The 57,671-nt window shown below is 60.9% G+C and carries 42 protein-coding genes and 1 pseudogene (1 of these 43 cut by a window edge); 31 read left to right on the top strand and 12 right to left on the bottom strand.

Annotation, left to right across the window (positions count from 1 at the left end; all coding sequences use genetic code 11):
* A protein-coding gene (gene ggt, locus CK228_RS27215) for a gamma-glutamyltransferase (RefSeq protein WP_095789792.1) crosses the window boundary here: on the top strand, window positions 1-1,511 show its 3' portion. The gene continues 229 nt to the left of window position 1, outside the view; the window shows 1,511 of its 1,740 coding nt (coding positions 230-1,740); the start codon falls outside the window, past its left edge; the stop codon is at window positions 1,509-1,511.
* A gap of 45 nt (window positions 1,512-1,556) precedes the next feature.
* On the opposite strand, the gene CK228_RS27210 is transcribed toward ggt, so the two are convergent.
* The 6 genes from CK228_RS27210 to CK228_RS27185 form a co-directional block, all read right to left on the bottom strand.
* Window positions 1,557-1,898 carry a hypothetical protein gene (locus tag CK228_RS27210; RefSeq protein WP_095775222.1) on the bottom strand — a complete coding sequence of 114 codons (342 nt, stop codon included), beginning with the start codon at window positions 1,896-1,898 and terminating at the stop codon, window positions 1,557-1,559.
* A gap of 382 nt (window positions 1,899-2,280) precedes the next feature.
* Window positions 2,281-2,700 (bottom strand): hypothetical protein, encoded by a 420-nt coding sequence (locus tag CK228_RS27205; protein WP_245438124.1) that lies wholly within the window; start codon window positions 2,698-2,700, stop codon window positions 2,281-2,283.
* 323 nt (window positions 2,701-3,023) lie between these two features.
* Window positions 3,024-3,464, bottom strand: coding sequence for a hypothetical protein (locus tag CK228_RS27200; RefSeq protein WP_095775223.1), 441 nt, complete (start codon window positions 3,462-3,464; stop codon window positions 3,024-3,026).
* Between the two features lie 213 nt (window positions 3,465-3,677).
* Complete coding sequence (locus CK228_RS27195; RefSeq protein ID WP_095789791.1) at window positions 3,678-4,502, bottom strand: alpha/beta hydrolase; 825 nt, start codon at window positions 4,500-4,502, stop codon at window positions 3,678-3,680.
* Window positions 4,503-4,512: 10 nt separating this feature from the next.
* A complete protein-coding gene (locus tag CK228_RS27190) occupies window positions 4,513-6,000 on the bottom strand; it encodes an NAD-dependent succinate-semialdehyde dehydrogenase (RefSeq protein WP_095789790.1) in 1,488 nt (495 codons plus the stop codon).
* A 16-nt stretch (window positions 6,001-6,016) separates the two neighbouring features.
* The gene (locus CK228_RS27185) at window positions 6,017-7,243 is read right to left on the bottom strand and encodes an iron-containing alcohol dehydrogenase (protein WP_095789808.1); all 1,227 of its coding nucleotides are present in this window, start codon (window positions 7,241-7,243) and stop codon (window positions 6,017-6,019) included.
* A gap of 200 nt (window positions 7,244-7,443) precedes the next feature.
* Between CK228_RS27185 and CK228_RS27180 the strand changes: the two genes are divergently transcribed.
* From CK228_RS27180 to CK228_RS27120, 13 genes and pseudogenes are all read left to right on the top strand, one after another.
* Complete coding sequence (locus CK228_RS27180) at window positions 7,444-8,145, top strand: GntR family transcriptional regulator (protein ID WP_095789789.1); 702 nt, start codon at window positions 7,444-7,446, stop codon at window positions 8,143-8,145.
* An 11-nt stretch (window positions 8,146-8,156) separates the two neighbouring features.
* Entirely contained in the window at window positions 8,157-8,381 is a 225-nt protein-coding gene (locus CK228_RS34985; RefSeq protein WP_142877431.1) for a hypothetical protein, read from the top strand.
* On the top strand, window positions 8,347-8,940 hold the full coding sequence (locus CK228_RS27175) for a DJ-1/PfpI family protein (RefSeq protein WP_095775227.1): 594 nt from the start codon (window positions 8,347-8,349) through the stop codon (window positions 8,938-8,940). Before CK228_RS34985 ends, CK228_RS27175 begins: the two co-directional genes overlap by 35 nt.
* A gap of 470 nt (window positions 8,941-9,410) precedes the next feature.
* Window positions 9,411-10,076: a hypothetical protein gene (locus CK228_RS27170; protein WP_095775313.1), complete on the top strand. Its 666-nt coding sequence runs from the start codon at window positions 9,411-9,413 to the stop codon at window positions 10,074-10,076.
* 7 nt (window positions 10,077-10,083) lie between these two features.
* Entirely contained in the window at window positions 10,084-12,741 is a 2,658-nt protein-coding gene (locus CK228_RS27165; protein WP_095789788.1) for an OmpA family protein, read from the top strand.
* An 11-nt stretch (window positions 12,742-12,752) separates the two neighbouring features.
* Window positions 12,753-13,247 (top strand): Rab family GTPase, encoded by a 495-nt coding sequence (locus CK228_RS27160; protein ID WP_095775314.1) that lies wholly within the window; start codon window positions 12,753-12,755, stop codon window positions 13,245-13,247.
* 3 nt (window positions 13,248-13,250) lie between these two features.
* Complete coding sequence (locus CK228_RS27155) at window positions 13,251-14,321, top strand: adenylate/guanylate cyclase domain-containing protein (protein WP_095789787.1); 1,071 nt, start codon at window positions 13,251-13,253, stop codon at window positions 14,319-14,321.
* A gap of 182 nt (window positions 14,322-14,503) precedes the next feature.
* The gene (locus tag CK228_RS27150) at window positions 14,504-15,571 is read left to right on the top strand and encodes a cyclic nucleotide-gated potassium channel (protein ID WP_095789786.1); all 1,068 of its coding nucleotides are present in this window, start codon (window positions 14,504-14,506) and stop codon (window positions 15,569-15,571) included.
* A gap of 851 nt (window positions 15,572-16,422) precedes the next feature.
* Window positions 16,423-17,571 carry a porin gene (locus CK228_RS27140; RefSeq protein ID WP_095789784.1) on the top strand — a complete coding sequence of 383 codons (1,149 nt, stop codon included), beginning with the start codon at window positions 16,423-16,425 and terminating at the stop codon, window positions 17,569-17,571.
* 179 nt (window positions 17,572-17,750) lie between these two features.
* Window positions 17,751-18,844 (top strand): annotated as a pseudogene (locus CK228_RS27135) (IS3 family transposase).
* Window positions 18,845-19,725: 881 nt separating this feature from the next.
* Window positions 19,726-20,940, top strand: coding sequence for a glycosyltransferase family protein (locus CK228_RS27130; RefSeq protein ID WP_095789783.1), 1,215 nt, complete (start codon window positions 19,726-19,728; stop codon window positions 20,938-20,940).
* A gap of 1 nt (window position 20,941) precedes the next feature.
* A complete protein-coding gene (locus tag CK228_RS27125; protein ID WP_095789782.1) occupies window positions 20,942-22,183 on the top strand; it encodes a glycosyltransferase in 1,242 nt (413 codons plus the stop codon).
* Window positions 22,180-23,376: a glycosyltransferase family protein gene (locus CK228_RS27120; protein WP_095789781.1), complete on the top strand. Its 1,197-nt coding sequence runs from the start codon at window positions 22,180-22,182 to the stop codon at window positions 23,374-23,376. The genes CK228_RS27125 and CK228_RS27120 overlap by 4 nt, the downstream gene beginning before the upstream one ends.
* A 107-nt stretch (window positions 23,377-23,483) precedes the next feature.
* Here the strand turns inward: CK228_RS27120 and CK228_RS27115 are convergent, their stop codons facing one another.
* Complete coding sequence (locus CK228_RS27115; RefSeq protein ID WP_095789807.1) at window positions 23,484-24,155, bottom strand: class I SAM-dependent methyltransferase; 672 nt, start codon at window positions 24,153-24,155, stop codon at window positions 23,484-23,486.
* Between the two features lie 162 nt (window positions 24,156-24,317).
* Here CK228_RS27115 and CK228_RS27110 point away from each other — a divergent pair, with 162 nt between their 5' ends.
* The 3 genes from CK228_RS27110 to CK228_RS27100 all read left to right on the top strand — a co-directional run bounded on the left by CK228_RS27110 (window position 24,318) and on the right by CK228_RS27100 (window position 28,754).
* A complete protein-coding gene (locus CK228_RS27110; RefSeq protein ID WP_095775236.1) occupies window positions 24,318-27,032 on the top strand; it encodes an ABC transporter ATP-binding protein in 2,715 nt (904 codons plus the stop codon).
* A 282-nt stretch (window positions 27,033-27,314) separates the two neighbouring features.
* Window positions 27,315-27,764 (top strand): cyclic nucleotide-binding domain-containing protein, encoded by a 450-nt coding sequence (locus tag CK228_RS27105; RefSeq protein WP_095775237.1) that lies wholly within the window; start codon window positions 27,315-27,317, stop codon window positions 27,762-27,764.
* A 135-nt stretch (window positions 27,765-27,899) separates the two neighbouring features.
* Window positions 27,900-28,754 carry an MBL fold metallo-hydrolase gene (locus CK228_RS27100; protein WP_095789780.1) on the top strand — a complete coding sequence of 285 codons (855 nt, stop codon included), beginning with the start codon at window positions 27,900-27,902 and terminating at the stop codon, window positions 28,752-28,754.
* Between the two features lies 1 nt (window position 28,755).
* On the opposite strand, the gene CK228_RS27095 is transcribed toward CK228_RS27100, so the two are convergent.
* Together CK228_RS27095 and CK228_RS27090 are read right to left on the bottom strand one after the other, a co-directional pair.
* Window positions 28,756-29,520, bottom strand: a complete 765-nt coding sequence (locus CK228_RS27095) for a polysaccharide deacetylase family protein (protein ID WP_095789779.1) — start codon at window positions 29,518-29,520, stop codon at window positions 28,756-28,758.
* Window positions 29,517-30,602 carry a glycosyltransferase family 4 protein gene (locus CK228_RS27090; RefSeq protein ID WP_095789778.1) on the bottom strand — a complete coding sequence of 362 codons (1,086 nt, stop codon included), beginning with the start codon at window positions 30,600-30,602 and terminating at the stop codon, window positions 29,517-29,519. The genes CK228_RS27095 and CK228_RS27090 overlap by 4 nt, the downstream gene beginning before the upstream one ends.
* A gap of 91 nt (window positions 30,603-30,693) precedes the next feature.
* On the opposite strand from CK228_RS27090, the gene CK228_RS27085 reads away from it, so the two are divergent.
* The 8 genes from CK228_RS27085 to CK228_RS27050 all read left to right on the top strand — a co-directional run bounded on the left by CK228_RS27085 (window position 30,694) and on the right by CK228_RS27050 (window position 41,698).
* Window positions 30,694-31,854 (top strand): DUF3095 domain-containing protein, encoded by a 1,161-nt coding sequence (locus CK228_RS27085; RefSeq protein WP_245438125.1) that lies wholly within the window; start codon window positions 30,694-30,696, stop codon window positions 31,852-31,854.
* A gap of 110 nt (window positions 31,855-31,964) precedes the next feature.
* Complete coding sequence (locus tag CK228_RS27080) at window positions 31,965-33,308, top strand: nucleotide sugar dehydrogenase (RefSeq protein WP_095775242.1); 1,344 nt, start codon at window positions 31,965-31,967, stop codon at window positions 33,306-33,308.
* A gap of 233 nt (window positions 33,309-33,541) precedes the next feature.
* On the top strand, window positions 33,542-34,882 hold the full coding sequence (locus CK228_RS27075) for an adenylate/guanylate cyclase domain-containing protein (RefSeq protein WP_095789806.1): 1,341 nt from the start codon (window positions 33,542-33,544) through the stop codon (window positions 34,880-34,882).
* 157 nt (window positions 34,883-35,039) lie between these two features.
* Window positions 35,040-36,935, top strand: a complete 1,896-nt coding sequence (locus tag CK228_RS27070) for an ABC transporter ATP-binding protein (RefSeq protein ID WP_095789776.1) — start codon at window positions 35,040-35,042, stop codon at window positions 36,933-36,935.
* Window positions 36,932-38,830 (top strand): ABC transporter substrate-binding protein, encoded by a 1,899-nt coding sequence (locus tag CK228_RS27065; protein ID WP_095775244.1) that lies wholly within the window; start codon window positions 36,932-36,934, stop codon window positions 38,828-38,830. Before CK228_RS27070 ends, CK228_RS27065 begins: the two co-directional genes overlap by 4 nt.
* Before the next feature lie 2 nt (window positions 38,831-38,832).
* The gene (locus tag CK228_RS27060; RefSeq protein WP_095789775.1) at window positions 38,833-39,831 is read left to right on the top strand and encodes an ABC transporter permease; all 999 of its coding nucleotides are present in this window, start codon (window positions 38,833-38,835) and stop codon (window positions 39,829-39,831) included.
* Window positions 39,828-41,009 carry an ABC transporter permease gene (locus tag CK228_RS27055; RefSeq protein WP_095775246.1) on the top strand — a complete coding sequence of 394 codons (1,182 nt, stop codon included), beginning with the start codon at window positions 39,828-39,830 and terminating at the stop codon, window positions 41,007-41,009. Before CK228_RS27060 ends, CK228_RS27055 begins: the two co-directional genes overlap by 4 nt.
* Window positions 41,010-41,218: 209 nt before the next feature.
* A complete protein-coding gene (locus CK228_RS27050; RefSeq protein WP_095789774.1) occupies window positions 41,219-41,698 on the top strand; it encodes a class I SAM-dependent methyltransferase in 480 nt (159 codons plus the stop codon).
* Window positions 41,699-41,744: 46 nt separating this feature from the next.
* On the opposite strand, the gene CK228_RS27045 is transcribed toward CK228_RS27050, so the two are convergent.
* Window positions 41,745-43,160 carry an adenylate/guanylate cyclase domain-containing protein gene (locus CK228_RS27045; protein ID WP_095775248.1) on the bottom strand — a complete coding sequence of 472 codons (1,416 nt, stop codon included), beginning with the start codon at window positions 43,158-43,160 and terminating at the stop codon, window positions 41,745-41,747.
* 204 nt (window positions 43,161-43,364) lie between these two features.
* Here CK228_RS27045 and CK228_RS27040 point away from each other — a divergent pair, with 204 nt between their 5' ends.
* The 3 genes from CK228_RS27040 (at window position 43,365) to CK228_RS27030 (ending at window position 46,270) form a co-directional block, all read left to right on the top strand.
* A complete protein-coding gene (locus CK228_RS27040; RefSeq protein WP_095789773.1) occupies window positions 43,365-44,189 on the top strand; it encodes a hypothetical protein in 825 nt (274 codons plus the stop codon).
* A gap of 73 nt (window positions 44,190-44,262) precedes the next feature.
* Window positions 44,263-44,787 (top strand): GNAT family N-acetyltransferase, encoded by a 525-nt coding sequence (locus tag CK228_RS27035; RefSeq protein WP_095775249.1) that lies wholly within the window; start codon window positions 44,263-44,265, stop codon window positions 44,785-44,787.
* Between the two features lie 97 nt (window positions 44,788-44,884).
* Window positions 44,885-46,270, top strand: a complete 1,386-nt coding sequence (locus tag CK228_RS27030; RefSeq protein ID WP_095789772.1) for a hypothetical protein — start codon at window positions 44,885-44,887, stop codon at window positions 46,268-46,270.
* Window positions 46,271-46,282: 12 nt separating this feature from the next.
* On the opposite strand, the gene CK228_RS27025 is transcribed toward CK228_RS27030, so the two are convergent.
* A complete protein-coding gene (locus CK228_RS27025; RefSeq protein ID WP_095789771.1) occupies window positions 46,283-48,049 on the bottom strand; it encodes an adenylate/guanylate cyclase domain-containing protein in 1,767 nt (588 codons plus the stop codon).
* Between the two features lie 233 nt (window positions 48,050-48,282).
* Here CK228_RS27025 and CK228_RS27020 point away from each other — a divergent pair, with 233 nt between their 5' ends.
* Together CK228_RS27020 and CK228_RS27015 are read left to right on the top strand one after the other, a co-directional pair.
* Window positions 48,283-51,579, top strand: coding sequence for an adenylate/guanylate cyclase domain-containing protein (locus CK228_RS27020; protein ID WP_143750629.1), 3,297 nt, complete (start codon window positions 48,283-48,285; stop codon window positions 51,577-51,579).
* Between the two features lie 17 nt (window positions 51,580-51,596).
* Entirely contained in the window at window positions 51,597-52,277 is a 681-nt protein-coding gene (locus CK228_RS27015) for a redoxin domain-containing protein (protein WP_095775253.1), read from the top strand.
* Window positions 52,278-52,584: 307 nt separating this feature from the next.
* Here CK228_RS27015 and CK228_RS27010 read toward each other — a convergent pair whose 3' ends face one another.
* Window positions 52,585-54,810 carry an SAM-dependent methyltransferase gene (locus CK228_RS27010; protein ID WP_245438123.1) on the bottom strand — a complete coding sequence of 742 codons (2,226 nt, stop codon included), beginning with the start codon at window positions 54,808-54,810 and terminating at the stop codon, window positions 52,585-52,587.
* Window positions 54,811-55,218: 408 nt separating this feature from the next.
* On the opposite strand from CK228_RS27010, the gene CK228_RS27005 reads away from it, so the two are divergent.
* A complete protein-coding gene (locus CK228_RS27005; RefSeq protein ID WP_245438122.1) occupies window positions 55,219-57,504 on the top strand; it encodes a mechanosensitive ion channel family protein in 2,286 nt (761 codons plus the stop codon).
* The last annotated feature ends 167 nt before the right edge of the window (window positions 57,505-57,671 follow it).

Here is a 57,671-nt window from a genome sequence, read left to right as displayed (position 1 = left end):
CCAATGCCGGCAACATTGGCGGCGGCGGCTTTATGACCATCCGTTTCGCCGATGGCAAATCGACCTTCCTCGATTTTCGCGAGCGCGCGCCGCTGGCCGCGTCCAAGACCATGTATCTCGACAAGGATGGCAACCCGGTGAAGGGCGCCAGCCTCGACGGTTATCTCGCCGTCGGCGTGCCGGGCTCGGTGGCCGGTTTCGAAATAGCGCGCGAAAAATATGGCACACTGTCAAGACAAGAGCTGATGGCGCCGGCGATCGCCTATGCCAGGGACGGTTTCATCCTCAATCAGGGCGATGCCGCCTCGTTCGCCGGCAACGCTGAAAGGTTGGCGAAGGACCCGGCGGCGGCCGCCGCCTTCCTGAAACCCGATGGCAAGCCCTATGGCATTGGCGAGCGGCTCACCCAACCGGATCTTGCTGGCTCGCTCTCGGCGATATCCGAGAAAGGCCCCGACGCCTTCTACAAGGGCGCCATCGCTGACGCCATCGTCAAGGCGAGCGGCGCCAGGGGCGGCATCCTGGCCAAGCAGGACTTCGAGCAATATGCGGTGCGTGAACTGAAACCGGTCACCTGCTCCTATCGCGGCTATGAGATCACTTCCTCGCCGCCGCCAAGCTCCGGTGGCGTCATCATCTGCGAAATCCTCAACGTGCTGGAAGGCTACCCGTTGTCCTATCTCGGCGCCGGCTCGGCCGAGACCGTGCATGTCATGGTCGAGGCGATGCGCCATGCCTATGTCGACCGCAACTCCGCGCTCGGCGATCCTGATTTCGTCGACAATCCGGTCTCGAAATTGCTGGACAAGAGCTACGCCAAGGACATCCGCGACAAGACCGACCCATTCCGGGCCGGCGTGTCGCAGGACCTGATGCCGAAGGGTTTTGGCGAGTCGAAGGAGACGACACACTATTCCATCATCGACAAGGACGGCAACGCGGTGGCCGTCACCTACACGCTGAACGGCTCCTTCGGGGCCGGCGTCGTCGCGGGCGGCACCGGCATCTTGCTCAACAACGAGATGGACGATTTCACCCAGAAGCCGGGCGTGCCCAACCTCTATGGGTTGGTCCAGGGCGAGGCCAATGCCATTCAGCCGAAGAAGACGCCGCTGTCGTCGATGAGCCCGACCATCGTGGCCAAGGACGGCAAGCCGTTCATGGTCATCGGCAGCCCCGGCGGCTCGCGCATCATCACCATCACGCTGGAAGCGATCGTCAACGTCATCGACCACGGCATGAACATCCAGGAGGCGATCGACGCACCGCGCATCCACCATCAATGGCTGCCCGATAAAGTCTATGTCGAGCCGTTCGGCCTGTCGCCGGACACCGAAAGACTGCTGGCCGGCATGGGCTACCACCTCGATCTGAGTGACCAGACCTGGGGGCAGGCGGCCGGCATTCTCGTTGGTGGCAAGAGCCTGGCGGAGATCGGGAAGGGCGGCGGCGCGCGCTACAATGGCGCCATCGACAGCCGGGCGGCCTCTGGCGAGGCGCTCGGATATTGATGCCGGGGTGGGTGCTTGGACAGGGTCGCGGCCCGGCAAGGACCGTCAGGTAACCAGCGTGATGGTCGATGCGATCAGCATCAGGGCGGCGATGCCGACGAACAGCGCGTAGATGCGCGGCCGGTCAAGCAGAAGCGCGTTTCCGGAGATCCATGCCGAGGTGGCGCCGCCGAGCGCGAAGAGGAACCCGTTGCGATGGCCGAAGGTCAACGACGCGGCCATCAGCCCGCCGATGATCAGGGCGCCGAACACGATGATCACGGCGACCGCGTATTTCTCGAAATCATTGTTGCCGATCCCTGGTCCGATCGCATTCAGATTGGGCAGGTCGTCCGGATCGAAAGGGTTCGCCGACCCATATTCGTCTTGACCGATCGATTCTCGCATCACTCGTTCTCCGCAGACCGGCAACAAACCATCAACACTTGCCGAGTGCAACCCGATCGCACGTCCCTCTCTGTGTCGACCGTCACCTTCCACACGTTCCGGCGGCGCTTGTCACCGATTTTCCGGCCGCCTGGGTCGAATGCAACACGTGTCCGCGTTTGGATGGCGCCCCACCATCCTATTCTATTTGGACCATGTTCGCGGGAAAAAGATGATGCCGCGCGTCAATTTCAGCGCCGCAACGTCCTGCGCGACTGCGGCGGGGAGTCGCAGCGCTGCGTGAGGCGGGCAATTGTCGACTGGGAAGGCGTTCGCGGTGCGGGAAAGGAACACCGCCCTTGCTGAACGCCTGCCTCGGTAGGATGGTGGGCACCTCGCGCCCTCATTCCTGTGAAGGGGAGGCGCTCAATCGACGATAGGGCACGCCATCGAAGCTTGCCGTCACAAAATCCGTGACGGACATCTTGCGCTTGCGTCCGTCGCTGCAGGCGTAGACCGGCCAACCGGCATCGCTGCATTCGCTGGCAGCGCAGATACGCGCCAGGCAGTTACCGATAGTCAATCGGAAGCCGCCCTTGCCGGCGAAGCCTTGCAACAAGCTGCCGTCCGCCGAGCGCCAGGTCCGCGCACGGAATTCCGCCCGCAAAAACAATGGTTCGAGAGAGACCGCAAGATAGGTTTCGCCGGCACGTCCTGAGAACTGCAGACGGAAGCGCGCCATTGCAGTCGTGTATGCGGTCACAAGATCCGATTCGCGAAGATAGGAGATCGGCAGGTTGGAGGGGTCAAGCAGATGAGACATGCGCTCGCTTGCCTCTACCGGCGCCAGCAAGACAACAAAGGTAAGAAAGGCGAAGCAGGCTCGCGACATTTTCCAGCAGCCACATCGATCTCGGCCTGCCGGTTTGGCCCCGGTTGCCCCCAGTAACATCCCGCCAATCGTCGCCCCGTGCAAGCCGCTTGCTGAGGCAGTCCAAGGCGGCCGAGAGTGCAATTCGCAAGGCCACCGAGTTAAACCGCTTGGAACCGAAGGGGGGACCCCGCATCGACGAATTTGCGCGGGCGATGGCGCGGTATGCTCGGCGTTTGCGGCAAGGAGGAACACATGCCACCAGCCGGGGTTCCTTAGCTGGCGCGGGCCGGCGGCAGCTCAAACAGGTTGGCGCCGTTCTCCTGACCGCGCTCGGCATAGCCGATAATGCCGAACCATCGGGCGACGTCAGGCCCCTGCAGCCAGCTGCGCGAATGGATGGGAAGGTTGCCGGCGAGCGCCTGGATGTGCCTGATATGTCGCTTGCAGAAGCGCACGGTCGAGGCGCGGAAAAAGTCCTCCTGCGCGGCAAACAGCGTATCGGCGGCGTCGCTGTTCTCATGCCAGGCGATGATTGCCACGGCCTTCTCGCCCTCCACCAGCGCGTGCGCCCGGCCTTCCTTCAGATTCATCATCAGATTGTCGTAGGCGATCTTGCTGTCCTTGCCGGCCGCCGCGTACTCCTCCGACATCCGCTTGGACAGGCCATGAAACACATCCTCGAGATCCCCGAGCGTTGCTGCGCGTGCTCTCATTTCACCTCCTGCAGCCCCGGCAGGGAGTTTGCCCTAAGGGTGAGGGATCACCAAGCAAATCGAATCCGCTGAATGGCCAATGAGAGCAAAGCTGTTTCGCTAGGCGAGTCGCCTGGTCGCGCAATAGGGCCAAGTCCCGAGGTTGCGCAACTGCCCACCGAGCGGTGCACATCACACTGCGACCTCCTCATTCGGGTCGGCTCGGCATTGCCTCTAGAAGAGGGTCGTTTCAATCGTCTGCATCAGGCAATCGCCAGCTTGCGTACCGATGATGCCCAGATCCCGTACGCTCGTCATATGGTTCCGGTCATTCAGGCAAACGTCGCGGACACCGTGCCCCTGCGCGCGCAGGAGCGTTCCGAAGGCGGCCGCCTGCTGGTGAAAAGGGGGCGTTTCCTGGTCCCCGACGAGAATGGTCACTGCCGTCTTCGGGTCATGCCGCCGCGTCATTGGCGTGAAGGCAGCTGCCTCCTCGTCGGTGATGCCGATCAACGGCTCGAGGAAGGATTTCTGCAGGGGCTTCAGGTCGTAGAGGCCACCCAGCAGCAGCGCTGCGTGGATGCGTGACGGCATTGGCGTCTTTTCAAATAGGAATGTGGCCAGGTGCGCGCCAGCCGAATGGCCGCTGACGCTGATCCGGCCTGGATCGCCGCCATGGTCGACGATGTTGTCCAGCACCCATTGTTTGGCGCGCCGGACCTGCTCCACGATCGCCGCCATCCTGAACTCGGGCATCAGCGCATAATCGACGATGACCGCGATCGCACCGGCTTGGGTGACTGTGTTCGCCACATAGGAATAGTCACCCCTTGAAAACATGCGCCAGTAGCCGCCGTGGATGAAAATATGAACGGGAAGACTCTGACGCTCGCCTGGCGGAAAGAACAGGTCGAGCCTCTCGGCCTCGCCGTTGCCATAGGCGACATCAGCCACCATGGGCAGCGTCGCCCGGGTCGTGTCGCTGCGCGCCACGATATCGGCCACGATGTCATCAAAGTCGGCAACGTGGTCGCGGGTGCGGAAGGGGTCTTTCTGCATGGCTGCCCGATCAGAAAGTAACGGCGATATACTTCGCCTCCATGAACTCGGCGATGCCGTGGTGCTGGCCGCCCTCGCGACCCAGGCCGCTCTGCTTGACGCCGCCGAAGGGGGCCGCGGGATCCGACATCAGCCCCCGATTGAGGCCGATCATGCCGGCTTCGATCCGCGATGCCACCCGCAATCCTCGGCCGACATCGCGCGTATAGATATAGGCGGCAAGGCCGTATTCCGTGTTGTTGGCGAGCATGATGGCTTCGGCCTCGGTCTCGAATCGCGTGATGGGCGCTACCGGCCCGAAGATCTCCTCATGCGCCATGTCGGCATCGGACGGAACCTGCGACAGGACCGTCGGCGGATAAAAGAAGCCTTCCTCTTCCGGGATAGAGCCGCCGCAAAGCACCTTGGCTCCCCGGCCCACGGCGTCCTTGACCAGGCGGTCGATCTTGTCGACCGCCTTTCTGGTGATCATCGGCCCGCACTCGGTATCCGCACTCATGCCTGGTCCGACCGTGAGAGCTGCCATGCGTTTGCGAAGGCCGTCGGCGAACGCGTCATGGATGCCCGACTGAACATAGATGCGGTTGGCGGCTGTACAGGCCTCGCCGGCATTGCGCATCTTCGCGATCATGGCTCCGTCGAGCGCGGCATCGAGGTCGGCATCGTCGAAAACGACGAATGGTGCATTGCCGCCGAGTTCCATCGAGCAGGAGACCACATGCTTGGCGGCTTCGCCAAGCAAGGTTCGTCCGACGCCCGTCGAGCCGGTGAAAGAGAGCTTCCTGACGCGCGGATCGGCCAGCATGGCCGAGGTCAGCGGACCGGGACTGGTCGTGGTGAGCACGTTGACGACGCCGGCCGGAACGCCGGCCTCGCTGTAGAGCGCGGCCAGCGCATAGGCCGTCAGCGGCGTCTCGCTGGCCGGCTTCAGGATCACCGTGCAACCGGCCGCCAATGCCGGCGCGATTTTTCGTGTCGCCATCGCGGCCGGAAAATTCCAGGGCGTGATCAGCACGCAGATGCCGATCGGCTCATAGTCGACCACGATGCGGTTGGTGCCGGACGGCGCGGTGCCGAACTCGCCGGTGATGCGAACCGCTTCTTCCGCGTTCCAGCGGAAGAACTCGGCGGCGTACGCAACCTCGCCGCGCGCGTCGCGCAGAGCCTTGCCGTTCTCCAGCGAGATCAGCATGGCGAGCGTTTCCGACCGCTCGACCATGAGTTCGAAACAGCGCCTGAGGATCTCCGAGCGCTTGCGTGGCGCGGTCCCCCGCCATCCCGTCGCCGCCTTGGCCGCCGCATCGACTGCGGCCAGGGCATCCTCGAGCGTCGCGTCGGGGACCGCTGCAATGACAGACCCCGACGAAGGATCGACGACGTCGATGACCCGGCCGTCGGAAGATGGTCGCCACCTGCCGTCGATGTAGAGTCCGTGTGAGAAGCCGCGAACGTCATAGTCGTCCTGGTCGATCCACAGCGCATTCGGAGGAAGGTTCATGGTCTTGTTCCGTGGATTACATGGCGCAGGCTGCGAGGTCGCCGTCATGGGCGGCCTGGACCAGGCGTCGCATGGCGGTGAGATCGAAGGGGCGCGGGTTGTTCTTGATCAGGCGGTCGATGCCGAGCGCCTGATCGGCGGTCCAGTCGAGCTTGTCGGCGGGAAGGCCGAGATCGGCCAGCGTCGGCGTGATGCCGATCGCCGTGAACAGCCGCCGGATTTCCTTGATGGTGGCGTCCGCCATCTCCTCGGCGCTCCTCCCCTTGGCCTCAAGCCCAAGCGCGCCCCCGATCTCGGCCATTTCGGCGGCGACCACGCGGCTGTTGTAGGTCATGACGTAGGGCATCATCGTCGCGACGCCCAATCCGTGCGCGGTGTGGGTGAGGGCGCCGGCAGGATATTGCACGGCATGCGCCGCCGCCGTGCCGGCGGTGCCGAATGCGCAGCCCGCCGCCAGCGCGCCCATCATCACAGCGGCGCGCGCATCGGCATCGGTGCCGTCGGCGCAGGCTTTTTCCAGGCTGCGGCCCAGCAGTTTTATGGCCAGCAGGGCGAAATGGTCGGTCAGTGCGGTCTTGCCGATGAAGACATGCTGTTGCGGCAGGCTGGGTTCCGCGCCGCGCCGCTTCGCGGTGAAGGCCTCGATCGCATGGGTCAAGGCATCGGCGCCGGCTATCGCGGTCAGGGCAAGGGGGCAGGTCATCGTCAGTTCGGGGTCGCACAAGGCAACCGCCGCGATCAGATAGGGGCTCGATATGCCGACCTTCAGCGTCCGGTCCGGATCGGAGATCACCGCGACGGGCGTCACTTCGGAGCCGGTTCCCGCGGTGGTGGGCACGGCGATCAGCGGCAGCGTCGGGCCGGGCACCTTGAACTCCCCATAGTAGTCCTGAAGCTTGCCGCCATGGCTGAGCAGCAGGCCGGCGCATTTGGCGAAATCGAGGCAGCTGCCGCCGCCGATGCCGATCACTATCTCAGGCTGGAATTTCGCGGCCTCGTCGACGCAAATGCCGAGGCTGTCGCGTGGCACGTCGGGAAGCACGCGGTCATGCACCAGCACCTCGATCGAGGCGGCCTTGAGCGATTTGACAATTTCCGCGAACACCGCCGTGCCGGCGAAACGCTCGTCTGTACAGACCAGGGCGCGCCGGCCGAACCTGCTGGCGACCGTCGGCAGCGCATGGCGTTGGCCGTTACCGAAAAGGATTTCACGCGGAAGCCGGAGGGCGGCGAAGAGGCTCATGATGATCTTTTGTCCTTTGGCGGCGCCTGAACTGGGAAGGGTTGTCGCAACGAATCCGCCATCTGTCCGCAACAGCGCCGGGGACATTCTGCAGCATCATATAACGGCTCGAAAAGCATATCCGCTTTAAAATCGTATAGGATATAGGATTGCATCCGTTGGAGCATCGTGTTAGCAGTCCGCACTGTCAAGAGGTAAAGATGCAGGCCGCAAACCCAATCGACACGACCGAAACGGCTGCCGCCCGCGGTCGCATCCAGCGCTCCAACAGCCTGGTCGAGGATGTCTATGAAGCGATCTTCGCGCAGCTGATGGCGCTGAAGATCGCGCCGGGTTCGCGCATCACCGTCGACAGCCTGGTCAAGGAATTCAACGTCTCGCACACGCCGATCCGCGAGGCGCTCGGCCGCCTCGAAGGCGAAGGCCTGGTGCTCAAGACTCACCTGATCGGCTATCGCGCGGCGCCGCAAATCCCACGCCGCCGGTTCGACGAATTGTACGAGATGCGCCTTCTGCTTGAGCCGCATGCCGCGGCGAAAGCCGCCGCTGCCATGGACGAAGCCAAGCTCAACATTTTGCTGGAAGCGGCTGGCGTGATGTCACGGCGCGAAGGCAAGGACGATCGCCTGCGTTATTCGAATTTCGCCCGGCAGGACGCGATCTTCCACGACAAGATCATGGAGTTTTCGCAAAACGAACTCATTCGGCAGACGTTGAGCCACCAGCATGCCCACTTCCATATCTTCCGCCTAATGTATCATGCCCGCGTGACCGAGGAAGCGCTCGACGAACACGAGGCGATCCTCGCCGCATTCGGCGCGGCCGATCCCGACGCCGCCCAAGAGGCGATGCGCGTCCATATCGAGCATTCGCGCGATCGCTTGCTTCCGGCCTTCGATTAAGGTCGGACCCGATGTCCATTGCAGCCAATATCGCCGGAGAGGGAGGAAGCGCGCTGCCCACTGGTGCCGTGCCGGGCGCCGTCGAATCGGTGCTGCGCGCCGAGCGCGTATTTCCCGGATTCGCCATTCCGATCCGATCCGATTTCGAAGACAGGCGAGGCGTGATCCGCACCTCGCCCAGCCGCAACAGGAGGAAGAGCCATGCCAGGCAAGAAAATACTGATGCTTACCGGTGAGTTCACCGAGGAATACGAGATCTTCGTCTATCAGCAGGCGATGGAGGCCGTGGGCCACACGGTTCATGTGGTATGCCCCGACAAGAACGCCGGCGACCTGATCAAGACCTCGCTGCACGACTTCGAGGGCGACCAGACCTACACCGAAAAGCTTGGTCACTACGCGCTGATCAACAAGACGTTCTCGGAAGCCGAAAGACAGCTCGACCAGTATCATGCCGTCTACTGCGCCGGTGGCCGCGGGCCGGAATACATCCGTACCGACAAGCGCGTGCAGGCGATGGTGCGCCATTTCCATGAGACCAAAAAGCCGATCTTCACGATTTGCCACGGCGTCCAGATTCTGATCGCCGTCGATGGCGTCGTCCGCGGCAAGAAGGTTGGGGCTCTCGCGGCTTGCGAGCCGGAGGTGACGCTTGCCGGCGGCACTTACATCGACCTGTCACCCACCGATGCCTATGTGGACGGGACGATGGTTTCCGCCAAGGGCTGGACGGCGCTTGCCGCGTTCATCCGCGAATGCTTGAAGGTGTTGGGAACCGAGATCCGCCACGCTTGACGCCAGACGGCTGGCGCGCGCCAGCCATCTGAGCAGTTCCCGGAAAAGCACAACGCGTGCGCAAACACCCGTGGCGTAGTCGTGAGGCGGTTCTTAACGAGCTTGATCGGATCGCCTCCTCGAGCGCGAAACTTGCGACCTGCCGCCGTCGTTATTCGGTTGATCACCTTGCGGTCGAACGCCGGGATGCCGTGAGCGCAGAGATTGCGGGGCGCCACTGCTTCGACGGCTACGCTTACCGCCTTTGATCCCCGACCAGCCGCGGCTGCCGCTCTTGAAATGGCATCGCTACCAACTTCCATTCCTGCGCCGGCGACTCAGCGCGCGGCTGCCTTACGAATCGGCTCAAGTCAAGACGATACCCGCTTGCGAGCCGGGTATTTTGCTGACATGCTGACTTTCTTATATGCCGACTTTCTTATGTATGGGGTTTTGCACTGTGGCAGGTGTTCAAACGGAAGGGCAAAAGCATGGCAAAGGAATCTTCGAATTCCGCTTCTTCAGACAAGAAAGCGGACGGAAATCTGATAGGTAACGCAGAAGGAAACGGTCTGAACTTCATGGGTGTCCAGGCTCGCGAAAACGGGGGTCCCGGCGACGCTGTAGGTGTCGACAAGATACGTGATCTGCTGTTCGGCAACCAGATGCAGGACTATGACCGCCGCTTTTCCAAGCTCGAAGAACGGGTCTTGCAGCGCTTCAAGGATGTCGAATCCGAGGCCAAGCGCAATCTCGACATGTACGAGTCAAATGCAAAGAAGCAGGTCGATTCGCTTGCGGGGCAATTGCGGAGCGAAAAAGATGCACGAGCCGATGCCGACAAGGAAATTGATCGGAATCTTCGCGAGCAAAACCAGGCGCTTGAAAAGCAGGTGCGCGCGTTGTCGGATCAATTGAGCGCGCTTGAGCGCGACGTTGCGGACCGGATAAATCGGAACGATCATTCACTGCGTGAGGAAATCAAGCAGAAGAATGAAGGCGTTCAGATGCTGATAGAAAAAATGTTTGCCGATCTCAGCAACGTCAAGACCGACCGAAATCTTTTGGCTGGCCTGTTTGTCGAGGTTGCAAAATGTCTTAATCAGGATCCCGTCGGCAGCAAGAGCAATTCGGACCGTAGTTGGAAAGCGAGTTGATGGGACCTTGACGTCGACCGTCGACCCGATCAGCCTACCGCAAAGAACAGCCTCGAACGATACAGAGATTGATCGCGAGGCTCTGGCTCGTCTTTTGATCGAAATTGCCCGGAACGTTGATCCGGACTATCGTGCGCGTTTCGACGGTGTTCCAACCGCCGATCCTCGCATGGAAACGCTGCGCCAGTTGCTGGTCAGCCGCGAAATTTCAGAGCTTTCACGAGTCACGCATCTGCTGGACGAACCGGAGCAGCTCGCGGCAGCCGTAGGCGACGTTCTTTCCAGTGCGGCCGCGCGAGCGCCTCACGTGCAACTCGGCGAGGCCCTTGCGCCAGCTGTCGAAAGAGCCGTGCAACGGTCAATCCAGAAGAGCCCGCGCACGCTGACGGACATATTATACCCGGTGTTTCTGCCGGCAATTCGCAAGTCGATCGGGGAAAAGATCGACCAGACCTTTCAGTCGCTGAACGAGACTTTAAGACATATATTTACCTGGCATGGTCTCAAGTGGAGATTTGAATCTTGGAGAACAGGTGCTAGTTTTTCGGAAGTTGTTCTGAAGCATTCTCTTGTATATCGAGTGGAACATGTCTTCCTAATTAGCCGAAATTCCGGACTTATGATAGCGCATGTAGCTGCTGATAATGCAACGAGCGAGGATCCTCAGCTTATTTCTTCGATGCTTAGTGCAATTCAGGACTTTGTGAAGGACTCATTTAACGAAAAAGAACAGAGCAGTCTGGACACGATCCGTTTTGGCGACCTTCGCCTTTGGTCAGAAGTCGGACAGTTCGCGACCTTGGTTTCGGTGATCCGAGGAAATCCGCCAGAGGAATTGCATGAAATAGTTCGCGATGTATTGCTCCGCATCCATGAGGAATGCTCACAGGCTTTAGGGGAGTTTGACGGCGACAGTTCGCAGTTGGCCGGCGTAGAGGCACAATTGCAGACGTGCGTCGAGCTGAAGCAGGAGGAATCAAACCAGGGGTTTCCGTGGCTGGTGGTGGTTGCAGTCCTGCTGCTTTTGATTCCGGCAGGCGGTTGGTTCCTTCTTTCCTGGCAATCCGGGCAGCGCTGGCAGGCTTATGTGTCGCAACTGGAGATCCAGCCGGGCATCATCGTCGCCGAACAAAAGGTACGATATGGCCAATTCTACATTTCCGGCCTGAGAGACCCGCTTGGCGCTGACCCGCAGTCGCTGCTGTCGGGAACGCAGGTCGATCCCGCCCGCGTTCATTCGCAGTGGAAATTCTATCAGAGCCTTGAGCCGGAGTTCGTATTGAAGCGGCTGACGGCGTCGCTGGCTCCGCCCGATACAGTACGACTTTCGATCGTCAAGGATCGCATCGTCGCCGAAGGTGAAGCGAGTGCCGCTTGGATCAGCCAGGCACACGCCGCCGCCCAGCAGCTTTCGGCAGGCGGGCCGGTGTTCGATATCTCTGGGGTCCGTGACGTAAGCCTCGAAGAACGCGAGGCGGAGCGCTGGCAGGCCTATGTGTCGCGACTGGAGACCCAGCCAGGCATCATCGTTGCCGAGCAAAACATACGCGACGGCCAATTCTATATTGCCGGCCTGAGAGACCCGCTTGGCACCGACCCGCAGTCGCTGCTGTCGGGAACACAGGTCGATCCCGCCCGGGTTCATTCGCAGTGGAGATTCTATCAGAGCCTTGAGCCGGAGTTCGTGTTGAAGCGGCTAACGGCGTCGCTGTATCCGCCGGACACAGTGCGACTTTCGATCGTCAAGGATCGCATCGTTGCCGAGGGTGAGGCTCCCGACACCTGGATAGATCAGGCGCGCGCGGCGGCCCGACAGCTTTCGGCAGGCGGACCGGAATTCGACATCTCCAAGGTTCGTGATGTGAGCCCCGAAGCGCGCGCGGCGGAGCATTGGCAGTACTATGTGTCGCGACTTGAGGCCCAACCGGGAATCATCGTCGCCCAGCAAACAGAGAGGGGCGGACATTTCTACATTTCCGGCCTGAGAGACCCGCTAGCCGCCGACCCGCAAGCTCTGCTGCACGGAACGCAGATCGATCCTGCCCGCGTTCATTCACAGTGGCAATTCTATCAAAGTCTTGATCCGAAGTTCGTGGTGAAGCGGCTGGAGGCTTCGCTGACCCCGCCGAAATCGGTTCTGCTTTCGATCATCCAGGGTCGCATCGTTGTCGTGGGGGAGGCTCCTGCCAACTGGATCAACCGGGCGCGGGCCGCCGCCGATCAACTTTCGGCGGACGGAGTGGTTCTGGATATCTCGCAGCTGCATGAGCTGAACCTTGCAGAACTTAATGATTTGCGAGCGGCCATCCAGGCGACCGATATTTTCTTCTATTCCGGCAAAGTTGTGCCGGGACCAGAGCAGACGCCGGTTCTCGACAGATTGGCGGATCAAATAAAGGAATTCGCCGAAAGTGCCCACAAGTCAGGCGTAACTGCGCGGTTCATGTTGACCGGCCATTCGGACGCTACGGGCCGCGAGACGGCCAACGCGTCGATCAGTGCCGCCCGCGCCGAGACAGTTCGTGCGCTTCTCAACAAGCGCGGCGTCGCTCCGGAACTGCTGCTGGTTCGGGGCGCGGGCACCTTTGAGCCGCTGGTGCCTGAAAATAGTCAAACTGGGAGCTCCACCAATCGCCGGGTTTCGATTACGGTAAACTTGGACTAGTGGAGCTCAAGATGTTGCAAAAAAAAATCTGCATGTTGGGCGGGTTCGGTGTCGGAAAGACGAGCCTGGTCCGCAGGTTTGTGCAAAGCATCTTTTCAGAAACCTACTTGACCACGGTGGGAGTGAAAATTGACAAGAAGAGCGTCGCACTACCGGGAAAAACCGTGGATTTGATTTTGTGGGATTTGGCCGGCGAAGACGATATCGGCTCATTCCGCGTCAGCCATGTGCGAGGTGCGACCGGGCTCGTGCTTGTCGTCGATGGAACCCGCGCCGCTACTCTTGCCGCGGCGCTCACGCTACGCGAGCGGGTCGAGGCCGAATTCGGAACGATGCCGTTTGTATTGCTGTTCAACAAATCCGATCTTGCCGATCGGTGGGCAATATCAGATGGTGATATTAACGAGCTGAGGCAACTTGGATGGCAAATCTATCTAACAAGTGCACTTTCGGGCGAACACGTTGACGATGCGTTTCGTCAACTTGCTTCGATGGTTGCTAGATAGACCATGCATAGATTGCCAAAAGAAGTCGGAAGCTGGATTTACAATTTTTTTTACGACGAGCACTCTATCGCGTATCTGAAAATTGACGCCGAGCTTTGCGTAGCTGCGAAGGGCGGCAACGTCAAACATTACGGGCTCGCATCGCTTCGCATTGGTCAGCCGGTTGCCGATCAGCTTGAATTCATGGAAGGTTTGCTGCCTTCCCCGGAGCTTCCATATCATATGGCCATGGTCGAACTGCCCAGCGGGCGTGTCGCGGACCTTCATCTTTTTGCTGACAGTGCCTACGTGTGGCTGCTCTTTCTCGATGCAACCGTCGAACGCGACAATAGGCAGCGTCTTCAGCAGAAGGCTTATGAAATGACGCTCCTGCAAGAGAGGGAGCGTCAGCTCAACGAGAAATTACAATCGGTGAACGAGGCGTTGAGGGAGAGCCAAGAGGGATTGCAGCGTGAATACCAGCGTGCCGAAACCCTGCTCCTCAACATTCTTCCCGCGTCGATCGCGGAGCGGTTAAAAGCGGACGAACAAATTGCAGACAATCACGCAGAGGTGAGTGTGCTTTTTGCCGACATCGTCGGTTTTACGGAAAGAGCGCGGAGCGTCGGAGCCGTGACGACGCTCGCTATTTTGAATTACTTCTTCAAGGCGGCGGATCGGCTCTCGGAACGATACGGTTGCGAAAAGATCAAGACAATCGGCGATTGTGTCATGGTGGTCGCCGGCTTGCCGGCCGCGCGATCCGATCATGCTGAAGCCCTCGCGCGCTATGCACTTGAACTGCGCAAGGCGGTTAAGCGCGAACGCTTCACAGGAGGACGGCTAAGGCTCAGAATTGGAATTCACTCAGGACCAATCGTCGCGGGCGTCATAGGCAAAAGGCGGTTTGCCTATGACCTGTGGGGCGAGACAGTTAATCTCGCCGCACGTATTCAAACGTCCGCGGAGCCGGATGAAATTCGTATTTCGGATGCAACTCACACACTGCTTGGGCCAAATTTTGCTTGCGAGCCACTCGCGGAAACGGAACTGCGTGGCACAGGCCGTGTGCGAATGTGGCGCCTCCCGGCTTGATTTGCGCTTGGCAGTGCCGACCCGCATTGCATCTTGTGACCTGTCGGTTGACGACCGGTCACGAAGCCATCCCGGACAATTGAGCTCACCGTGGTGATGCACATCGCAGCGACAGCAAGCACCTTTGCGCTTGCCTTGAAGGCATCCTATTCTGGAGAGTAGTAGCCGCTCGTGGGCATAGAATGTCGGTACTGCCTTTCTTAAGAATTTACGCGCCGCTCAACGCGGTGCTGGCTGCGCCTGGGTTGCTGGCGGTGGCTGCGCTCACGATACCGGGCATGTCCGGACGAAGCAGACTGGCTCTGGCCGCTCTGCTCGCCGTCATCTGGGGCGCCTATCTCCTGCAACTGGCCGCGACGCTCCTCAAGCGCCGGGCGGGAGACGTACGGGACAGGACGCCCAAAATCGCCATCGATGTGCTCGCGGTCTTCGTTCCACTCGCCGCATTTCTGTTCGTCGGCACGCCCGACCAGAGCCTCTACTGTGCTGTCTGGCTGCTGAAACCGCTGCGCGACTCGACCTTCTTCCCGGTGCTGGGCAGGGTCCTGGCCAACGAAGCGCGCAATCTGATCGGCGTCACAACGCTCTTCGGCGTCGTTCTGTTCGCTGTCGCGCTCGCGGCCTATGTCATCGAGCGCGACACCCAACCGGAAAAGTTCGGCAGCATCCCCCAAGCAATGTGGTGGGCGGTCGTCACGCTGTCCACCACCGGCTATGGGGACACTATCCCGCAAAGCTTCGCAGGCCGCGTCCTCGCCGGTGCGGTCATGATGAGTGGCATCGGCATCTTCGGGCTCTGGGCCGGCATTCTTGCCACGGGCTTCTATCAAGAAGTCCGTCGCGGTGATTTCGTCCGCAATTGGCAATTGGTCGCCGCGGTGCCGTTGTTTCAGAAGCTCGGCCCGGCCGTGCTGGTCGAGATCGTGCGCGCATTAAGGGCTCGCACGGTGCCGGCGGGCGCCATGATCTGCCGCATTGGCGAGCCCGGTGATCGGATGTTCTTCGTCGTGGAAGGGCGCGTCAGCGTCGCGACGCCGAATCCGGTGGAACTCGGCCCTGGAGCCTTCTTCGGCGAGATGGCGCTGATCAGCGGCGAACCGCGTTCGGCGACCGTCAGTGCTACGACGGCTGTCTCACTCCTGTCACTGCACTCGGCGGATTTCCAGATGCTGTGCAGCAGCAGCCCGGAGGTCGCGGAAATCATCCGCAAGACCGCGCTCGAGCGGCGCGGCGCGGCGGCGAGCGCTTGACTGTTTCCTCAGCGCTGCTGTGCGGCTGCGCGACGGAGAGAACGTGAGGCTGTGTTCACTTGGAGGCGCTTACCGAGATGCTGGATTTAGCTCCAGCGGAAGCGGCTGTTCGTGGGAAGGCCGAAGCCGATTTTGCGGCTCATCAGGCGCACTGGATGCCGCCGACAGGTAGATTGGCTACTCGGCGAAGTTGCGCGCCGAACGCGAGTCGGCCGATCGAGCACAGGACCTGCTTGAGCTATTGTCGAACCCCCCCCGGCGGCTTCCCTTGCCCGGTCGCGATTTGCAGCAGATCGGCCGCAAATTCGGTGGCATAATTGGCCCTGTCGTCCTCAACCCGCTTGAATGCTCGCTGCATAGCGTCTGTCTGGCAAACTATTTGAGACACAATAACCGCAGCCAACTCGGATGCCACCCTCATGGCAGGCAAGCGCATCTTCGGCCCCACCTGTTTGCAGGACACTCTCTATCACTACAGAGAGCGTCTCCTGCAAAGCCTCTCGGTTGGCCAGCTTCTCTCTGTGACGCTCTTTGACAGACGCCTTCGGCCGCGGCCCGATTCTCGCCATACAAAGATCATGAAGCCGCGCCCAAGCAAGGCGAATTCGTTACCAAATTGTTTATCAGGAGGCGAAAACGTGACGTTTCTGCAACAGGCAGGGCGGATAGGTGCCGGTCAAGGACACTCCCGCGACGATCTCGGTTGATCACGATGCTCCGATGGGTAATGTCGAATTCGAAGGAGCGGCGCGGTGCGCATCTTTTTCGGTAGTGGGGATGGGGCAGGGAACGCTGTCCTTCAGCAAAGAATACCCAGACCCGTTTTTTAACTTTTGACTGGAGGTCAGAAAATGAACATCAAGAGCCTTCTCCTCGGCTCCGCTGCGGCTCTGCTCGCAGTTTCCGGTGCGCGCGCCGCCGACGCCGTCGTCGTCGCCGAGCCGGAACCCGCTGAATACGTCAAGATCTGCGACGTCTACGGCGCTGGCTACTTCTACATCCCCGGCACCGAAACCTGCCTGCGCATCGGCGGCTATGTCCGTTACGACATCAGCGGCGGCGACATCGGTTCGTTCGATGGCGCGAAAAGCGCTGATCACCAGGACATCGGTGAGAGCAATGACACCTGGCGCAAGAAAGCCCGCTTCACGCTGAAGACCTGGACCGGCCAGGAAACCGAACTCGGCACCTTGAAGACCTACACCGAGACCCGCTTCAATTTCAGCAACCACAACGCCGATACGAGCCCTCTTATCAATGAAGCCGGCAACGACGAGACGACTTCGCTGAACTTCGCCTGGATCCAGCTCGGTGGTCTGCGCGTAGGTAAGGACGAATCGGCTTTCAATACGTTTATCGGCTACGCCGGCAACGTCATCCAGGATACGCTGGTTCCCTATGGTGATTTCGACACCAACGTCATCCAGTACTACTTCGACGCTGGCAACGGCTTCTCCGCCGTCCTCTCGCTCGAAGAAGGCGAGGGCGTGAATACGATCGACAGCTATGTTCCCAATGTTGTCGGCGGCGTGAAGTGGACGCAGGGCTGGGGCGCCATCACCGGTGTCGTGGCTTATGACAGCAACTACGAAGAAGTGGCTGGCAAGGTTCGCTTGGATGTCAACGTCTCTGACGCCATCCAGCTGTGGGTCATGGGCGGCTACGGCACCGATGACAACCTCTCCGACCCGACCTTGGCTTTCCCGGCCGGCGGCCGCGGCTACTTCAAGCAGTGGGGCGGCAACTGGGCAGTGTGGGGCGGTGGCACCTACAAGTTCAACGAGAAGACCTCGTTCAACGCTCAGATTTCGTATGACGATTGGAAGAATCTCGGCGTCGCCGCGAACATCGCCTACGACATCGTTCCCGGCATGACGATCACGGCCGAAGTCGACTACCTCAATGCAGGCAAGTTCGATGACGCCGACTTCTCTAACTGGACCGGCGCCGACAAGAAGAGCAGCGTCGGCGGTCTCCTCCGCTTCCAGCGCTCGTTCTAATAGATTTCGACAAGTCGAGATCGAAGACCCGGCGGGCAACCGCCGGGTTTTTTCTTTTCCGCTTTGCGGTCCTGCTATTTGCGCAGGGCTGGAGTTGGAAGCGTCATGGCTTCACCATCGTTGGGCGTAGCGACGCGAAGCGGAGTTCTGAACAGGCCGCAGCGCGTCAAGGTCACGGCATAGGTCTGGGGTTTTCCGACGAACAGATCATCGGCATTTTGAAGGAGCACCAGGCCGGGCTCTCGGCGACGGAGCGTTGCCGCAAATACGGCGTGAGCGACGCGACCTTCTACAAGTGCCGCTCAAAGTATGGCGGCATGGATGTGTCGGAGTCGAAGCGGCTGAAAGCTCTTGAGGAGGAGAACGGCAAGCTGAAGCGTCTGCTGGTCGACGCCATGCTCGACGTCTCGACCTTGCGCGACATGCTCGGAAGAAACTTCTGACGCCTGGGTCGAGGAGGACCGCCGTGACCTGGGCGATCGAGAACAAGGGCTATTCGCTGCGCCGGGCTTGCGGGCTCATCGGCATGGATCCGCGGGTTTACCGCTACCGTTCGAGCCGGCCGGACGATGCAGGCCTGCGCAAGCGGCTGCGGGAATTGGCCGCTGAACGCCGGCGCTTTGGCTACCGTCGGCTGCACCTGCTCGTGAAGCGCGAAGGCGTGGCGGTGAACTGGAAGAAACTCTATCGCCTCTATCGCGAGGAGCGGCTGACGGTGCGCAAGCGAGGTGGCCGCAAGCGGGCATTCGGGACCAGGGCGCCGATGGCAATCCCGCAGGGCGCCAACAGCGCTGGAGCCTTGACTTCGTCTCCGACACGCTGACCGATGGCTGCCGCTTCCGGATCCTGTGCGTCATCGACGAACTCAGCCGGGAGTATCTGGCCACGGTCGTCGACAAACTCGATCTCGGGTGAGCGTGTCGCCCGGGAACTAGACATCATCGCCGAGCATCGCGGCTACCCCTGCATGATAGTGTCGGACAATGGCACCGAGCTGACCTCGAATGCCATCCTGGCGTGGCAGGAGGACCGGCAGGTCGAATGGCACTACATCGCGCCGGGCAAGCCCACCGACAACGCCTTCATCGAGTCCTTCAACGGCAAGTTCCGCAGCGAATGCCTCAACGCCCACTGGTTCCTGACGCTTGACGACGCCCGCTTGAAAATGGAGCAATGGCGTAAGGACTACAATACCGTCCGACCCCACAGCGCGATCGGCAACAAGCCGCCGATTTCGCTCATGAAAGGCTCATCGGCGGCTTCCGCCACCTGAGCCAGACCCCCCGGAAGTTCCGGCCCGGGGCGATCCAAAGAAGGGGAGCACCTCAAAACGTGAACAGGGCTAGCTCATAGACGCGGACGAAACGGGGAGCACGTCACCCCCCTTCAACGGGATATCGCCGTGCCCCTAAAGCCCCTGGCCGACACCCTGGCCGCTCGACAGACCTCGGCATCGGTGCATTGATAGATGGGCTGAGCCTTGATCACGGCTCGAAGCACCAGGCTCTCATCGGGCTGTTTGGCTGCTCAAATTGCGAGGCAGCCGGCCGCGACCGCTGGCCTGTGTTCTTTACCTTCATCCCCGGTTACGAAGGCCAGTAGCGGGCTGGAACCGCAACGGGGCGCTTCCTGGCCGTCGGGGGGTGGCCTCGATATGCGCGCAAAAAGCCGGACATATGAGCGCAAGCGATCCGATCAAACTATCTCAGCCAATACTTGCACGCAGGGGGCCGTCCACATATGAGATCCAGCGGCACAGCGAGGAGCAAGGATCATGCGGAAGACAGCCTGCGGCTCATGGAACTGGCCCGAGATGCCAGCCGTCTGTTTGCTCAACAGGCTCCAAACGAGAAGAAAGGACTCTTGAATCTGGTGCTGTCGAACTGCGAATGGAATCGCGGCGAAGTCGCGCGAACTCCAGGCAACCTTTTGACTTACTTATAGATTCAGCGGCGGCTGCGGCACCAAACGAGCCCTCCGGGGCGAAATTGTCCGCAAGGCAGCCAGTTTGGCTGAGCAATCTGCGGTTTTTTGGTAATACAAATTGAAAATTGCGCCCTCATGTTTCACAACAGGTCGGTAGAGCCAGGACGGTTCCGAAGCCTGCGGGTTTGTCACAGTCCTCAAGGCGAGAATTCGAAAAGACGTTCAACTATGACCCAGCACACAGAAAATGCCCGAATTCTCATGTACAGCCACGACACGTTCGGGCTCGGCCACTTGCAGCGCTGCCGGACGATCGCGCATTCGCTGGTCGAGGATTTTCGCGGACTTCAGGTGCTTATCATTTCTGGTGCGCCTATCGCTGGCGCCTTCGACTACCGCGCCCGTGTCGACTTCGTGAAGATCCCCAGCGTCATCAAGCTGCGCAACGGCGAATACACCTCGCTGGAGAAGGATATCGATCTGCATGAGACGCTAAGGATGCGCCAGTCGATCATCCGCCACACAGCCGAGACCTTCCGGCCGGATATCCTCATCGTTGACAAGGAACCGCTCGGCCTGCGCGGTGAGATTGAGGACACGCTGTCCTACCTCAAGACGCGGGGCACCACGCTCGTGCTGGGCCTGCGCGAGGTGATGGACGCGCCGCATCTGCTCGAAGCAGAGTGGGCACGCAGGGATGTGATGCGCAAGATAGGGCTATTCTACGACAAGGTCTGGGTCTACGGTCCGCCGGATTTCTACGATCCGTTGACCGGCCTGTCTGTGCCGCCGGCTGTCAGAGCAAAGATGAAGTTCGTGGGTTTCCTGCAACGGAGCCTGCAGAAGAACGAGTTGCCGGGCCACCGGCCCGAGGGCGAATATATCCTCGTTACCACCGGTGGCGGCGGTGACGGCGGTGAGTTGATTCACGACGTCATCGATGCCTATCAGCAGGATCCGCAATTGCAGCATAGGGCGCTAATCGTGCTTGGGCCTTACATGCCAGCGCGCAAGCGCAACAAGCTGCTCAAAAAGGGGTCCAAGATCCCCTATATCAACATCATCGAGTTCGACAACCGCATGGAAGAGCTGATTGCCGGCGCCAAGGCGGTGGTGGCGATGGGCGGTTACAACACCTATTGCGAGATACTGTCTTTCGACAAGCCGGCGCTGATCGTGCCGCGCGTCAAACCTCGCGAGGAACAACTGATTCGTGCACGGCGCGCCGCCGAACTCGGCCTCATCGAGATGCTTTTGCCGGAAGAAGCGGAGGATTCTCAGCGGTTTGCCAAGGCACTGGAAGGGCTGCCAAACCGGCCCCGCCCATCGCAGAGCAATCCGCATCTGACGTTGGAAGGGCTGCCTCATATTTCCGAAATCGTCGCGGAACTGCTCGACCGGCGGGCCGGCCATCACCTTTCGGTCGTTGAAGGCATGAGCTGAATTGCAACATCGCAAGATCGTCGTGGTTCTGAAGGGCTATCCGCGGCTGTCGGAAACCTTCATCGCGCAGGAACTGCTCGGTCTGGAGCGTTCGGGGTTCGACCTGATACTCGTCGCGCTCAGGCGGCCGACCGACGCGGGACGCCACCCCGTGCATGACGAGATCAAAGCGCCCGTCCATTATCTGCCGGAATATCTGCATGAAGAGCCGCTGCGCGTGGTTCGCTCGCTGTTTGCTTATCTGCTGCGGCCGGGCTTCTGGCGCGCGCTCGGATCGTTAGCTGCCGATATCCCCCGCGACTTTTCGCGCAGTCGCGTCCGCCGCTTCGGACAAGCGCTCGTGCTGGCGGCGGAATGGCCGGAAGACGCGGGGTGGTTGCATGCACATTTCGCGCACACGCCGGCATCGGTGACGCGCTATGCCAGCCAGCTTCGTGGCCTGCCCTGGAGCTGCTCGGCCCATGCCAAGGACATCTGGACTTCGGCTGACTGGGATCTGGCTGGCAAGCTTTCCTCGGCGCGCTGGACGGTCACTTGCACGAAAACCGGGTTCGACCGTCTGAAAGAACTCGCTAGCGGCAACGCGCGTGTGCATCTTAGTTATCATGGGCTCGACCTTGATCGCTTCGGCAGTTTCGGCGAGGCTCGGAACCAAAATGACGGCTCGACGCCGGACGAACCGGTTATCGTTCTGAGTGTCGGGCGCGCCGTTGAAAAGAAAGGTTACGATACCTTGCTGGAGGCCCTTGCCCTCTTGCCTGATAATTTGGCGTGGCGTTTTGAGCATATCGGCGGCGGCGAGGAACTGGAACGGCTCAAGGCGCTGGCACAAAAACTTGGACTGGATGGTCGCGTCTCTTGGAGGGGCGCGCTTGCGCAGCAGGAGGTGCTTGAGCACTACCGTTGCGCCGACCTCTTCGCCCTGGCCTGCAGGATCACCGCAAATGGTGACCGGGACGGTCTGCCGAATGTGCTGGTGGAGGCAGCTAGCCAGCGGCTTGCCTGCGTGTCGACCGATATTTCCGGCGTGCCGGAGCTTTTGTCGCCGGATGAAACCGGGCTGCTGGTTCCGACGGAGAACCCAATTGCCCTGGCACAGGCGCTGGAGCGCCTGATCCGTGATCCCGTGCTGCGTACCCGCCTCGGCGAAGCCGCAGAGCGGCGCGTGCGCGACAATTTCGATCATTTGGCAAGCATTGGACAGCTCAAGGAACTATTCGAGCGGGAGTGGGCCTCCGAATGAAGCGGCTGCGGGCTTTCTTCTATGTCCAGCACCTGCTCGGTATCGGCCATCTCGCGCGCGCCAGCCGCATTGCGGCCGCTCTGGTCGATGATGGGTTCGACGTAACCGTCGTGACCGGCGGAGCGCCGATCGCGGGGTTTCCCGGACGGGGGGTAAAATCTGTAACGCTTCCACCTGTCACCTCCGGTGATGAAGGATTTTCCGGACTTGTCGACCTGCAGGGCAAACCCATCGACGATGATTTCAAGAAACGGCGTTCGGAGATGCTGCTGCAGGCATTCCGGGATTGCAGGCCTGATATCGTCATTGTCGAGGCGTTTCCATTTGGACGCCGGCAGATGCGTTTCGAACTCTTGCCGCTGATCGAGGCCATCGACGCGACGTCGCCCAGACCGCTGCTGGCGACGTCCGTCCGTGATATCCTTCAGGAGCGCGTCAAGCTGGGCCGAAACGAGGAAACGGTCGATCTCATCAACAGGCATTTCGACCTTGTCATGATCCACGGCGATCCGGCTTTCGCAACCATCGGCAAGACATTTCCACTGGCTGGGGCGATCAGGGCCGAGGTCACCTACACGGGGCTCGTTGCCGCGCCGCCATCGCCCGCGGCCTCCGAGCGCTACGATGTTGTGGTGTCGGTTGGGGGTGGGGCTGCCGGAAAGAGCGTTGTCAGGTCCACCGTCGCGGCAGCCCGGAATGCCAACAACGGTTGGAGATGGTGTTTGCTCACCGGCCCCAACCTCCCGAAAGACGAGTTCGACGCGATTGCACGCGATGCCTCACCTGTCCTGTCCATCTTCCGGTTCCGCGAGGATTTCGCCAGCCTGTTGACCGGCGCCCGCCTGTCAGTCTCGCAGGCGGGTTACAACACGGTCTGCGATGTCCTGCGCGCGGGTTGTCGCTCGCTGCTCGTTCCATTTGCAGCCGGCGGAGAAACCGAACAGACGGTTCGCGCCCTGATGCTCGAAGAGCTCGGTCTCGCAACGGTGCTGACGGAAAACGACCTGACGCCTGAGGGCTTGGTGCTCGCGATCGAACAGACACTTGCCGGACCGACGCCATCCGCGCATCGTCTCGACCTGGAAGGTGCCCGTCACTCCGCGCAAATCCTGCGCGAACGGTATCGAACATGGTCCCTAAGAATGGGGTCCGGTTTCGGAAAGGAACATGATCAAACGGACGATGGGTCCTAGACTATTCATCGGCTTTATCGCGCATCTTGTCTGGCCAGTACGGCGCACCTCAAGTCCTTGTTTTATGTAGATGTCCCAAAAAACGCTGCGCTTTTGGGCGAAATGCATCAAACGGTCCCGATCAGCATGAAGCGCGTATAGTTTCTTGTCGGCAATTCGCCGGAGAACCGCACCTCGCTTAGCGCCGCCATCGCTTCGAATGCTGCAAGTGAAGCCACGCAGTTGATGTGCGTTGGCTCGCTGAAATAATCGTTCGATTGCAGCAGTACATTCGTGCCCCGCGGAAGCAGGGCAAGCCAGGCGCGCAGATCGGCTATATGTTCGCAGCTGGTATTGACCGTCAAGTCGGGCCGCCCGGCCGCATAATCGAGCGCGTACATATCTGCCGTCAGCGCCCGGAACCGGTCGCATGCTTCCCGGTTGAGGGTCCGGGCGACCGCCGCGACTTCGGGATCGATGTCGATGCTATCGATCGCCGCGATGTCGAAGCGGGCGTCGTTGAAGAGCATTGCCGGCAATACGCCGTACCATCCACCCAGGACCCATATGCGCCCGAACCGGCCACCGCTGCTTTCGAACAGCCTGTCGAGCGCCCATGTCTTGCACGCAACCTGCTTGTGGTTGAAGGCGTTGGCGATATCGGCCTTCGGATGCTTGGCGACGACGCGTGCAAGCCCTGCCACGAGAGGGTTGTTGACATAAGCAGCAATTCCCCTCGTGAGGTCCAGGGTTTGCTCGTGCCCGTCCGTGCCGACATTGCGTGGTTGCGTGACATCCATCATATTCGCCTTGTATGTTGGGATTTCGGGCGACACAACGCAATCTTGCCAGCAAAGCCGCCCCGCAGGCTTCGAACGTGTCGCCGGCGATGATTGCCGATGCGCCGTTCACCAGCCAGCGCTTCCACTTTTGTTCTTTAAACTGAAGGTCCACAGTCGCATATGGAACCCAGCCTAGCCCGCTATATCTGGAGGCACACCAAGAAGCAGCAGCTCTGGATATTGATGGTCGTCCTGCTTTCGATGATCCCGTATTTCATGTCCTTCGACCTGCCGAAGCTGATCGTCAACGGTCCGATCCAAGGTAGGGGCTTCGAGCAGCCGGGCGCGACCCAGGCATTCATGCGGCTGCACTACAACCTGCCGTTCATTGGCGATGTCCTGTTCTTCTCCGGTTTTCAGCTCGACCGCAAGGCGACGCTGCTTGCCCTGAGCCTTGTGTTCCTCTTGCTGGTCGTGATCAACGGCCTGTTCAAACTCTACATCAACACCTACAAGGGTCGCCTCGGCGAACGCATGCTGCGGCGTATCCGCTTCGATCTGGTCGATCGTGTGCTGCGGTTTCCGCCGATTTACTTCAAGCGGGTGAAATCCGCCGAAGTGGCGACCATGGTGAAGGACGAGGTGGAGCCGCTCGGCGGCTTCATAGGCGATGCCTTCCTGCAGCCGGTACTGCTCGGCGGCCAGGCGCTGACCGCCATGCTGTTCATCATGGTCCAGAATGTCTGGCTAGGGATGATAGCGGTCGTGATCGTGGTGATCCAGATCGTGCTCATCCCGCGAATGCGGCGGCGGCTGATCGTGCTCGGGCGGCAACGGCAGCTGACGGCGCGCGCACTTTCAGGCCGGGTTGGCGAAATCGTCGAAGGCATCGGCGCGGTTCACGTCCACGATACCTCAAACTACGAGCGCGCCGACATAGCCGCGAGGCTCGGGCTCATCTTCAAGATCCGCTTCGATCTTTACCAATGGAAATTCATGGTAAAGTTCCTCAACAATTTTCTCGCGCAGATTACGCCCTTTCTGTTCTACATGATCGGCGGGTATCTGGTCATCGAGGGGCGGCTGGATGTCGGCCAGCTCGTGGCCGTGATCGGCGCCTACAAGGACCTGCCCGGCCCGATGAAGGAACTGATCGACTGGGATCAGGATCGGCAGGATGTCCAGGTCAAATATCAGCAGGTCGTCGAACAGTTCACCGTCGACGGTCTGATCGCGCCGAGAATCGGGGCGTTGACGATTGACGATCCAGATCCGATGACCAAGCCCCTGTCGGCGATCGGTCTGTCCATAGCGGACGATAGCGGTGCAATGCTCCTCAACCGCATCTCCCTGCAGGTCAAGCCGGGTGAGACGGTGGCGCTGGTCAGTACCGCAACAGGTGGAGGGGAGGCGCTTGCAGAAGCCTTCGCGCGGCTGAACTGGCCGGATAGTGGAAGAGTCGCGTCCGGCGCCGACGACCTGCTTGAACTCCCCGAAGCAGTGACCGGCCGGCGCATGTCCTATGCCTCGTCGGATGTTTTCCTGTTCCAGGCAAGCCTCCGCGATAACCTGCTCTACGGGTTGAAGCATGCGCCGCTGACATCGGTGCCTTATGACGGTGCCGCGGCAGTCCAGCACCGCTGGAACATCGACGAGGCACGCCGGTCGGGCAATCCGGATCTTGATATCCACAGCGACTGGATCAATTACGCTTCCGCCGGCGCTAGCGGCCCGCACGACCTCTTTGAAGCCGTGCGCCGGGTGCTCGACGCGGTTGTTCTGTCGCGCGACATTCTCGATCTTGGCTTGCGCTCTTCGGCCGATCTCACGCGTCACACCGAGCTTGCCAGGCGGATCGTCGAACTGCGCGCGGCGCTGCGAACCCGGCTGGAACACGAAGGGCTGAGCGGACTGGTGGTTCCCTTCGAACCGGGCGCCTACAACAAGGAAGCAACGATCGGCCAAAACCTGCTTTTCGGCGCTGCCGCCGGTCCCCAACTGGCCGACAGGGCCCTGGCAGCCAATCCCTATTTTGCTTCTGTGCTGAGGCAAGCCGGCCTCGACCGCACGCTCTACGAAATGGGCATGGAGATTGCCAAACAGGCGATCGAGCTGTTTGCCGACCTGCCGCCCGATCACCAGTTCTTCCAGCAGCTCGCCTTCATGAGCGCCGAGGAGATACCCGCGTACGAAACCTTGCTGCAACGGCTCAAGAACCGTCCTTACGAGACGGTTTCGGAGAACGATCGCGCCATGATCGTCACCTTGAGTTTTGCCTATATCGAGCCCCGGCACCGCTTCGGCCTGCTGAGCGACGAGTTGATGAGCAAGATCGTCGCCGCACGCAACCGGTTCTATGAAAACCTGCCGCACGAACTGCAAAATGCGGTCGAACGGTATGATCCTGCCAAATACATTGCTGCGGCCACCGTCATGGATAACGTCCTGTTCGGGCGTGTGGGCAACAACCATCCCGACGCTCCGGACCGTATACGATCCATCGTCTATGACATTCTTGACGAACTGGGGCTTTATGGCGAGCTTCTGGATGTCGGTCTGGACTTCAACGTCGGCGCCGGCGGCAGGCGGCTTACCAATGGGCAGCGACAGAAGCTCGATGTTGCCCGGGCCCTGCTCAAGCGTCCTGATTTTCTCATTCTCAACCGGCCGCTGTCGGCGCTCGACCAGCGCATGCAGGATAAGGTGCTGCGAAACGTGCTCGAGGAGGCCAGGCGCGACGGCCAATCGCCGGCAATTGTGTGGGTCGTGACGAATCCGGCAATGGCGACGATGTTCGATCGCGTTGTCGTCTTCGACTCGGGTCAAATGGTGGAAGACGGAACACACGAGACTCTTTTGGCAGGGAACGGTATTTTCAAGGAGCTGCTGTCATAGAGCAACGGACATTCAGATGGGATCATTCTGCCGGTGGAAATTTGGTGCAACATCAAGGATTCGGCGAAGGGTGAAGCGGGACGACATCCGCGCCCAAACCCGAAAGCCTTGCCGCGAATTCACCCGGCCCTACGGGTTTCCGGCTGGCGAACGCCCATTTTGTCAGGCGGCATCGCCTGATCGCACGACAGACATCGGGCTCACATCCCGGAAACAGAATTGATTCCATCTGGACGTTCGTTGCTCTAGTCTGGCAGGGCGAATTTGGGAAGGTTTGCGACAATGCTGCTCAAGGATGAAGTTGGAATGCTGCAACGCGTTCCCTTGTTCTCTGGCATCGAGCCGACAAAGCTCAAGCTGCTTGCGTTCACATCCGACCGCGTGAACTACAGCGCGGGCGAGATCCTTTTCCGGCAGGGCGACGAGGGAGATGCCGCCTATGTCATCCTTTCAGGCAGGGCGGATATTCTGGTCGATTCCGACAGCGGACCCATAAAAGTTGCTGAACTGGTGCCAAACTCCATCGTTGGCGAGATTGCCATATTGTGCAACAGCTCCCGCACTGCCACCGTCAGAGCGGCAAGTCCGCTGGAAGCTTTGAGAATCCCCAAGGATCATTTCCTGAGGCTTATGAACGAGTTCCCGGAAATGACCATCGAGATACTGCGGGTTCTTGCCAATCGCCTAAGCCACACGACCGCAGATCTGATCGACGCACGAAGCACCAAATAACGTATGATGTGCGCTCGATCCTCGCCGCTGTGATGGCACTGGCCTCTGGCTGAGAAGATCACCGGGAGGAGACCTGTCTCGCCTGACAGCAGTTGTTTGGCTACGACGGGCGGCGGGGACTGCAAAGAGGTAAGCATGGACGACGACGCTTTCCTGGTCAGGTTTTGGGGTGTACGTGGCAGCATTCCGGTATCGGGGCCGGAATTCTCTCGCTATGGCGGCAACACAACCTGCATTGAGATGCGATGCGGCAAGCATACGCTTTTGTTCGACGCGGGCTCTGGCCTACAGCCTGCCGGCAGGGCGCTTCGGGCGGCGGGGGTGACCGATTTCGACCTGCTTTTCACCCATTGCCATTACGATCACATCATCGGGCTGCCGTTTTTTGCGCCGATCTATGACCGGAGCGTCAAGGTTGCCCTTTGGTCCGGGCATCTTGCAGGACGCATGACGACCCGGCAGATGGTCGACGAGTTCATGCGGCCGCCGTGGTTTCCGGTGAAACTGGATATCTGCAAGGCACGCCTCGACTGCCGCGATTTCGCATCCGGAGACGTGCTTCGTCCGCGCGAGGGGGTGGTGGTCCGGACCGGCAGTCTTATCCATCCGGGCGGCTGCATAGGCTACCGGGTCGAATGGGGCGGCCGCGTCGTGGCGGTAATCACAGACACTGAGCACGAACCGGACAAACTCGATCAGGCGGTGCTCGACCTGATCGAAGACGCCGACCTCGTCGTTTACGATTGCACCTACACCGAGGAGGAAATGGAACGCCGCCGCGGTAACGGGCACTCGACATGGCAACAGGGCGTCAAGCTGTGTGAGGCGGCCGGTGCGCACGGGCTTGCGTTGTTTCACCACGATCCGACACGCCTCGACGAGGAACTGGACGAGATCGAGAAACTGGCCAAAGACAGGTTTGCCGGCGCTTTTGCAGCACGGGATGGCCAGACGCTCAAATTTCCTGCCTCATTGCACAAAGAAGGCTGAGCTACTTTCCTTTGCCGGCGCTGCGCCCGATCAATGTCTTGATCGGAAGCCACACGCAGGCCTCGGTCCGTGCGGTGACTGCGAACAGCCGTTCGAGGAAAAGCCAGGCCGATTCATCATGTACGAGATGGTGGGTGAGCAGGCCGACCGGTTCGCCGCCATCGAATGCATGCTGCAATTGCGCGATAATAGCCTGAACCAATAGACCATGATCGCGGCAACCGCGCGTGCCATGCCAATCCATGATGTCGACATTGCTGTTGATGACGGCCAGTGAAGCCGGCTTCGGCGGCCCATAGACCGACAATGCCGCAAATCCTGTCGATCCAAGCTCGGGTACAAAGCCGGCGTCGATCCGGTTCCAGGGCGGCACCAGCATCGGAACGGCGCGTGCGCCATGCAGGCCGGTCACGTGCGACAGCCCGCGAGCCAGATCATCGAGTACCGCCTCGCGTGGCCGATGCGCGCCGAGCTCCTGCTTTTTGTGGCCCTCGGGCGCATGATTTCGGTGCGCCCAGCCATGGATCGCGACCGTGGCATGCGGCGCCTCGTGAAGCCGGACGACAAGCTTCTCATCGGTCATAGCCGGAATGACGGCCAGAGTGACCGGAACCGCGAATTCACCGGTCAGGTCGAGCAGCCGATTAAGCGCGGGGGTCGGATCCACGGCGTCATCGTCGCGCAGCCAGAACTCTGCCTTGCGGCCCGCCCGTTGCCGGCACGCCAGTTCGTCCACCAATGGCTGCCAGATCTGATCGGATGTCATGAAGCCGGGATCTTCTGAAGAAGTTCGACCAGATGCGCCGCCGCAGCTCCGAGGGAACGTTCCTCGAGGATGAAACGCCTGGCTTTCGCGGACATGATGGTTCTTTCGTCGTTACGGGCCAGGAGCCTTTCAATGGCAGAAGCGAATGCCGCCACATCGCCCGGCGGGGTGAGAAACCCGGTCTGGCCTTCCCGTACGACCTCCGGTACGCCGGCAACGTCCTGAGCCACCACCGGAAGGCCGGCGGCCTGTGCTTCGAGATAGGCAATGCCATAGGCCTCCCCGTAACCCGGCCAGACGTAGATTCCCCCACTGGAGAGGACATCCGGCACGGCGGCTGGCTCAATCGCGCCAAGCCATTCGATACGGTCGGCGGGCAACCCGGCGAATTGCGCTTTGACCTCGTCGCGGGCAGGCCCGTCGCCGACGACCGACATGGTCCAAGGCAGGTGGCCGATCGAACCGAGCGCTCGCGCCAGCATGCGATAGCTTTCGGCTTTGTCGCCCGGGCGCATCATGGCGATGGTAACGAGGCGCGTCGGGCAACCCCGTGCCGGCGTTTCCCGGAATGCCGATGTGTCGATGAAGGGTGGAAGCATGCCAAGAGCGGCGTCGGGTATCGCATCTGTCAGCCCCCGACGGTCCCTTTGCGTGAAGCAGATATTCAGCGCTGCCTGTTCGACTGCTCGCGCCACCAAGGCTTGCGCATCGGCCCACACGCCGGCGTTGCGCCGCCTCGAATAGGAGGCTTCCGCTGTCACATAGGGGACACCAAAGGCCGACGCCAGCTCGGGTCCGATCAGGTCGGGCGCCTTGTAGTAGGGATGATAGGAGAACCAGAGATCGGGCTTGCCACGATCCCAAAGCTTTGCCAGCCGCGCGACTTCCTCTCGGGCCTCGATCTTGAGCGCATCGAAACCTTTCTGCTCCGGTTGGCGTATATAGAAGCGCAACTCGGATGCCAGTTCGACGCTATGCCCTCCATGCTCCAGCGCCTTGACCAGCATTCGCGCCATCTGGCGGTCGCCGGAGACAACGGGATAATTGGGTGACTTCAGCGGCGCGTAGAAGGCAATTCGCATCGGCGAACCCTATCATCGGAAAGCCTACGCAAGTCAATTTCCAGGCACGATCTACTCAACTTCAAGCAATGGAGTGTGCTATCTGATGCTCATGGAAACAGCTGCCGCGTCCGATCCGTTTGTCGCTTCCTTGCCGGTCTTCGCGAAGTTCGAAAGCGTTGCCGATATCGATAACTATCGGCCTCTCCCAGATGGCTGGGCGCTGGCCACCGCCGACATCGTCGGCTCGACCAAGGCGATCGAGGCCGGGCGCTATAAAACCGTCAATATGGCCGGTGCCAGCGTCATTTCGGCGCTGCTCAATGCGCTGGGTCGGCAAGATCTTCCCTTTGTCTTCGGTGGCGACGGTGCGCTCGTGGCGTTTCCCGGCTCGGTTCTGGACGTCACCCGCAACGCGCTGGCGGCTGTCCAGAGATGGGTGGCGGACGAACTGGACCTGACCTTGCGTGCCGCAATCGTGCCGATGAAGGATATAAGGGCGCAAGGCCTCGACGTTCGCGTGGCGAGGTTCCAGGCCTCCGAAGCGGTCTTCTATGCCATGTTCGCCGGCGGTGGCGGCAGTTGGGCGGAAGCCGAGATGAAAGCGGGACGCTACCGCATCGAACCCGCGCCGGCCGGCGCGCGGCCGGATCTGACCGGCCTCTCCTGCCGCTGGAACCCGATAGAAGCCCGGCATGGCGAAATCGTCTCGATCATAGCCATACCGGGGGTGTCGCGCGACTTGCGCGGTTTTCAGTTTCTGGCTTCCGACATCATTGCCCTTGCCGGCAGGCAGGAGCGCGATGGCCACCCCGTGCCGGTGGACGGGCCGGGCTACAGTCTGCTGCCAGCCGGTCTCGATGTCGAGGCGCGGGCCACGGCGCCGCCAGGGCGGCGATGGCTGGCGAAGCTGTGGGTAATCTTCCTGATGACGCTTACTGCGGTCGCCGATAGATTTGGCTGGACCATCGGTCGTTTCGATCCGAAAGTCTACAAACGCGAAGTGGCAAGCAATTCGGATTTCCGGAAGTTCGACGACGGCTTGAAGATGACCATCGACGTTGACGCGGATGTGTTGCAACGCATCGAGAGCCGGCTGAAACAGGCGGAAGAGGCGGGCATCTGCAGCTACGGCCTGCACCGCCAGAAATCGGCCTTGATGACATGCCTCGTCGCCTCGCCGCTGCAGCGCGATCACATTCATTTCATCGATGGCGCCGCCGGCGGCTATGCGATGGCTGCCGCAAGCCTGAAGGCGAAGGTGCCGGTCTGATGAAGGCTTGCAGAAATCGACCTTCCGCAATATGCCTCCGCCATGGTTGTTGGGACCAGGTGAGCCTCGCCATGGAAGCGACCTGTCCGAATTGACGGAAGAACAGATTTTTGGACGCCTCACGATCGCCATATGACCGTCTTCTCAACCGGATTTCGACGCGCGCCGCGCAAGTCGGAGTGATCGGACTGGGCTATGTCGGGCTGCCGCTGGCGGTTGCGATCGCGCGCGCCGGCTTCCCGGTTTCCGGTTTCGACATCGAAGCCCGGAAGGTCGAGTGCCTGAACAACGGCCAATCCTACATTGAGGCGGTAACGTCGACTGCCCTTGCCGGCGAGGTGGCTAGCGGTCGGTTCCGTGCCACTGCGGATTTTGTCGAACTGACTGTCTGCGATGTTATCATCATCTGCGTTCCAACACCGCTGACCAAACATCGTGAGCCGGACCTCTCCTTCGTCAGGAACACGGCGGGCACCATCGCCAAGCATCTGCGTCTCGGCCAGCTGATCGTGCTGGAATCGACCACCTATCCCGGCACCACCGACGATGTGATCAAGCCCATATTGGAAGAAACCGGATTGCAATCGAAGATAGACTTCTTCCTCGGTTTCTCGCCCGAACGCGAGGATCCCGGCAACCGCAGCTTTGAAGTCGCGACGATCCCCAAGGTCGTGGCAGGCGACGGTATTGAGGCGGCGACGCTCGTGCAGGCATTCTACCAGAGCGTGATCGAGACCGTCGTTCCGGTTTCCACCACGGCGACCGCCGAGGCGGTCAAGCTCACGGAAAACATCTTCCGCTCGGTCAATATAGCCCTTGTCAACGAGTTGAAAATCGTGCTCGGTGCGATGGGCATCGATATCTGGGAGGTGATCGAGGCTGCAAAGACCAAGCCCTTCGGCTACATGCCTTTCTATCCTGGCCCCGGACTTGGCGGGCACTGCGTTCCGATCGATCCCTTCTACCTGACGTGGAAGGCGCGCGAATACGAACTGCCGACCCGCTTCATCGAGCTGGCGGCAGAGATCAACACGGCCATGCCGAGTCATGTCGTCGATGAACTGGCCAAAGCTCTGGACCGGCGCTGCGGCAAGGCGCTCAGCCGCTCGCGCATTCTCATCATCGGGCTGGCCTATAAAAAGAATGTGCCCGACATCCGCGAAAGCCCCTCACTACGGCTCATTGAACTCATCGAGGAATGGGGCGGCAAGGCGGAATTCCACGACCCGCATGTTACCGAGATCCCGACCACACGGGAGCATATGGCGATCAAGGGGCGTCGTTCGGTCGAATTGACCGAAGCGGTCTTGAAGGATTTCGATGCTGTCCTCGTTGCAACCGACCATGATGCGATCGACTATCAGGCGATCGCCGATCACGCCCTTCTGATCGTCGACACACGCAATGTTTTTGGCCGGCTCGGACTAGCCCGAGAGACGGTGGTGAAGGCCTGACGGCGTCCGAGCCGGCGAATTTTTTGCCCGATGTCAGGATCGGGATTGCACTCCGCCGGGAGCCTCGCCAAATATGTGTGCCAGGAGATAGATGCAGTTACGCCTGCTGCTTGCCTGCAACGACAGTCATCCGGGAATTCTTCGCCGGCTTTGCCGCCGAAGCCGGTTTCATTCACTTCGAGGGTCTGGCGGATCAAAGGAGATGGCTCGTCTTCGACGGGTTTCGAGATAGCATGAGCACAGCGCAAGCAGAAATTTCCACCATTCTCATGGACAAGGTTGCCGATTGGCTGACCCAATCGGCGCTGGCCGGCAACGACCTGGAAACATTGGTACAAGGCTTTTGTGAACGGCTGGCTGCCGCCGGCCTGCCGCTGAAGCGGGTGCATTTGAGTTTTTCGATGCTTCATCCGCTTTATGATGCGCTTGGCTTCACCTGGCTTCGCGGCCAGGGCATGGAAATGGAAGGCTTCCGCAAGGAGAGCGGCGTGCATTCCGACAGATTCCTGACCAGCCCATACTACCATCTGCTCAGCAACAAGCTCGACCATCTGCGGCGCCGGTTGAACGCGTCGGTGCCCTCCGAGTTTCCTGTTTTTGATGAACTCAAGCTTATGGGCGTCACCGATTACATGGCTTTCGTCCATCCCTTCAACGGCAACACCGGTCAGGGCATGTTGGGGTCCTGGTCCACCGACAGTGCCGCAGGCTTCAGCGACAGCATGATTTCGGCGCTGCTGCGAATCCAGAACCATCTCGCTATCGCAACCAAGATGGCGGTGCTCACGAAGCTCGCCGACAACATGATGACAACTTATCTCGGCGGCGACGCCGGCAGGCGCGTGCTCGACGGCCAGATCAAGCGCGGCGAGGGTGATACAATCCGGGCCGCGCTGGTCATGGGCGACATGCGCGGGTCGTCAAGACTTGCCGAGACCTCCGGCCGCGAAGTCTATATCGATACGCTGAACCAGTTTTTCGACGCCGTTGCTGCACCGTTCAATCGCAAAGGCGGGCAGATCATGAGTTTCATAGGGGACGGCTTCATTGCCGTCTACCCTTGCGAAAGGCACCGCTCGCAGTCCGAGATCGCCTGCCAGGCTGCTCTTGCGGCAGCGCGCAAGGCCAGCGCGCGCATGATGGATCTCAATCAGCGCAGAAAGAAGCAGGGATTGGGCCATATAAAATTTGGTATCGGCCTGCATGTCGGCAATGTGATGTTCGGCAATGTCGGGCTTACCGACCGGCTGACGTTTTCTGTCTTCGGCTCGGCTGTAAACGAGGTCCAGCGCCTCCAGACCCTGACCAAGAAGTATCCGCACAGCGTTCTCGCCAGCAAAGACTTCGCCAGCTATTGCGGCGCCGACAGCTGGCTGACGCTCGGCAACGAGGAACTGGCGGGCATCAAGCAGAAGCTGACGGTGCTTTCACCCGATCTGTCGGGTGCTCTCGCACTCGATGAAGATGCTGCGCTGGAGCCGATTCACGATCGAAGATCGGAAGCCGAGCAGCTCATGCTTCTTCATCGCGATGCCGCCCGGCTGTCGGAGGGCGACCGGAGGAAGCTTCAGTAACCGCCACGATCCGATCCGTACGCCTTGCTGTGCAGTCCATCGCCGGCTCCGCCTCTGGCGACCGTTTCGAATCCACGTTGCTCTAGGCTGGCAATGCGCTAGTCTTAATTTCTGGGCCTGCCGCCTGGCAGGCCTCCAGAGTGGGGCTGGTGTGAGAATGAATACAGGCGTTGACCTGCTGCGGATCGAGGATGTTGGCATCTCATTTGCCATTATCGGGGGACCGTTACATGCCGTCAGGCGTGCAAATCTTCGCGTCCTGCCCGGCAAGGTTACCGCGCTTGTGGGCGAGTCCGGTTCGGGAAAATCGGTTCTCAGCCAGGCAGTGATGGGCATTTTGCCGAGGACAGCCCATGTTCGCGGCCGTATCCTGTTTTCCGATCCTGAAAAGCCCGGCACGACGCAGGACATCCTGCAGATGCCGCGTGACGGACCCGAAATCCGGGCGCTGAGAGGCAGCCGCATCGGCAAGATCTTTCAGGAGCCGATGACATCGCTGTCGCCGCTGCACACGATCGGCAACCAGGTCAGCGAATCCCTGCAGATTCATACACCCATGGCTCGGGCGGAGCGCAAGGCGCGGACCGAGGAAATGCTCGGCCTTGTCGGCTTTCCCGATCCCAGGCGTGCCTATGACATGTACCCTTTTGAACTTTCGGGAGGATTGCGTCAACGCGCCATGATCGCGATGGCGCTTATCTGCCGGCCCGCCCTGTTGATCGCCGACGAGCCGACGACGGCGTTGGACGTCACCATCCAGGCGCAAATCCTGCAATTGCTGCGCGGGCTTCAGACCAAACTGAACATGGCGATGCTGCTGATCACGCACGACCTCGGCGTGGTCGCCAATGTCGCCGACGAGGTGGTGGTCATCTACCATGGCGAGATCATGGAAGCGGGACCTGTCGAGGCGATATTCCGCCGGCCAAGTCACCCTTACCTGAAGGGCCTGATGGCAGCCGTTCCACATTTCGACCTGAAGCCTGGCGAAAGGCTAAAGGCGCTCCGCGACGTGCCGGTCAATGTCGGGAACCTGCTCGGCAAGCAGACGGCGCCGGCATCGAAGGGGCCGGACGACATCCTGCTTTCGGTCAGGGATTTGACAAAGACCTTCACCACCCGCAAGTCCGGCTGGTTCGGCGGAGATCATCAAACCCTTGTTCGCGCCGTGGACGGCGTGAGCTTCGATATCAGACGGGGTGAGTGCCTGGGTCTGGTTGGCGAAAGTGGCTCCGGTAAAACCACCGTCAGCAAGATCCTCATGCGGGCCGTCACCCCTAGCGGCGGCTCTGTGATCTTCAACGGCCGCGATGGACCGATCGACGTCTTGGAGGCCGAGAGAGGCGCCTTGCGCATGCTGCGTGCGAAAATCCAGATGGTCTTCCAGGATCCGGTTTCGTCACTTTCACCTCGCATGACGGTGGAGAACATCTTGAGCGAGCCGCTGGAAATCCATCAACGTGGCAATGCCGCGTCCCGGCTGGCCACGGTCAAGAGCCTGATGCAGGCAATCGGGCTCGATCCGCGCTTCATCAAGCGTTATCCGCACAGTTTCTCCGGCGGGCAGCGTCAGCGTATCGGCATCGCGCGCGCGTTGGCACTGGGGCCCGAACTGCTGATCTGCGACGAACCGGTTTCGGCGCTCGACGTCTCTGTCCAGGCGCAGATCCTAAACCTTCTGAAGGACTTGCAGAAGGAACTGGGCCTGACTTACCTATTCATATCCCACAACCTGGCGGTGGTGGACTACATGGCCGATCGCATCGCGGTGATGTGCGGCGGGCGCATCGTCGAGCTTGCGCCGCGCGAAATTCTGCTTAGGAAACCGGTCCACCCCTACACGCGCTCGCTGGTCGCCGCAGTCCCTTTCCCCGATCTCGACAGGCCGATGGATTTCAAGACGCTGAAGCTCAGCGGCGCTTCGGACACCAGCGCATGGGGACCGCAATTCCGCGACGAGGGCGACGAGGATAAGTTGTCGCCGCTCGATCTTGGCGGCGGCCACCTCGTGCTGGCCCGACGTTCGGCCGATGTGAGCGAGCTACGCCATTGATCAGCCGGCGCACCGTCCTTGGCCTCATGGCTTCGGCATTTCTGCCGGGCACGTCGCGCGCCGGCGATCTGGAGCCGGAATTTCTTCAGCCGCAGTTGAAGGCAAGGGCGCTGCCGGCACTCGCCGAACGCCTGCCCAAGAGCCCGCGCGCGTTGAATCTCGCTGCGATGGGCCGGCAGCCCGGCCAGTATGGCGGCACGCTGCGCACGATCATCGGCAGCCAGAAGGATATCCGGATGATGACGATCTATGGGTATGCTCGCCTGGTCGGCTATGACGAAAAGCTTAACATGCAACCCGACATTCTCGAAAGTTTCAACGTAGCGGATGACCGCGTCTTCACTTTCAAGATACGGGAAGGACATAAATGGTCCGACGGTAGCCTGCTGACGCCGGAGGATTTTCGCTATTGCTGGGAGGATGTCTGGCTGAACGATGAGCTTTCGCAAGGCGGGCTCGCCCCGGCCCTGCTGGCGGACGGCAAGCCGCCTCGCTTCGACATCGTCGATCCGTTGACGGTCCGCTATAGTTGGGATGCGCCCAATCCCGACTTCCTGCCAAAGCTCGCCGCTGCTTCGCCTCTACCACTTGTTCTGCCGGCCGCCTATCTCAAGCAGTTTCACAAAAAATACCAGGATCCATTCCGGCTGGCCGGTCTCATGAAGGAGTACCGGGCCAAGAAATGGACGCTCTTGCATATCCGCATGTCTCGGCAGTATCGCCCGGAGAACCCGGAGTTGCCGACGCTGGATCCTTGGCAGAACCGGACCAAGCCGCCGGCTGAGCAGTTCATTTTCGAGCGCAACCCGTTCTTTCATCGAATTGACGAAAATGGCCGGCAACTGCCCTATATTGACCGGTTTGTCATGAATGTCAGTTCGTCGGCGATCATTTCCGCCAAGACTGGTGCGGGCGAGAGCGACCTGCAATGCATGGGAATTGACTTCGCCGATTACTCCTTCCTGAAGGACGCGGAGAAGCGCTACCCGGTGAAGATGCATCTGTGGAAACGCACGCAGGGCTCGCGGCTGGCGCTGCTGCCCAATCTGAATTGTGCCGACCAGGTGTGGCGCGGCCTTTTTCGTGACGTGCGCGTGCGCCGCGCGCTTTCGCTCGCTGTGGACAGGCGCGAGATCAATTTGGCCGTGTTCTACGGATTGGCGCAGGAAAGTGCCGATACGGTCCTGCCGGAGAGCCCGCTCTACCGGCCGGAATTCGCGAAAGCCTGGGTCGCCCACGATCCCGACAAGGCCAATGCGCTGCTCGACGAGGTCGGGCTTCAGACGCGTGACGATGACGGCTTGCGGCTACTTCCCGACGGACGCCCGGCGCAGGTCATCGTGGAAACGGCCGGCGAAAGCACCCTGGAAACCGACGCGCTCGAACTCATCACCGATCACTGGCGCAAGATCGGCATTGCTGTGTTTATCCGGACTTCGCAGCGAGACATCTTCCGCAGCCGCGCACTTGGCGGCGAGATCATGATGTCGATGTGGTCGGGCATCGACAACGGCGTGCCGACCGCCGACATGAACCCGTACCAGTTGGCCCCCACCATCGACGACCAGCTGCAATGGCCGCTCTGGGGTGCTCACTACTTGTCTCATGGCACGGTCGGTGAAGCGCCCGATCTTCCGCCTGTGGTCGAGCTGATCGCTTTGCTCAAGCGCTGGAACGCATCAACCGAAGCCGCGGAGCGCGCCGAAATCTGGAATTCAATGCTATCGATCTACACCGATCAGGTGTTTTCAATCGGGACGGTGAACGCAACGTACCAGCCGGTTCTGGCGTCCTCGCGGCTGCACAACCTGCCTGACAAGGCGCTCTACGGCTACGACCCGACTGCCTATTTCGGCGTCTATATGCCCGATACATTCTGGCTTGGAGAGACCTGAGCGTGCTTCGATATATTGTCTGGCGCATTGCCGTAATGGTTCCAACGCTGCTGGTCATATCGGCGCTGGTGTTCACGATCATCGAACTTCCGCCAGGCGACTATTTCGACAGCTATGTTGCCGAGCTTCGAGCTCAGGGCGAAGCGGTGGATTCCGATCGCATCCAGATGATGCGCAAGGAATATGGTTTCGACCAGCCGCCGGTCATTCGCTACTTCTACTGGGTCGGCGGGATGCTGCACGGCGATTTCGGCTATTCCTTCGAATATGAGCTGCCGGTTCGCGAAGTCGTCGGGGACCGAATGTGGCTGACCGTACTGGTTTCCTTCGTCACGATCATCTTCACCTGGCTCATCGCCTTTCCGATCGGCATGTACTCCGCCACGCATCAATATAGCTGGGGCGACTACGGCCTGACTTTCTTCGGCCTTCTCGGCCTTGCCATTCCGAACTTCATGCTGGCGCTGATTTTGATGTATTTCGCCAACATTTGGTTCGGCACGTCCATCGGCCATCTCATGGACCAGCAATATCTCGGAGAGCCGATGAGCTGGGCCAAGGCGAAGTCGATCCTCGCCCATCTCTGGATCCCGGTCTTGATCATCGGCACCGGGGGCACGGCAAGCATGATCCGACGGCTGCGCGCCAATCTGCTTGATGAGCTACACAAGCAGTATGTCGTGACCGCGCGCGCCAAAGGCCTTCATCCCTTCAAGGCGCTGGTCAAATATCCGCTGCGCATGGCGCTCAATTTCTTCATTTCCGACATCGGCTCTATCCTGCCGGCCATCATCTCCGGCGCCGAAATCACCGCGATCGTCCTGTCCTTGGAAACGACCGGGCCGATGCTGATCAGGGCGCTGCAGAGCCAGGACATGTATCTGGCGGGGTCGTTCCTGATGTTCCTTGCCTTCCTGACGGTCATCGGTGTCCTGATTTCCGACCTGGCGCTGGCGCTGCTTGATCCACGAATTCGTTTGCAAGGCGGCAGCACCAAATGAACACACCTTCGCCGCTGCCCGCTCCAGGTGCTCCACTGCAACACTACGTTTCCATCGCGCCCTTTGACCTGGAGTCGGTCGAGGCGATGACGCCGGAGCAATCGAAGGTCTTTCAGGCGTCGCAGTTGCGGCTGATGTGGTGGAAATTCCGAAGGCACCGGCTTGCCGTTGTTTCCGGCATATTCCTGGCAGCGCTTTATTTCGGGATACTGATCTGCGAGTTCCTGGCGCCCTACAATCTGCACACGCGCAACATGGACTACATCTATTCGCCGCCGCAGGGGGTGCACCTGTTCCACAACGGCCAGTTCGTCGGGCCATTCGTCTATGGCCGCCACATGACGCTGGATATGGACACACTCAAGCGAAACTACATCGAGGAGCAGGATGATGTTCAGCGGATCCGTTTCTTCTGTAAGGGCGACAGTTACCGGTTCTGGGGCCTGATCGAAGGGGACAGGCATTTTGTCTGCCCTGCCGAAAACGGCCAACTCTTTCTCGCCGGCACCGACAGGCTGGGGCGGGATGTGCTCTCTCGCATCATCTATGGCGCACGCATTTCACTGACAATCGGCCTCGTCGGCATCATTTTCAGCTTCCTGCTCGGCATAGTCATCGGCGGACTGGCCGGCTATCACGGCGGTCTCTTCGACCTGATCGTTCAACGGATAATCGAAGTTCTGCAATCGATCCCCAGCATTCCACTATGGCTGGCTCTGGCGGCGATCATGCCGATAACCTGGAGCCCGATCCTGATCTACTTCGGCATCACCGTCATCCTCGGGCTGATCCACTGGACCGGACTGGCGCGGGCCGTGCGTTCAAAGCTTCTAGCCCTTCGCGAGGAGGATTACGTTCTGGCCGCGCAATTGATGGGCGCCAACAGCAGCCGCATCATCGGGCGTCACCTCATTCCCGGCTTCATGTCGCATTTGATCGCGACGGCGACGATCTCCATACCGGGCATGATCCTTGGCGAGACGGCGCTGAGCTTCCTCGGGCTCGGCCTGAGGGCGCCGACAACCAGCTGGGGCATCCTGCTCACCGAGGCACGCAGCGTCAGCGTGATCGCGTTCTATCCATGGCTGCTTTTGCCGATGCTCCCCGTCATTCTCGTCATCTTGGCGTTCAACTTCCTCGGCGACGGCTTGCGGGACGCCGCAGACCCCTACAAGTGACATCGCTACTCCGCCGCGCGCCGGACGCCGGCTCCACCGGTATGATCCTTGTCGGCTGCCTGCTCGGTTATTGCTGTGTCCATCGTTCGCCTCTATATGCGGCGAGACTCGATCGGAGTTTAACACGTCGCCCCAGGGTTTCACCCGCGACCCGTTCTGGTCGCGGGCATCGCCGATCTCTTTAGCTGGTTGAGGACACACAAACGCACATGAGTCGCCTTGAGAATTTCATCAGCAGGATGACCGCACAGCGCGACATTCTCGACCAAGTCTGCGTCGAGGTGGCGAAGATGGAGGGGCTCGTGCTCGAGCTGGGCCTCGGCAATGGCCGGACGTTCCATCATCTGCGCGAGCGCCTACCCGGACGCCGGATCGTGGTGTTCGACCGCGAAGTGGGCGCACACGCCAGCTCAATTCCCGAAGCTGAAAACCTCGTGCTCGGTGAGATACGCGAGACAGCGAAGAGGTTCATCGGCATCGATGCCGCTCTTGTTCATGCCGACATCGGCACCGGCTATGACGATCGCGATGCAGTGACCAATACTTGGCTTCCCGATCTGATTGCGCGAATGCTTCGCGTCGGCGGCTTCGCGGTCAGCGGCACACCGCTCGATCACCCGCAGCTGCAACGCCTCCCACCGCCAACCTCGGAGCCCGCTGATCGTTATTTTCTCTCCAGGCGCGTGTGAGGGCGGAGACGAGTCTTCAGGGACCAAGTCTTCAAGGACCAAGTCTTCAAGGAATCGTATATACTGCTATTTCCCGCTCAATGCCGCGCAGCGAGACTTCGTGAGGCACGGGCGTCAGCGCGTTCCTGCGCAACAGATCGGCGGTGAGATCGTCGTCGACCACAGCACGAGTGGCGAAGATCGCCTGTGCGTTGGCAAGGTTCTGGACCCGCGAAGCAATGTTGACCGTCTGGCCGAAATAGTCCTGTCGCTCGTTCATGGACACCGCGATGCAGGGGCCGGCATGGACCCCGATCTTGAGCAGCAGATCCTCGCGCCCGCTCTTGTCATTGAGCGCACGCATGGCATCGCGCATCCTGAGGGCCGCAGCTATCGCGCGATCAGGCGTCGCGAAGGTCGCCATCACCGCATCGCCGATCGTCTTCACCACCGCGCCTGCCTCCGCCGCGACGATCTCGTGCAGCACCTGGAAATGCGCGCGTACGAGATCGAAGGCCGAAAGGTCGCCCACCCGCTCGTAAAGCGCGGTCGATCCGCGCAGGTCGGTGAACAGGAAGGTCAGGCTGGTGATCTTCAGGCGCTGGTTGATGTCGAGCGTATCCGCGCGATAGAGATCGCGGAACGTCTGGTTGGTGAGCAGGCGCTTGGCGGTGAGGAAGGGCCGGCGTTTGCCGAGGAGATCATGCAATTGCTGGCCAGCGATGAAGACCGTCGGCAGCACGCGGGTGTCGGTCCTGTTTTCCAGCAAAATGCGCAACGGGCCGGGTTGCATCTCCAGCGTCTGGTTCTGGACATGGTCGCGGTCAAAGACCAAGGAGAGGCTTCGGCGCTCCTTTGTTGGTTCGCCCTTGACGTCGATGAACTGCGCTGAGTGGGTGACCGGCTCGAACACGATGATGAATTGGGACGGAAGCTGTATGGGCAGAACCGCCTTTTCACCGGGCGCAAGCTCGATATCCTCCAGCGAGAACGCTTCAATCTTTTTCGCGAAATCCTCATCCGGCAGATCGACGCCGGACGCCCAGTAGATCTGGCGGAAATATTCCACCAACGGCAGTTCGTGTGGATTGTGGGCGGCAATCCTGCGCATGCGGGGACTGACGGTGAATGTCACCTCGACCATCTCGTCGAGGGTCGGCGAATAGCCCTCGGCGCACAGCGCGCAGGTGTATTCTTCCTTCTGCATGGTTTTCAGCGTTGCATTGGTGTCGAGCACGCCGCCACAGCCGGGACACAGGACATTCCAGGAAATGTCAAAGATGCCCACCCGCGCCGCATGGAGAAACGCGCCTATGGTGCGTTCCTCGTCGAGGCCATGCTTGCTGGCGAAGGCTGGCGCGTTGATGCGGCAAAGTTCGCGGTCCTTGCCCTCCGCGATTGTTCGCTTGATCGCGTCGATTGCCTGTGGATCGACATCGGTCGATTGCCGCAGAAGCGAGAACAGGTCCTGAGCTTCGTTCATCGTGCAGGCTCCGGAAAATGCACCCCCGCGGCGTGTTGACCGGACCGCTCTTTGATCCGGGTGTTCTATTTTACTTCGAAACGGACCGTATGGCCATTCGAGTAGATAAGCCGGGTGACAATTCATTTCCATTCGGCCGATTTTCAACAGCCGCAAGCGGCACTATGATGGGTCATGGGGCATTCATCTTTGGGACCGTCTCCCATGCCGACATCCGACAACCCGCCATTTCCCGCGGCTCTGCGCCTTTTCTCCGCAGGGGTTATCATCGTCCTGATCGTCGGCGCAGGCCTGTTTTTCGCGCCGGCCCTGGTCAAGCCGCGCTGGCCCTGGCCAGTCACGCCATTCAGTGCCCGCTTCCTCGGCGGCTTCTACACCGCCGAAATGGCGGTGATGGTGGCGCTCTTGTTCTGGAACCGCTGGTCGCCCGGCAGGCTGGTGCTCGTCATGGCCTTCATATTCACCGTCATCGTGTCGGCGGTTTCGTTGATCAATCTCGGCTATTTCAACTTCGATCGGAAAGCGACCTGGCTCTGGTTCCTGGTCTATCTTGCCTCGGCCACGGTATCCGGGCTGTTCCTGTGGCAGGCCAGGGCCCGTCCTTCAGCGAAAGGCGTGACTTTGAATCCCGCATGGCGCGGCTACATGTTGGCGGAAACGACGATCCTTGGACTCTATGGCGTCGGCATGCTGCTGTTTCCCCTGATGGTCAGCCGCACCTGGCCATGGTCGGTCGATCCCTTCCACGCCCAGGTCTACAGCGCCATCTTCCTCGCTGGCGCTGGCGGCGTATATCTCGTCTGGAAAAGCGCGCCGCGCGAAGAACTGCTGGTGCTCGGCCTGGCGCAGTTTCTGGTCGGCCTGCTTGCCATCCTTGGCCTCGTCATCACCGACGCCGCCGTGCACCGGATCGGCTGGACGGCGACCGGGACATTGTGCTGGCTCGCCCTTTTCGGTTGGATCGGCGTCAGCGGCGCCTTCAAACTCTACGGCGCCTTCCGGTATTTCAGCGCGCAATCGGCATCATAGGTTGTAGAGACGGCTGGATTTTCAGGTGCAGTCCGGTGCATCGTGCCGAGCCTCTTGCCTTCACCGGAACGCCATGACCAGCACCACCTCGCCATCCCCCGAGAAGATCCAGCCGCAAATCCGGTCCGTCCGGCCAAGCGATGCGGAGGCGCTTTGCGCCATCTTCAACATGCCGGGCTTCCGCGAGGGCACGCTCAGGATGCCCTTCGAGAGGGTGGAGCAGGTGGAACGGCGCATCGCCAAGTCCGGCCAGGAAACCACCTGGATCGTTGCGGAATTGGACGACAGGGTTGTCGGCCATGGCAGCCTGGTCGTGCAGGGTTCGCCGCGCCGTTCGCATATCGGCGAGATCAATATCGGCCTTGACGATGCCTTTGTCGGCAAGGGGATTGGCTCGGCCATTCTTGGCGCGTTGCTTGACGTGGCCGACAATTGGCGCGCCTTGAAGCGGGTCGAATTGACCGTCTATGCCGACAACGAACCGGCCATCCGTCTTTACGCAAGCCACGGCTTTGAGGTCGAAGGCCGGCATGTGAAGGCCGGTTTTACCAACGGGCGGTACCACGACCTCCTGAGCATGGCCCGGCTGCGGTTCTAAGATCCGCTGTCTGGCCTCAACCGTTCAGCCAGTCAAACAATTCGTGCCGAGTCTGGTCTCCCTTGGCGTTTGCACCGCAAGCGGCTAGACGGGACCAATGACTGCCGTCCTTGACCCTACCTCTGCGCCTCCGGCGGACATTCTGGCTGTGCTGTCGCTGCTTTGCCCGGAAGTTGTGCGTGACATTGAGCAGAACTGGAATGCACCGGTTTCCGAATACGCCCGCCATCTGTGGCGGCCCTTGCCAAGGCCTGCATCAAGCCCGGCGATCGCTGCCCGCTCAATCCTGCGCGACGTCCTGCAGCAGCGCCTCGGGGTGATCATGCAGCCTGAAGAGATCGGCAAGGCCCTCGAAGAGTTCGAGCACAGACCGGTGATTCAGTCAGGCCTGCACTGCCTGCTTCTGATGGACCGGATCACCTTCGACGCCCATCTGCTTGCCTGGCTCGGCGCGGTCGAAAACGGGCTGTCCGTCTTCTTCAGCTTCATGGGAACGACGATGACCATGGAGACAGTTGGCCGGGAGGGGCCGGGATGGCTCGATGTCGGCGACGACAAGGTCAACCTGTTCGGCATGGGGCGCCACAAGCTGTGCCGCAAAAGCGCCTGCGCGGCCGGTCCCGTCACCCTCAACACGAGCGCGCTCGAAGCGGTGGGCAATGAGACGGACGCCAGTCGTTGGCTGGGCACACTGCTCGCCAGCCAGGACAAGGTGTTTGCAACCGCCGCCGATGCGCTCACAGAGCTCAACGAAGACCTAGTCGCCAGTTGGGATCGTTCCGGCATGGCCCTGCCGGTTTTCATCGATGATCGGCTCGCCGCGGCTGCCATGGCTCGGCATCTGGAATATGACGGCAGCCTCCTGTCCAGACTGCTCATTGAGCCCGCAAGGCGCCAGCGTCTCGACCGTGCCTTGCAAGAGGCCGCATCGACCCCATTTGGCAGATTCCTGCCCAATGCCACGGCTTATTTCTGGGGCATCCGCGAGGAGCGCGTGCGCAAGCTCGTCCTCGAGAACGGGCACCTGATCGAGCCTGACAGGCCGCATGGTCTTTCCATCCCGTTCGAGCGGCCGCATCTCAGGCAGGCGCTGCTGGACGGCGTTCTGCTGCCGAACTTGTTCCTGATGTTCCTCGTCCTCGCCATATTGCCGCGCGTGCGGGTTGTGGGTGGCCTGAGACAGATTGGTTATGTAGCGCTTTTCCACTCGATCCTGCTGGCTGCGCTAGATGAAAACGCGCCGGAAGAGCGCGATCTGGTTGCGGAGCTGCAGGTTCGGGAAAATGCCTGGGGCATGCGGGTCATCGATGAAAAGATCTCGGTCCGCGAGCAGCTTGCCGGCCTGCCGGAAGGGGCGCTTTTCCCGGAACTGCTCCGGCAATACCGATTGCGGACATTTGCCGAGACGACCGACGACCTGAAACTGGTTCGCGAAAACGCTCGATGGCGCAAGATCGGCCAGGCTGGGATCAAGGCGACCTGACATGGCCTCCTGTCATTGCACGACACCGGCCTTGCGGAGCCCGTCCACCACGAGTTCGAAATCGGCAGGGTTCTTGTAGGGCAAGACCTTGCGACGGTATTCCAGCGAATAGTCGGGGTTGAGGCGAAGCACTTCCTGCCATGCCGCGCGGGCCTCGGCGAAACGGCTGAGATGGCCGTAGCAGGCGGCCAGAAGCGCGCGAGAGACGTCGGTGACAGCGTTGCGAGCCAGCCGTTGCAGCAAGAGGTCAACGGCCTCTTCGTACCTTCCCAGTTGGAACGCCGCCAAAGCCTGGAAATGCAGAAGCACATCTGGAAAGTATGGATTCAAGGTCTTCGCCCGGGCGAAACTCTCGAGGGCCTCCTCGGGTCTGCCCGAATAGTACAGCGCCTCGCCGAGGATGACGTGCCCTTCCGCGAAGTTCGGATTGAGGACGATCGCGCGCTCGGCCTCGTCGATGGCCCCATCGTGCTGTCGTGTGTACAGCTTGGCTATAGCCAGCGCCCAGTGCGCCCAGGGATCGCTGCCATCCAGCGTTACCGCTCGCGTTGCGACCTCTTCCGCCTGCGCCATCGATTCCGGCGGCGAGGCACTCCACCTATTGAGGTAGTCGAGTCCGTGCGTGAGTGCGAGGAAAGCGTGGGCAGAGGCAAAGTTCGGGTCCAGGTCGATGGCACGTTGCAAGACGTCGCGGGCTGCGACGTTGGTCTCCTTCGTCAGCCGGTGCCACAGCTCCCGGCCCCGCAGGAAACAGTCATACGCCTCTGCGTTGCGCGGATGCTCGGGCGTCAGCCGCTGACGGTCACCCTCGGTCAGATTGAGCGCCAGCGCACCAACGATCCGCTGCGTCACGTCGTCCTGGACGGCGAATATGTCGGTCAGCTCGCGGTCGAACCGCTCAGCCCAAAGATGGCCGCCCGAGGTTGCATCGATGAGCTGCGCGGTGATGCGCACCCTGTTCCCCGACTTGCGTACGCTGCCCTCAAGCACATGCCGCACGCCGAGCTTCGTGCCCACCTCCTGCACACGGACGTTCTGGCCCTTGAAGGTGAACGACGAATTGCGTGCGATGACGAAGAGCTGCGACAGTTTGGACAGCGCCGTGATGATGTCTTCGGAGATGCCGTCGGCGAAGTAGTCCTGTTCGGCGTCACCGCTCATGTTGGTGAACGGCAGTACGGCGATCGACAGCTTCGGCGGCGCTGCCGCAGCCGGCCGGCCCGTCGCGGTTTCCGGGGTCGCCTTGGTCCCGGCGCTACCGACTTGCAGCGAATAGACCCGGATGGGCTCGGCGATGTTCTTGAGCTGCGTGCTGCCGAGATCGCTGACCGAGAGGTCCAGCCTCGCCTTGACCTGGCGATAGGCATCCTCGGACAGGCAGATGGCGCCGGGCGCCGCGACGCCCTCCAAACGCGAAGCGATGTTGACGCCGTCGCCCATCAGGTCGCCGTCGCTTTCTTCAACGACATCCCCCAGATGAATACCGATCCTGAACTCGATGCGGCGGTCCTGCGGTACGCCGGCATTGCGCTCCACCATGCCGTTCTGAACCTCAACGGCGCAACGCACGGCATCCACCACGCTGCGGAACTCAACCAGCGCCCCATCCCCGGTACGCTTGATCACCCGCCCGTTGTGCACAGCGATGATCGGATCGATCAGGTCGCTGCGCAGGGCCCGCAACCTCGCCAAGGTACGATCCTCGTCCGCGCTCGCGAGCCGGCTGTAGCCGACGACATCCGCGGCCAGGATTGCGGCCAGCTTGCGATTCTCGCTCATCGGTCCGTCTCCTCGTCCCCACAATAGCAGGAAGACAGAGGGGAAGAGGGAACTTTCGCAAAGGACGCAGCCGCCCGAATCGGCAGCGCCCTGCCACGGAGCCACACGGATCGCTCGATGCCGATTTGCGCTGCCGCTTGCCGGTCGACGGCTAACGGTTCATCCTTGTGAATACCTTGGCCGTGACGTGCGTAGCGCGATCACGCCGTCACGGTAGCTAGTGAGGTCTTTCGATGGACTGCTCGGGCTGCGGTTTCGAGGTTGAGAGCGGATACGCTTTCTGTCCGAGGTGCGGCAGGCGCCAACCCGTGCCATGCGCAAGTTGCGGCTACCTCTGCGCACCTGATTTCGAGTTCTGTCCGAAATGTGGGGCAAGCGTCGGTGCGCCCGCAAAAGCGGTCGAACGGCCTGCTCCCACACCAAGCCGGACCGTTGTGCCGCCTTCTCGAATTCCGTCGCTGCTTCCGAACATCGAAGGCGATGGGCTGCAACCCGTCTCAGAGGCCGATCGTCGGACGGTAACGGTCCTGTTCGCCGACCTTTGCGGCTTCACGACACTCAGCGAGCAGCTCGACCCCGAGGTGATGCAAGCGCTGCAGAACGAACTGTTCAAGGAATTGACGGCAGCCGTGCGAAACTTTGGTGGTTTCGTCGACAAATTCATCGGCGACGCACTGCTTGCCTTGTTCGGGGCGCCGGTCGCGCATGAGGACGATCCGGAGCGTGCGCTTCGCGCCGCTCTCGACATGATCGCCCGGACGGCGCGGCTCGGCGAAAGCGCGCCCAACTCCGGCTCGCCGCTGTTGCTCCACATCGGCATAAACACCGGTCCGGTCGTCACCGGCGGATTGGGCATCGGCACCGCCAAATCCTATTCGGTTACCGGTGACACCGTGAATACGGCGCAACGCCTGCAATCGCTGGCCGCACCGGGTGAGGTGCTGGTAGGCGAGCTCACTCACAAGCTGACCCGGCATGCCTTCTCCTACGAACCGCTGGGTGATGTCGTGCTTCGCGGCAAGGCCGGCAGTGTGCTCGTCCATCGGCTGGATGCACCGCTTGCGGCGCCGCGTGCGGCGCGTGGGCTCGAGGCGCTCGGCCTCAGCGCGCCGATGATAGGTCGTGACGCTGAGCTGCATAGAATGCTGGCGAGCCTTGACCAGGCGTGCAGCGGCTCGGCCCAACTTGTCCGCCTCGTTGGAGAAGCCGGTATCGGGAAATCGCGGCTGGTGAAGGAGTTCGTCGCCCGCGTCGGCGACGAGGATCGTTTTCGCAACGTCGCCGTGCGGCAGGCCACGTGCTCACCGCTGGGCGAACGATCATTTGGCGCCTTGGGCGCGGTGGTGCGCAGTGCCGCCGGGATGATGCAGAACGACAATGGGGACGAAATGCGGGGGAAGCTCGCAGGCTTGCTGGCCGATCTCGGCCTGCAGGGCGAGGAGGCGAAGCGGCTGATGCCCTTGCTCTACCATGTGCTTGGTCTTGGCGACCCCGATGCCACCTTGCAGCATGTCGAGCCCGAGCAGCTGCGGCGGCAAATTCTCTACGCAGTCCGCACAATCATCGAACGGCGGCTTGCGTTGTCGCCGCTGTTGATTGTCGTCGAAGACCTGCACTGGGCCGACGCCGTGTCGCTCGAGGCACTGCGTTTCGTGATGGACAGGTTGGAGCGCACGCGGTTGATGTTGCTGGTCACGCATCGTCCGGAGCCGGACCACGGCCAGCTCGACTCAAGTCGGGTCAGTCACACAGCACTCAGGCTTTCACCGCTTAGCCGCGATGACGGACGCAGCCTGTTAGCGGCGCTTTTCGGCGAGAGCTGGGTAAACTCCGCAGGAGGGCTTCTTGACCAGATCCTCGAGCGCGCGGGCGGCAACCCCCTTTTTATAGAGGAGATCGTTCGCGGCCTTATCGATCGCGGTGTACTGGTGCGCGAGGGCCAGCGATGGCGGACTGTGGCAGGCGAGGTCGCAACCGGCATCCCCGCCACGATCCAGGCAATGTTGCTCGCCCGCGTCGACCGGCTGCCCCAAGAGGTACGCCGGTTGGCCCAGGAAGCCGCGGTGATCGGCCCGCGCTTCGATGCCACACTTCTGAAAACCGTGACAGCCGATCCTGGCCGGCTGGAAGCCGGCTGCGAACTGCTTTGCGATGCCGAAATCATCGAGGAAGTTGCCGGATCAGGCTCGGTCTCGTCGCAAAGCTACCGCTTTACGCAAACATTGCTGCAGGACGTGATCTACCAGAATCTGCTCTTGCAGCGCCGGACCGACATCCACGGGCGGGTCGGTGCTGCCTTGGAGAAACTGTGCGGCGACAAGCCGGAACGGCTCGAGGATTTGACCGTGCTCGGTCATCATTTCGCACAGAGCGCCGAGCGGGAGAAGGGCGCGCACTACCTGCAGGCGGCGGGCGATCACGCTCGCATGATCTACGCCAACGACGACGCCCTTCGTTTCTACGAGCGGGCACTGACTGCGTTGGGCGCGACCGGGCAGACACCGCTCAAACTGGCAATTGCAGAGCGCATTGCCGATTTGAGCGGTCCGGCAGGCCGCCGCGAGATCGCGCACCGCCATTACGAGACGGTGTTGCAGGCATATCGCGAGTCAGCCGATCGTGTCGCTTCGGCGCGCGTTTTGCGCAAGATCGGTCGCCTGTTCTGGGACGTCGGCAAGCGCGACAACGCAGAATCCCGCTATGCTGAAGCGGCAGCGCTCCTCGATGGAGCGGATGCCCCGATCGAGCAGGCGCATCTCTGGCAAGAACGTGGCCGGCAGGCGTTCCGTAGCGGAGATCATGCTCTTGCGGCAAAATGGGCGGACGCGGCGCTGGATTGCGTCGGCGCTCTGACGACGGAGCGTGCCTCCGAGGCAGGGTGTGATGCCATCCTTGTGACAGCCGAGGCACTCAATACCAAGGCTGTCGCGCTGGCTCGCCTTGGACGAGACCGTGAAGCCGTGCGGCAGGTTGAGCGTAGCATTGAATTGGCCGAAGCCGCCGGTCTACTGGGCGCGGCCTGCCGCGGCTACACCAATGTCGGCGTGCTTTACACGACCATCGATCCGGCAAAGGCGATCGAGGTCTGTCGGCGCGGTCTTGAAGTGGCGCGCCATATTGGTGATCTGGGTTTCCAGGCGCGCCTCCTCGCCAATCTGGCGGTCGCTTGTTGTACTTTCACGGATCGCTGTCCGACGGAGGGCATCCCTGCCGCAGAGAAGGCCATCGAGATTGACCGGGCGCTCGACCAGCGCGAGCACCTGCCGGTGCCGTTGATCGTGCTTGGGCAGATCCACCAGTGCAACGGCCGTCCGGAACTGGCGGTTGGCTTGTTCGAGGAAGCACTGGACGTAGCCCGCGAAACGGGCGAGCCCCAGTTGCTGTTTCCGTGCTATGATGGTCTCGCAACGCTCAATCTCGACCTCGACAATCTGGCCGAGGCCGAACGTTACTTTTCCCTGGCGCAGGGAACATGCGCCCAGCACGGGCTGGATCCGGAAACGCTTGTGGTGCTGCCTTTTCTCGACTAGCCGGGTGGGAGGTTGAAATGTCCGCGCCTATTGACTTGTTACCGCTTCAACCGGGCGACCGCGCGCCGAACTTGGTACTCGACGCCATTACCCAGGAAGGCAAGATCGCGCTTGACGACTTTCGTGGACAAAAGCCGGTGCTGGTCGGGCTGTTTCGAGGTCTGCATTGTGCGTTTTGCAGGCGCCATATCGCCGCCCAGGCGCGGCTCGATCCGGAGTTGCGCGAAAGGGGCGTGGGGAGCCTGACGGTGGTCAACACGCCGATCGAACGGGCGCGTCTCTATTTCCGCTACCACCCGATGCCGAATCTGCTTGCGGCCTCGGACCCTGAACGCGCTTCACATCGTGCTTTTGGACTGCCCAATCTCGAATTCACCGAAAACGAGACGAACTGGCCGTACAAGGTCTCGATGGCAGCGGCAAAGGACATGCGGGTCGACATGCCAGGCGAGTTGCCCGGTCCTTTGGATCCCTTTGCCGCCAGCGAAATCCTCAACAACAAGGACCACTACGAACTGACCGAAGCCGACGAGCAGATGATGGCGACCGGACACGGACAACTGATAGGTCAGTTCCTGCTGGACCGGCAGGGGATCGTCCGCTGGAGCTTCACGGAGGTTCCAGAGGGTGGGCGATACATGTTTGGGGCGCCAAACCCGCAGGAGCTGATGTCAGCCGTGTCCCAAGTCGCCCAATAGACTAGCGAAGGCGGTACCGGCGGGACATTGAGCAAAAAGCGCAACCAATTTGTCACAAATCTAGACCGGCCTCGACGAGCCAGAATGTAAGGTTCTGGCAATGCTCTGCATCGCCTCTGACTGGCGATGTTCTTTGTGGATCATTGGGGCGCGCTGCGACAGCAGTCCTTCCAACCGCTAGAATGCCATCGTCAACGCAATAATCTCGTCGAGAGCACGATAGACTTGGCGCGCACGCTGCGGAGCGTCTCGTCGATTGTGTCTTGCCTATTGTGAGCGGGAGCAATGACACTGATACGTTCACCGTTTATTCGAGCACGGCCTCGACAGTGGCGACAAAGTCATCGAGCGAGCGATCCCCTCGAATCTCGATACGCGGAAGGTCGATGGCATCGCAATCGAGGTCCGCCGGCCCGTGTCTGGCGCCGAAGCCGATCCGATAACCGCACTCCCTGGCCAGCCGGCCAAGCCGTCCGTCGGTGACAGAGAAGGGTGCCGTGAACGCCGTGGTTGGACGACCGGTCCACCGTTCGATGAACATACGAGAGCGCAGGAGCTCGGCGGCCAGGTCAGAACTCGACAGACCATCGATCGCGCGATGCGTCGCCATGTGGCTTCCGAAGAACGCGCCTTCGGCGGCGAGGCGTCGCACCGTCCCCGCTCCCATAAGTTGCGTCGGCGGACCGTTGTGGGCGTCCCACTGTGCACTTTCCCCCACAAGGTCCGTCACCAGGAACACTTCCGCGGTCAGGTCGTTCGCGCGCAAGGTCGGCCAGGCATGGTCGGCAAAATTCTGGAAGCCGTCATCGAAGGTGATAAGAACTGGGCGGCCAACGAATGGTTGGCGCTTGGCGATGCACACTTCCAACTGATCTGAACTAATCGCGTGAAAGCCATTGGCGCGCAGCCATGCCATCTGGCTGGCGAATGCGGCGGGCGTGAGCCGGAAACGGGCGAGCGCGGCCGGACCATCATCGGAGACGCTATGATACATGAGGACAGGGATACGCTGCCGCCGTTCGTTGCGCGCGACGTCGCGGCGCAAGGCCCGCGCCCCACCCCAGATGATATTTCGCGCGACCCCGATTTCGATAGGCGCGCGGATTGGCACATGATCGATCATCGGTTTCGCTACCAAATCGCCCTGCGACAGGCGAAGGAAGCGGTCTATGCGGTAGAGCTCCGTCTGGATCGATTGCTCGAGCACGAGGCCTTCGGTCGCTGCCAGCGTCTCCGAGATCGCCTGGGCACCGAATGTGTTCCAGTCGAAGCCCGTCCTTTCAACATTGTCACGTAACACGAATGCGTGTGCGCTGATGAAACTGCCGCCAGGGGCCAATGCCTCAGCGAATTTTTTAGTGATACGCTGCAACTCGGCGAGATCATCCAGGTAGTAGAGCACTTCCGAACAGAAGATCAGATCCATCTCACCCGGCAGGGCGTCCGCAGCGAAGTCCAGCACACCGAACTCAATGTTAGGCTGATCACTGCATCGCGCACGGGCCCGCTCGATGGCTATGGCGGAGATGTCGGTTGCGGTCAAATGGCCAACACGCGGCGCCAGCTGCCGCGTGAAGTGGCCCTCCGCGCAGGCCAGCTCAAGCGCCCGTCCGATGGGGCCGGCAGGCAGGATTTCGAGCTGCCGCTGATATTTTTCCTGCTCATAGAGCGAGCCGTAGTTCCACGGATCCTCGGTCGCGAAATAGCTGTTCCAGAACGCCGCGCGATCATTCCTGTCCGCGGACCGTGCTCGGCGCGGCGCTGCAGGAGGTTGTGCTGGTTCGGCGCTCGACCGAACCAGCTCCCGCGCTGCAGCGGCCAATAGGGCGAGTTTGCCGAAGTGACTTTCCGGATCGGTCCGGCGTTCGGCTGTGGACAGCAACGCCTCGGGTGCAAGCGTGTTTGACGTGTCGGCACCGACGCCCTCTTGCGGCACAGTTGATCGTACTGCAAGCCTTGCCGTACCGTCTGTAAGCCGCTCAGCGGGCACGACATTCTGAATCAACTGAATCCAATGATCTCTTGTCACTGTCCCGAGCACGCCAAACTGCACGACAGCCTCGATCTGGCCGTCCATCATCAGATAGGCATAAATTCGATCGATGCCTTCCGGGAGTTCGATCGCGGTCGGATTGCGAGCGTCGACGCGAATTCCGAGTGTCCGCGCCAGCCTGCGCCGCGCGGCAAGATCGTCGACGTCGAGAAGCATTTGCTCAAGCTGATACTGGGCGCGGCGACCCGCTGCGGGATCGCCCCAGACCTTGCCGAGTTCGACGATCAACTCGGTGACGGCGCCGCCGAACTTGTCCCATCTGGCAGCCAATTGCGCCGGCGCCGACAGGCTTCCGACCATAAGCCCATCGAAGACCACCCTGACGGCCTCGCGCATCCATTTCCGCCCTGCCGGCAGCGCGCGCAGGGACTGCAGGTTGATCGGGCGCGAGCCGCTGCCACAATCTGACGCGGCGTTCCACAACGCAGTCCACGCGAGAGCTTCAGTAGCAGTACCGCCGTTTGCGTTGTCCTGGACCATCGAGCTTTCGTCTTCTTCGGCAAGAGTCGGCGAATGTCAAAAACGGACGACGGCATCGGATGGCAGCGCTGCTCTGTCAAGGTCGGGGCGAATTAGAGGCAAGGCTAAAAGGTCTGGAGACAGGCTGAATGGCAAGCGATTATGCTCTCGTTGTATGGGCCTAGGATCCCGATGCCGGGCGTTCTGCGCCCAGAATCACCAATGCCCAGTTCATGGAACGGCCGGAGGCCGAGGTCGGAATGCCCTGCCCCTGCGGCTAGTAGACACCGCCAAGTACCCGGCGCAAGGGTCTAGCTCAGACCGATGATGTCTTGCACCACAACATCGGCTTGTTCAAGGTAGAAGCAACGGCGGACATAGATGTCGTTGCTTGCCGATTGACCGGAAGGGTACAGCACGATGCCACGCATGATTCGACGATTGGAAGCCAGGAACCTGGCGCGCCCGGCACCACGTCTCGAAGATCTGGCGGCGATGTTTGTCCTGATTGCCAGGCCGCTGGTCTTCGGGATCGCCCTCCTATTGGCTGGCCCGACACAGGCGCAGTCACCGCCAACCGTCCCGCCTGAAAGGGTCAAACAGTTATTCGAGCTTCTCGACGATCCGTCAGTGAAGGCCTGGGTGGCCGAACAGCGAAATCAGGCCCCCGGGTCAACGGCAGCGCCCGCCGCGGCAGGAGCTTCGCCGGCCGATGCATCGTCCGACGCGGTGGCCGCGCCGGGCCAGATGAATACGATGGCATCCTCTACGCTCGATCGGATCAAGCATCATATCGAGCGGATCGTGCGAACTCTACCCTCGCTGCCAGGCCAGTTCGCACGCGTTCGGGAAGCGACCATGGAGGATATGTCCAGCAGGGGGCCAGCCGGCGTATTTTTGCTGATTGCGATTTTCATCGCCGCCGGCCTGGCGCTGACCTGGGCCACGTACAAACTCACCCGCCCATTTCGTCTTTGGATTATCGCCCAATCGAAGGATACGCCCATCGGGCGGGCCAAGAAGATTGGTGGTCGCACGCTTTATTCCAGCCTGCTGATCGTCTCGTTCGCGGTGGGCAGCGCCGGCGCGTTCATATTGTTCGACTGGCCAATGCTTATCCGCCAGATTGTGCTGACATTTCTGATGGCTGCCGTCGTTACATGGGGTGTGCGCACGTACGTCATAGCCCTGCTCGTCCCTTCCTTCATGCATGTCGAGAACGCCGTCGAGGTTCGTGCCTTGCCGATCGCCAACGAGACCGCCGACCATTGGTCCTATTGGCTATCGCGGATCGTCGGCGTCTTCGCCTTCTTCGCCGCCGCCTTTAACCTCTTGCCGGGTCTCGGCATCGATCAGGACGGAATGATGGTCCTGTCTCTGGGCGCCGATTTCATCCTGCTGCTGCTCTTTCTGCGCGCCGTCTGGCGTCGGCCAAGAACACGGCGGGACGGCGGGCACGGTCACACGGCAGCGACATGGCTGTTGACTGCTTATTTCATCGTTCTGTTCCTGGAGCGCATAGCCGGCCTTTATATACTCTTCTGGTTTACCTTCACCGCATTCGTCTTGCCGTTGGCAATCGTGCTGACGCAGCGCGGGGTCAATTTCGTCCTGCGGCCAGGATCCGAAGATGCCGGCCGGCCGACGATTCCGGCGGTGACGATCGCTGTCATCGATCGCGGGATCCGGATGATTTTGATCCTGGCGGCGGCTTACCTTCTCGCGCGTGTCTGGGGTCTGGACATGCAGTCCATGCAGGACAGCGATCCGACGACCACGCTGATATTGCGCGGCCTGATCAACGTCGTGGTCATTGCGCTTGCCGCCGATTTCGGGTGGTCGATCATCAAAGCCTTGATCGAGCGAAAGCTGGGCATTGAAACACCGCATGCGGTGATCGGCGACGAGGACGTCCCGACCCTCGATCCGCAGCAGGCACGGCTGCGCACGCTGTTGCCGATCATCCAAAACATCCTGCTTGCAGTGATCGTCGTGATGGCCGTGCTGATGATGCTCGCCTCAATCGGTATCCAGATCGGCCCGCTGATCGCCGGCGCCGGCGTCGTTGGCGTCGCTGTCGGATTTGGGGCACAAACCATCGTCAAGGACGTGATCTCAGGGGTGTTTTATCTGCTCGACGATGCGTTTCGTGTCGGCGAGTACATTTCATCGGGCAGCTACAGGGGTACGGTGGAGAGCTTTTCGCTGCGCTCGGTGAAGCTGCGCCACCATCGTGGCCCGCTGTTCACAATACCTTTCGGTGAACTCGGGGCGGTGCAGAACCAGAGCCGCGACTGGGTCACCGACAAGTACAACATCACCGTTGGCTATGATACCGATGTCGAGTTCGCCCGCAAGCTGATCAAGCGGATAGGCCTCGAACTGGCGGAAGATCCAGAATTCAAACACTGGGTGATCGAACCGATCAAGATGCAGGGCGTACAGGAGTTTGGCGAGTACGGCATCGTATTAAGGGTCAAGGTCACAACCAGACCGGGAGGCGCCTTCAGTATGAAAGGCAGATTCTTTTTACGCCTCCGCCAAGCCTTCAAGGAGCAGGGCATCGAACTCCCATTCCCCACCGTCCACGTCCAAGGGCTGCAGAACCCACACGAGGCAGAGAATGCGCCATTGGAGATGACACCCGAGTTGCGAATGGCCGTCGCGCAATCGCACATCAATCGGCGCAGAAAGAAAGGCAGTACAACGGAGTAGGAAGGCTGTGACACCTGCCGGTCACGACGCGGCTTTTCGCGCATCGGCCGTAAGGGGATACTCTTTATGTTCAATCGATTGAGACGAAGAGAGTGCGGTCACGAACCTCACTGGCCCTGACGGTCCTTTGAAATATTCAGTCGGCAGTATGCCGGAGATCCGTTGGA

Origin of the sequence: Mesorhizobium sp. WSM4312 (genome assembly GCF_002294875.1) — a bacterium.
In the GTDB taxonomy this organism is placed as follows: domain Bacteria; phylum Pseudomonadota; class Alphaproteobacteria; order Rhizobiales; family Rhizobiaceae; genus Mesorhizobium.
Note: the sequence above shows the minus strand (reverse complement) of the source record. Positions and strands in the feature narration are given on the sequence as shown.

Bases quoted from the DNA above. Each gene is read 5' to 3' on its own strand.
- CK228_RS27210 (WP_095775222.1), bottom strand. From the start codon at position 1,898: ATGCGAGAATCGATCGGTCAAGACGAATATGGGTCGGCGAACCCTTTC.
- CK228_RS27205 (WP_245438124.1), bottom strand. From the start codon at position 2,700: ATGTCTCATCTGCTTGACCCCTCCAACCTGCCGATCTCCTATCTTCGC.
- CK228_RS27200 (WP_095775223.1), bottom strand. From the start codon at position 3,464: ATGAGAGCACGCGCAGCAACGCTCGGGGATCTCGAGGATGTGTTTCAT.
- CK228_RS27195 (WP_095789791.1), bottom strand. From the start codon at position 4,502: ATGCAGAAAGACCCCTTCCGCACCCGCGACCACGTTGCCGACTTTGAT.
- CK228_RS27190 (WP_095789790.1), bottom strand. From the start codon at position 6,000: ATGAACCTTCCTCCGAATGCGCTGTGGATCGACCAGGACGACTATGAC.
- CK228_RS27185 (WP_095789808.1), bottom strand. From the start codon at position 7,243: ATGAGCCTCTTCGCCGCCCTCCGGCTTCCGCGTGAAATCCTTTTCGGT.
- CK228_RS27180 (WP_095789789.1), top strand. From the start codon at position 7,444: ATGCAGGCCGCAAACCCAATCGACACGACCGAAACGGCTGCCGCCCGC.
- CK228_RS34985 (WP_142877431.1), top strand. From the start codon at position 8,157: ATGTCCATTGCAGCCAATATCGCCGGAGAGGGAGGAAGCGCGCTGCCC.
- CK228_RS27175 (WP_095775227.1), top strand. From the start codon at position 8,347: ATGCCAGGCAAGAAAATACTGATGCTTACCGGTGAGTTCACCGAGGAA.
- CK228_RS27170 (WP_095775313.1), top strand. From the start codon at position 9,411: ATGGCAAAGGAATCTTCGAATTCCGCTTCTTCAGACAAGAAAGCGGAC.
- CK228_RS27160 (WP_095775314.1), top strand. From the start codon at position 12,753: ATGTTGCAAAAAAAAATCTGCATGTTGGGCGGGTTCGGTGTCGGAAAG.
- CK228_RS27155 (WP_095789787.1), top strand. From the start codon at position 13,251: ATGCATAGATTGCCAAAAGAAGTCGGAAGCTGGATTTACAATTTTTTT.
- CK228_RS27150 (WP_095789786.1), top strand. From the start codon at position 14,504: ATGTCGGTACTGCCTTTCTTAAGAATTTACGCGCCGCTCAACGCGGTG.
- CK228_RS27140 (WP_095789784.1), top strand. From the start codon at position 16,423: ATGAACATCAAGAGCCTTCTCCTCGGCTCCGCTGCGGCTCTGCTCGCA.
- CK228_RS27130 (WP_095789783.1), top strand. From the start codon at position 19,726: ATGACCCAGCACACAGAAAATGCCCGAATTCTCATGTACAGCCACGAC.
- CK228_RS27120 (WP_095789781.1), top strand. From the start codon at position 22,180: ATGAAGCGGCTGCGGGCTTTCTTCTATGTCCAGCACCTGCTCGGTATC.
- CK228_RS27115 (WP_095789807.1), bottom strand. From the start codon at position 24,155: ATGGATGTCACGCAACCACGCAATGTCGGCACGGACGGGCACGAGCAA.
- CK228_RS27110 (WP_095775236.1), top strand. From the start codon at position 24,318: ATGGAACCCAGCCTAGCCCGCTATATCTGGAGGCACACCAAGAAGCAG.
- CK228_RS27105 (WP_095775237.1), top strand. From the start codon at position 27,315: ATGCTGCTCAAGGATGAAGTTGGAATGCTGCAACGCGTTCCCTTGTTC.
- CK228_RS27100 (WP_095789780.1), top strand. From the start codon at position 27,900: ATGGACGACGACGCTTTCCTGGTCAGGTTTTGGGGTGTACGTGGCAGC.
- CK228_RS27095 (WP_095789779.1), bottom strand. From the start codon at position 29,520: ATGACATCCGATCAGATCTGGCAGCCATTGGTGGACGAACTGGCGTGC.
- CK228_RS27090 (WP_095789778.1), bottom strand. From the start codon at position 30,602: ATGCGAATTGCCTTCTACGCGCCGCTGAAGTCACCCAATTATCCCGTT.
- CK228_RS27085 (WP_245438125.1), top strand. From the start codon at position 30,694: ATGGAAACAGCTGCCGCGTCCGATCCGTTTGTCGCTTCCTTGCCGGTC.
- CK228_RS27075 (WP_095789806.1), top strand. From the start codon at position 33,542: ATGAGCACAGCGCAAGCAGAAATTTCCACCATTCTCATGGACAAGGTT.
- CK228_RS27070 (WP_095789776.1), top strand. From the start codon at position 35,040: ATGAATACAGGCGTTGACCTGCTGCGGATCGAGGATGTTGGCATCTCA.
- CK228_RS27055 (WP_095775246.1), top strand. From the start codon at position 39,828: ATGAACACACCTTCGCCGCTGCCCGCTCCAGGTGCTCCACTGCAACAC.
- CK228_RS27050 (WP_095789774.1), top strand. From the start codon at position 41,219: ATGAGTCGCCTTGAGAATTTCATCAGCAGGATGACCGCACAGCGCGAC.
- CK228_RS27045 (WP_095775248.1), bottom strand. From the start codon at position 43,160: ATGAACGAAGCTCAGGACCTGTTCTCGCTTCTGCGGCAATCGACCGAT.
- CK228_RS27040 (WP_095789773.1), top strand. From the start codon at position 43,365: ATGCCGACATCCGACAACCCGCCATTTCCCGCGGCTCTGCGCCTTTTC.
- CK228_RS27035 (WP_095775249.1), top strand. From the start codon at position 44,263: ATGACCAGCACCACCTCGCCATCCCCCGAGAAGATCCAGCCGCAAATC.
- CK228_RS27030 (WP_095789772.1), top strand. From the start codon at position 44,885: ATGACTGCCGTCCTTGACCCTACCTCTGCGCCTCCGGCGGACATTCTG.
- CK228_RS27025 (WP_095789771.1), bottom strand. From the start codon at position 48,049: ATGAGCGAGAATCGCAAGCTGGCCGCAATCCTGGCCGCGGATGTCGTC.
- CK228_RS27020 (WP_143750629.1), top strand. From the start codon at position 48,283: ATGGACTGCTCGGGCTGCGGTTTCGAGGTTGAGAGCGGATACGCTTTC.
- CK228_RS27015 (WP_095775253.1), top strand. From the start codon at position 51,597: ATGTCCGCGCCTATTGACTTGTTACCGCTTCAACCGGGCGACCGCGCG.
- CK228_RS27010 (WP_245438123.1), bottom strand. From the start codon at position 54,810: ATGGTCCAGGACAACGCAAACGGCGGTACTGCTACTGAAGCTCTCGCG.
- CK228_RS27005 (WP_245438122.1), top strand. From the start codon at position 55,219: ATGATTCGACGATTGGAAGCCAGGAACCTGGCGCGCCCGGCACCACGT.